This is a genomic window from Patulibacter minatonensis DSM 18081, from assembly GCF_000519325.1.
GTDB classification, from domain to species: Bacteria; Actinomycetota; Thermoleophilia; order Solirubrobacterales; family Solirubrobacteraceae; genus Patulibacter; species Patulibacter minatonensis.
Window position 1 is genome coordinate 2,455,720 of sequence record NZ_KI912613.1, and the last position, 55,287, is coordinate 2,511,006.

Sequence of the window (55,287 nt, forward strand, 5' to 3'; positions counted from 1 at the left end):
AGGTCCGTCGACCGGACGAGCACCTGGTCCCCGGGCTCGGGCTCGAGGCAGTAGCCGACGAGCAGGTCGGCGAACGCGGCGGCGCTGAGCTCCGTCGCGATCACCGCGTCGTCGTCCTCGGGGGCGTGGTCGTCGTGCTCGGTCACCGGGGTCTCCTGGTCTCCGCGGGGCGGGGCCCCGAAACATCCGTGCGGGGCAGGGCCGCCGTGGTGCCGGCCGCGCGGGCCGTCACGGCGCCTGCATCTCCGGGAACCACTCCGTCAGGTGCTCGCGGAGCACCGTCCGGATCCACGTGCGCTCCTCGGCGGACGCGACGCGGAAGCGCTGGATCAGCGCCTTCTGCCCCGTCGTCGGGACGTCGTCGACGCTCCAGCCCATGACCAGCCGCTCGAAGAGGAACTCCACGGCGCGGTGCCAGACGTCCTCGCGCGTCATCGCCGCCTGGCCGATCTCGCCGCCGATCGTCTCGGCGTACACCAGCCGCGTCTTCGGGGTCATCGCGCACCCGAGGTCGAGCGTCATCCGGCCGTCGGGGCTGGTGTACGGCACCGTCGGCAGCTGCGGCGCCTTGCGGTCGCTGATGCGCGGACGGTTGGTGGTCTTCTTGCGCTTCTTCGCCACGGTCCGCTGCCGAGTCTACGGGTAACGTGCAGTGGTCCATGCCGTGTCCCCGCGCCTCCCGCACGACCCGATGAGCTCCGGGCGGGCGGCCAAGGAGCTCGGTCGCGGCGAGCGCGTCGTCCCCGGCGTCTGGCGGCTGCGGCTGCCGCTGCCGTGGCCCGGCGTGCCGCACGGCAACGCGTGGGCGGTCGCCGCCGGCGACGGGATCGTCCTCTTCGACACCGGGATGCACCAGCCGGGCTCGCTCGCGCACCTGGAGCGCGCGCTCGACATGGTCCACCTGCGGCTCGAGCTCGTCCGCAGCGTCGTCCTCACGCACGCCCACGTCGACCACTGCGGGCAGACGACGCCGATCGTCCTGCGGTCGGGCGCCGAGGTCTGGTGCCACCCGAGCCACGACCACCTGACGAAGTGGCTCGCGAACCCCGACGGCTACTGGGAGCGCCGGGTGGAGATCGCGCTGCAGTCCGGCGTCCCGGAGCCCGACGTGCGCGCCGCCTCGGAGCTCGTCCGCCGGGAGGACATCGGCATCGCCGGCGGCCTCCAGGTCGACCACGACCTCGTCGACGACGTCGAGATCGGGACGGACCTCGGGGTCTTCCGCGCGATCGAGACGCCGGGGCACGCGCCGTCGCACGTCTGCCTGTTCAACGCCGAGCGCCGGATGCTGGTCTCCGGCGACCACCTGCTCGGCCGGGTCTCGCTGTTCTTCGACTTCGGCTACACGCCCGACCCGATCGGCGAGTTCCTCGCGTCGCTGGACCGCATCGAGGCGCTCGACGCCCGGCTGTGCCTGTCGGGCCACGGGCGGACGTTCACCGACGTCGAGGGCCACATCCGGGCCAACCGGGACCTCGTGGCGGAGCGGCTGCGGCGCACGGAGGCCGCGCTGGCGGGGCCGGAGCCCCGGACCCCGGCCGAGATCTCCCCCGAGGTCTTCGGGGTCGCGCTGAGCGCGGAGAACGGCAGCTGGCTGCTCGGCGAGGTCCAGTGCTTCCTGCGGCACCTCGAGGTCACCGGGCGGATCGTCCGGGTCTCCGACGACCCGGACCGCTTCCGGGCGACCTGACCGGCGGCGGGACGGACCGGGCGTGCCCGGGATCACCGCCCGGGCGGCGCGATCCGCCATACGATGTCCCGGATGCGCATCGACGAGATCATCGAGACGTCGCCGGATCCGACGTTCTCGTTCGAGTTCTTCCCGCCGAAGACGGACGAGGCCGAGGCCCTGCTGCACGACGCCCTGGAGACGCTCCGCGAGCTCTCACCGTCGTTCGTGTCGGTGACGTACGGCGCGGGCGGCAGCTCCCGCGACCGGACGATCAAGGTCGTCCGCAACCTGCGCTTCGACCACGGGCTCGAGGCGATGGCGCACCTGACGTGCGTCGGGGCGACGAAGGACGAGATCCGCACCGTCCTGCAGCAGATGCGGGACGCCGGCGTCGACAACGTCCTGGCGCTGCGCGGCGACCCGCCCGGCGGCGAGGAGAAGTTCGCGCCGACCCCCGGCGGGTTCGCGTCCTCGCCCGAGCTGACGCAGCTGATCGCCGAGGAGTTCCCGTTCGCGATCGGCGGCGCGGCCTACCCCGAGCCGCACCCGGACGCCCGGCACGAGGACGACGACGTCCAGACCGCGAAGGCCAAGGTCGCCGCGGGCGCGAAGTTCCTGATCACCCAGATCTTCTACGACAACTCCGACTACTTCTCGTTCGTGCGGCGCCTGCGCGACGAGGGCGTCGACGTGCCGGTGATCCCGGGGCTGATGCCGATCACGTCGATCGGCCAGTCGCGCGGGTTCCTGACGAAGATCGGGGCGAGGATCCCCGAGGGCTACCGCCGCGAGCTCGACGCGCGCGAGGACGATCCGGAGGCCGTCATCAGCCTCGGCATCTCCTACGCGACGCTCCAGGCCGCGGAGCTGCTGGCCCAGGGCGCGCCGGGCATCCACTTCATCACCATGAACCGGAGCCCCGCCACCCGCGCGATCCTCGCGACCCTGCGCCTGCACCGTCCGTGGGAGCGCACGCCGGAGTCCCCGACCTCGGCGGGCCAGCCCTCGCTGGCGTAGGCGACGGACCGGGGATACCGGAGATCCGTCACGGGCTCAGGGAGCCGTGAGGGTGGCGCGGTAGCGTTCGTGGGGACCGGAGCAGGGCCTCGCGGGGCGTGACGCGCCCCGGATCCGCTCCACCCCGATCCCCCGGAGCACCGACATGGTGAACTTCAAGAACATCAGCAAGCTCGCCGGCAGGGCGAAGTCGCTCGCCGGCCAGCACAACGACAAGATCGACCAGGCGATCGACAAGGGCGTCAAGGCCGCCGACAAGGCGACGAAGGGCAAGTACGGCGACAAGCTCACGGGCTCCGCCGACAAGCTCAAGGACGCCGTCGACAAGGTCGCCGACAAGCCGTCCGACGCCACGGCGTCGCGCGCCCAGTCCGGTCAGCCGGCGGCCCAGCCGGTCCCCGACCCGGACGCCCCGAAGGGCCAGAGCTGAGCGGGGGCCCGTCCGGGGCGGGGCCCGGGGAGCAGATCCGGCTGCCCGGGTTCGACACGGGACCGGGGGCGCGGACGTCGCTGGGCGATGGTGGATCCGGGGCCGCGGACGGTGGGCCCGGCGTCGTCGCGCCCGTCGTGCCGGCCGCGCCCGCGACGCTCCCGGAGTACGTCCTGCGCCGGTCGCGGCGCGCCCGGCGGATCACCGTGCGGGTCGATCCCGACCGGGGGCTCGTCGTCACGATCCCGGCGCGGGCCACGATCGCCGATGCGGAGGCCGGGATCCGCGAGCTCCACGGGTGGATCGCGCCGCGGCTCGCCCAGCTCGAGCACCGCCGGGCCGCCGCCGCGACCGAGGCCGCCGCCGGGCTGCCGTACCTCGGCACCGTGCTGGACCTGGAGCCCCAGGCCGGCCGTCGCCGCGTCCACCGCGTCGGCGACCGGCTCCTGGTCCCCGCCGACGGCGAGACCCGCGGCCCCGCGCTGGCCGCCTGGTACCGGACCCGTGCACGCGACGAGTGCCGCGGGCGGCTCGACGCCGCGACCGCGACCCTCGGCGTCGGCTACGAGCGCCTGCGGATCACCGACACGCGCTCGCGGTGGGGCAGCTGCTCCTCGACGGGCACGATCAGCCTCTCGTGGCGCCTGCTCCTGGCCCCCGAGGCGTGCCTGGACTACGTCGTCTGGCACGAGGCGTGCCACGTCGTCCACGCGCACCACGGCCCGACGTTCTGGGCGCTCCTCGAGCGCCACGTGCCCGACTGGCGCGAGCCCGCGGCGTGGCTCCGGGCCAACGGGACCGACCTGCGGCTGCTGCTCCCGGCCTGAGGACGGCCCTACGCCGCGGCGCGCCGCCGCCCGCCCGGGGACCGGACCGGCGTCCGTCGGCCGGGACGCATGCGTCGGTTGTGCGCGAGCAGCGCCAGGCGCCCGGAGCGGGGCGGCAGCGTGGTGACGACCTCGTTGGTGATGCCGTCGCGGGAGACCTCGACCTCGCCGCCCATCCGGCGGAAGAGGCCCTCGGAGGCCTCGTTGCCGGCGAGCATCGAGCCGTTCAGGGACGTCACGCCCTCCTCGACCGCGCGGTCGGCCAGCGCGATCGCCAGGGCGCTGCCGAGGCCGGCGCCGTGCAGGTGGTCGGCGACGACGAAGGCGGCCTCGGCGGTGGTCCCGGAGCCCTGCGTGCGGACCCAGCGGGCGACGCCGAGGAGGCGCTCCGGCCGCGCGGGATCGACGGCGACGAGCGCCACGTGGGTGCGCTGGTCGACGTCGGTGAGGTACCGGACGTCGTTGGTGCTCAGGCGCGGCTTGGCGCTCAGGAAGCGGTCGCGGACGCTCTGCGGCGACAGCGAACCGTGGAAGCGCCGCAGGAGCGGCGCGTCCTCGACGGCGATGGGCCGGACGAGCACCCTTGAACCGTCGTGGAGGGGAACGAACATACGTTCCATGGTGCGCCCCGCGAGGCCCGCGCTCGTTGGGAGGTGTCACACGAACGCTCGAAATGGGTCACACAGGACCGTGATCACTCAGGAACGATCACAGCATCGTCACGTCGCGGACCCCCGGAACGACGACGGGCGCCTCGCGGCGCCCGTCGTGCGGGTCGGTGGAACGGTCGCGGTGGCCGCTCCGATCGGCCTACCGCTGGTCGATCGGGACGTAGTCCCGCGTGCGGTCGCCGGTGTAGATCTGCCGCGGGCGGGCGATCTTCTGCTCCTTGTCGCCCACCATCTCCAGCCACTGGGCGACCCAGCCCGGGGTGCGGCCGATGGCGAACATGACGGTGAACATCTCGACCGGAAGGCCGAGGGCCTCGTAGATCAGGCCCGAGTAGAAGTCGACGTTCGGGTAGAGCTTGCGCTTGACGAAGTAGTCGTCCTCCAGCGCGATCCGCTCGAGCTCCTTGGCGACCTCGAGGAGCGGGTTCTCGGTGCCCGTGGCCTCGAAGACGTCCTCGACGGCCTTCTTCAGGATCTTCGCACGCGGGTCGAAGTTCTTGTAGACGCGGTGACCGAAGCCCATGAGCTTCTCGTCGCCGTTCTTGACCCGGTCGATGAAGCCCGGGACGTTGTCGACGCTCTCGATGCGGGCGAGCATCTCGAGCACGCTCTGGTTGGCGCCGCCGTGGAGCGGGCCGTAGAGCGCGGCGATGCCGGCGGAGACGGCGGAGTACGGGTCGACCTGCGAGGAGCCGACCGCGCGGACGGACGACGTGGAGCAGTTCTGCTCGTGGTCGGCGTGCAGGATGAGGAGGACGTCGAGCGCCTTGGCGATGCGCGGGTCGGCCTCGTACTTCAGCTCGGCGACCTTGAACAGCATGCCGAGGAAGTTCTCGGCGTAGTTCAGGTCGTTGTCCGGGTAGACGTACGGCATGCCCTTCGCGTGGCGGTACGCGAAGGCGGCGAGCGTCGGGACCTTGGCGATCAGGCGCACGATCTGCTCGTACTGCGTCTGCTCGTCGTGGATGTTCTTCGCCTCGGGGTAGAACGTCGACAGCGCGCCGACCGAGGAGAGGAGCATGCCCATCGGATGGGCGTCGTAGCGGAAGCCCTCGACGAGCGACTTGACGTTCTCGTGCACGAAGGTGTGGATCGTGATCGCGTGCGTCCACTCCTTCAGCTGCTCGGTGTTCGGGAGCTCGCCGTAGATCAGGAGGTACGCGACCTCGAGGAACGTCGCCTGCTCGGCGAGCTGCTCGATCGGGTAGCCGCGGTACTCGAGGATGCCCTTGTCGCCGTCGATGTACGTGATGGCGGAACGACACGCGGCGGTGTTGGTGAACGCCGGGTCGTAGGTCATGAGGCCGAAGTCCTCCTCGTCGACCTTCATCGCGCGGAAGTCCATCGCGCGGACGGTCCCGTCCGTGATCGGCACCTCGTAGGCCTTGCCGGTCCGGTTGTCGACGACGCTCAGCGTCTCCTGGGCGGTGCCGACCGCCGCGTCGGCGCCGGTCTCCTGGGTCTCGCTCATACGGGCTCTCCGTGATCTCTGTCCGCTTGCAGTTCGCAGTCTATGCACCCCGGGCCCAAAGGTCGCGTCCCGGTATACAAGCGACCGGCCGGGCGATTCGTGGTGGGGGGACGGGGACGCGCGACGGCTGCGCGGCGGGTACCCGGACGGTGCGACCCGCAGACATCGCGACGTGGCGCGTCGCCGCTCGCGCGCGTGGCCGGCGGCGTGCCGGTACGGTCCGCCGGTGCTCCCCGAGGCGACCGACCGGATCCTGGCGCTGCCGGACGACGCGCTCGTCCTCGACGTCGGCGGCTGGGCGGCGCCCTTCAACCGCGCGACCCACGTGATCGACGCGATGCCCTTCGAGAGCCGCGGGGCGATGGGCTTCTCCTACGGGGGCGCGCAGGAGCGCTTCGGGGCCGACACCTGGACGCGGACCGACTTCTGCGCGCGCGAGCCGTGGCCGTTCGCGGACGACACGTTCGACCTCGTCCTCTGCGTGACGACCCTCGAGGACGTCCGCGACCCGATCTGGGTCTGCCAGGAGATGAGCCGCGTCGCGAAGGCCGGCTACCTGGAGGTCCCGTCGATCCTCAACGAACTGACCTGGCGGCTCCCGGGGGAGGGGGCGTACGTCGGCAACCGCCACCACCACTGGTTCTGCCGGACGACGTCCGCGGCCGGGCGCCCGGGGAACGCGCTCGGGGCGGCGGAGGTCGGGCGGGAGGGGCCCGCCCGGGTCGAGTTCGTGCACAAGCAGCACGGCGTGCACGCGGACCCGACGATCCGCGTGACGCCGTCGATGGCCGTCGAGCTCGGGCTCCACGACCAGCTGCAGGGGCTCTTCTGGGAGGGGCGGGTCGAGGCGACCGAGCGGCTCCTGATCGGGGAGACGCTGCACGACGAGCTGCGCGCAGCGGTCGACGCGCGGTTCCCCGCGTCGGGTCCCGAGCGGGTGCTGCGCGACCTCGAGCGCCGGATCGGTGCGCGCGCCGTCGCGGCGGCGACGCCGCTCCGTCGCGCCGCGGGCACCCGGCTTCGGGCGCTCCGGGGCGGACGGGTGCCGGACGGGGCGACGGTCTCCGAGGACCACGTGCGGCCAGGCCTCGGGCGCCCGCGCGACTGACCGCGGAGGCCCGGCCGGGCCTCCCGCAGAGGTGACGCCTGCGTCACGAATCGTCCTCCCGCCGCCCACGGGCCGCGCGGTCCGGCTACGCTCCGGCCCATGTCGCCGCGCGCCGCCGGGTCCGCCCTCGCCGTCCCCACCGAGATCGGCAGGAGGGCGACCGAGGAGGGGATCTTCGTCGCGGCCCTGGTCCGCGCGGGGCTCATCCGGCTCTCCAGCCCGAAGAGCGCCCGGGCCGGGATCAAGGCCTACCGCACCCGCGGGCCGCTCGGCGCGGTGCTCGCGCTGTCCGTGGCCGCGAACCCCGACCAGGTCGCGATCGTCGACGACCGCGGCAGCACGACGTACGGCACCTTCGAGGCCCGGTCCAACGCGATCGCCAACGCGTGGTCGGCCGCCGGCGTCCGCGCGGGTGACGGCGTCGGGATCATGGTGAAGAACCACGCCGGCTTCCTCGAGGCGCTGTTCGCGTGCGTGAAGCTCGGCACCAAGGCGATCTTCATGAACACCTCGTTCTCCGGGCCGCAGCTCGCGGCCGTGTCGGAGCGCGAGGGCGTGCAGGTCCTCGTGTACGACGAGGACTTCGCCGACGTCGTCAAGGACGTCGACGCCCCGTCGGGCCGCTACCGCGCGTGGACGACGACCGCGGGCGACGACGCCGACGACACGCTCCAGCACCTGGCGCTCACGGGCGGGAGCGCCGCGCCGGCGGCCCCGGACCGCCAGGCGTCGCTGATCATCCTCACCAGCGGCACGACCGGCACGCCGAAGGGCGCGGCCCGGCAGCAGCCGAAGTCGCTGGCCCCGTTCGGCGGCCCGCTCTCCCGCCTCCCGTTCCGCGGCGGCGAGACGACGGTCCTCCCGACCCCGATGTTCCACGCGATCGGCCTGCTGCAGGCGCTGATCGCGATCGGCCTGGGCAGCACGCTCGTCCTGCACCACAAGTTCGATCCCGAGCAGACGCTCGACGACATCGTCGAGCACCGCGCCAGCGCGCTCGTGGTCGTCCCGGTGATGCTCCGGCGGATCCTCGACAAGTACGACGCCCGCGAGGTCAAGCCCGACCTCTCGACGCTGCGGATCGTCTTCGCCGGCGGCTCGCAGCTCGGCGGGTCGCTCGCCAATCGGGCGCAGGACACGATCGGCGACGTCCTCTACAACCTCTACGGCTCGACCGAGGTCGCGATCGCCACGATCGCCACGCCGCAGGACCTCCGCAGGGCCCCGGACTCCGTCGGCTCCGTCGTCACCGGGTCGCGCGTCCGGATCCTCGACCAGGACGGCAAGGACGTCCCGAAGGGCGAGACCGGCCGGATCTTCGTCGGCACCGCGATGCCGTTCGAGGGCTACACCGGGGGCGGCACGAAGGACCTCATCGACGGCCTGATGTCCTCGGGCGACGTCGGGCACTTCGACGAGCACGACCTGCTGACGATCGACGGCCGCGACGACGACATGATCGTCTCCGGCGGCGAGAACGTCTTCCCCGCCGAGCTCGAGGAGCTCCTCGCCGGGCACCAGAAGGTCTCGGAGGCCGCCGTCCTCGGCGTCGACGACGAGGAGTTCGGGCAGCGCCTGAAGGCCTTCGTCGTGCTGAAGGAGGGCCAGGAGCTCTCCGAGGACGACGTCAAGGCGTACGCGAAGGACAACCTCGCGCGCTACAAGGTGCCGCGCGAGGTCGTCTTCCTCGACGAGCTGCCGCGCAACCCCACGGGCAAGGTCCTGAAGAAGGACCTGAAGTAGGCCCCGGCGCGGGGTCCGCGGCCGGCGCGGCGACCGGCCCCGGTCGCCCATCCGGCCACCGGGCTCCCTGTGGGTGCCCGTCGACCGGTACGCGCGGGCGGGAACGTCCAGGGCGCTCCAGGGCGCCCCGTCACCGCTTCCGCTCAGGCCCCGGCGGTCCCCGCGGGCCGCGCGGGCCCGCCCTCGTAGCGCGACTCGGTCGCCTCGACCTGGCCGTGGTAGTGGCTGCCGAGGTCCGGGTGGCCGTACGGGCGCTCGGCGGGCCGGTCGAGCGTCATGAAGGAGAGCTGGGCGATCGGGAGGCCCGGGCGCAGGAGGATCGGGACGCGCGTGAGGTTCGCCAGCTCGAGCGTCAGCGTGCCCTTCCAGCCCGGGTCGCAGAAGCCGGCCGTGGCGTGCACGATCAGGCCGAGCCGGCCGAGGGAGCTCTTGCCCTCGATGCGGGCGACGATGTCGTCCGGGAGCTCCACCCACTCCTCCGTGCGCCCGAGGCAGAACTCGCCCGGATGGATGACGAAGGGCTCGTCGCCCTCGCAGACGACCTGCTCCGTGAGGTTCTCCGGCGGGTCGGCGAGGTCGATCGACGTTACGCGATGGTTATGGAAGACCCGGAACGAACGTCCCAGTCTCAGGTCGACCGACGCAGGCTGCACGGCGGCCTCGTCCCAGGGGGTGATGCGGAGACGATCGTCCGTCACCAACTGGCGAATCGTCGCGTCGGACAGCACGGGCATGGCGGTGAGGGTAGCCCCTCGCCCGGCCGCGGCGCGGCCGCCGTGCCGGAACATCCGGTCTCGGTTGGGTCTCGGACCGGTATCGGTCGGGCTACTGGCGGTCGCAAATCACGTGCCGGCGGTCGGACCCTGGTTGCGTTTCCTCGTGAGCGGTCCGTATATTCCTCCCGCCCGGCCCTCCGTGAGGGAGATCACTCCCCACCGGACGCCGTACGATCCCCGTGACCAGACCACCCATTCGCATCGTCGCCCTCGCCCTCGTGGTGGTGGTCGTCCTCGTCGTCCTGATCAAGGTGGTCGGCGGCGGGGACAGCTACACCGTGAACGCGCGGTTCCAGGACGCGGGCCAGGTGGTCAACGGCAACCAGGTCCGCATCGCCGGCGCGACCGTCGGCACCGTCGCCGACGTGGAGCTCGCCGACGACGGCCAGGCGATCCTCAAGCTGAAGATCACGAAGAGCGAGTACAAGCCGCTCCACGAGGGCACGCGGGTCATCCTGCGCAACTCCTCGCTCTCGTCGATCGCCAACCGCATCATGGTGCTGGAGCCGGGGCCGGACAACGCGCCGAAGATCCCGGACGGCGGCGACATCGAGGCCGAGGACACCCGGTCCGCGACGGACATCGACCAGGTCCTCAACGCGGTCGACGCCAAGGGCCGCCAGTACCTGCAGACCCTGGTCCGCGGCGGCGCCACCGCGTTCAGCGGCGCGGAGAAGCAGACCAACGCGCTGCTCGAGCGCCTCTCCCCGGCGCTGTCCCAGACGCGTCGCACGATCGACGCCCTGACCTCCGACGAGCCCGCGCTGCGCCGGATCGTCAGCGGCTCGGCGGCGGTCTCCTCGACGCTCGCGCAGAACGCGGGCGACCTCGAGGCCGGGCTGCAGTCCACCGCGGTGACGCTGAAGGCCACCGCCGACGAGCGCGCAGCGCTCCGCGCCCTGATCGAGCGGGCCCCGGCCTTCCTCGACCGCGGGCAGAAGACGCTGGCCGACACCCGCGTCCTGCTCCGCGAGGCCCGCCCGCTGCTCCGCGAGGTCCGCCCGGTGGCACCGCGCCTGGCGACGACGCTCCGGCTCGCGAGCCCGCTGACCGCCGAGGGGATCCCGCTCCTGCGCAACGTCCGCGCGACGCTCCCGTCGGTCGCCGACACGCTGAAGCGCACGCCGAAGCTCGCCAAGCAGGTCGTGCCGATGACGAACGAGCTGAGCCAGGCGCTGACGACGCTGAAGCCGATCACCACCGAGGTCCGCTCGTACGCGCCGGACCTCGCCTCCGGCTTCCTCACGGGCTTCGGCGGCAAGGCGGGCGGCTACTACGACGCCTACGGCCACTACTCGCGCATCGCTCCGGTCCTGAACGGTGCGTCGCTCGGGCAGATCGCCCAGCCGCTGCTCGGTGGCCTGACGGACGTGCTCTCGCCGCTGCTCGGCACGGGGATCGGCGCGCCGCAGATCAAGCAGCAGAACCGCTGCCCGGGCGCCGGCGCCCAGACGGGTCCCGACGGGTCCAACCCGAACCCCGCGGGCCACGCCGGGAAGTGCGACCTGACGCAGATCCCGCCCGGCGGCAAGAACACCGTGACGAGGTCGAAGCGATGATGCCGGTCCGCCGACACCTCCTCGCCGGGGCGACCGCGGTCGTCCTGGTGCCCGTGCTCGCCGGTTGCGGCGGCGGGGGCCAGGCCGGGCAGCAGGGCGCCATCGGCAGCACGAAGCTCGACGCGATCTTCGACAACGCGTCGTTCGTCGGCGCCGGCCAGGACGTCCGCGTCGCCGGCGCGACGGTCGGCAAGGTCACGAAGGTCGCGCTGACGAAGGACCGCAAGGCCCGGATCTCGATGGACGTCGACTCCGCCTTCCTGCCGTTCCGCACCGACGCCTCCTGCACGATCCTCCCGCAGTCGCTGATCGGCGAGAAGTTCGTCGAGTGCGATCCCGGTCAGCCCTCGTCCCCGGCGCTCAAGGCCGGTCCCGACGGCGGCGCGACGACGATCCCGCTGCAGAACACGCAGAGCCCGGTCGACCTCGACCTCGTCGTCGCCATGCTCGGCCAGCCCACGAACGTCCGCACGCAGCTGCTGCTGAACGAGTTCGGCGCCGGCTTCGCGACCCGCGGCAAGGACCTCGACGCGATCATCCGTCGCTCGAACCCGTTCCTCCAGTACACCCGCAAGACGCTGACGATCCTCGAGCGCGACAAGGCCGCGCTCGGCCGCATCGTCACCGCCAGCGACGCCGTCCTGACCGAGCTCGACAAGCGCAAGGACGCGATCAACGGCACGTTCGAGGGTGCGGCGGCGACGCTCAAGCCGACGTCGGACTACCGCCGCGAGCTCGACCGCGCGATCCGGCAGCTGCCGCCGACGCTCGACGCCGTGCGCCCCGCGCTGCAGTCGCTCCGCGACCTCTCCGACGACGCCCGCCCGACCCTCGCCGCGCTGCGGCAGAGCGCGCCGGCGCTGTCGACGCTGTCCGGCGACCTCGGCCCGCTGTCCGACGCCGCCCGCCCCGCGCTGCGGCGTCTGGCGAGCGCGTCCCGGACCGGAGCCCCGATCCTCCGCCGCTCGCTGCCGAAGGTGAAGCTCCTGCGCACCACGGTGGACGCCCTGAGGCCCGTGACCCCGCTGGCGACGCAGCTGAACACGAGCCTCAGCGACAACGGTGCGATCGAGAACCTCGCGCAGTTCATCTTCAACGTCTCCCTGGCCACGGCCCGCAAGGACGACATCTCCCACATCGTGCCGGCCAACGTGCTGCTGACGCCGTGCATCATGCCCGCGGAGACGCCGATGGCCGGGTGCTCGTCGCGCTTCGACGCGGAGGCCTCCGGCAACAACGCGCTGAAGGCCAAGCAGATGGAGGCCTTCCTCGGGCGCCAGCGCGACCGCGCGGCCCTCCAGACCGACGAGCAGCGAGATTCGAAGACCCTGCTCCCGCCGACCGCGAAGGAGGCCGGACGATGAACCGCCGCCGCACCTCCCTCGCCGGCAGCCCCGTCCTGATCGGCGCGGCCACCGCGCTGATCGCCCTGGTCGCCGTCGTCCTCTCGTACAACGCGAACAAGGGCCTGCCCTTCATCACGACGTACGACATCAACGCCCAGGTCGCGGACGCGAAGAAGCTCACGACGAGCGTCGACGTCCGCATCGGTGGCAAGCGCGTCGGCCAGGTCTCCGAGATCACGCCCAAGCGCGCGAAGGAGGGGAACCGCTACCGGTACTACTCCGAGCTCAAGCTGAAGCTCGACAAGACGATCGCGGACCTGCCCGTCGACACGAAGCTCCGCGTCCGCCCGAAGAGCATCATCGGCGCGAAGTTCGTCGAGCTCTACCCGGGCACGAGCAAGCAGACGATCAAGGCCGGGGGCACGATCAAGGAGGCCGCGACCAGCGCCTCCGTCGACCTCGACGAGGTCACCGGCCTGTTCGACGCGAACCTCCGCCGCTCGTACCGCACGGTGATCAAGGAGGCAGCCAACGGCTTCGCCGGCCGCGGCGCCTCCCTGAACGAGGGCCTCGACGCCCTGCCCGCGACGCTGTCGAGCGGCTCGACGTTCCTGCGCACGCTGTCCGCGACGCAGACGCAGCTCGGTCGGTTCGTCCGGGGGCTGGACTCCGCGATGGCGGCGCTGCAGCCGACGGCGCCCGACCTCGGTCGACTGTTCGTCGCCGCGGTCCCGACGCTCAAGGCCCTCGGCGAGGAAGGCGACAAGGTCGGAGAGACCATCCAGCTGACCCCGAGCGTCGAGGCCGCCACGCAGAGCGCCTCCCGCGTCGCCGCCCCGGTGCTGCGCGACGCCGCCGAGCTCGCGAAGGAGCTGCGCCCCGGCGTCCGGCAGCTGCCGGAGACCGTGGACGCGCTGCACCAGGTCGCGGTCAAGGGCATCCCGGTGCTCAAGCGCGCGCCGGTCCTCGGCACGCAGCTGCAGTCGACGCTCCGCACGGTGAACGGCACGCTCCAGCGGCCGAGCTTCGCCGACTCGATGACGTTGCTGACCCCGACGCTCCAGAACCTCCTGCCGGCGCTGCAGTCCTTCGTGCCGCAGCAGGTGAAGTGCAACTACGTCGGCCTCTTCGCCCGGAACGCCACGAGCGCCGGTGGCTCCGGCGACGAGAACGGCAACTGGCTGCGCATCGGTCTCGTGCTGAACACGAACCAGACGCTGCGGACGACCACCGCCGACCCGAACCTCCACTATCAGGTGTACCCCGACAACGATCCCGGCGGCTGCGCCGTGGGCAACGAGACGTACCGTCCGGGCGTCCAGACCATCGGCCGCGTCCCCGGCCAGACCTCCGCCGGGAACCAGGCCACGTCTGCGCCCGCCGGCACGCCGAAGGGTCCCCGATGAGCCCGTCCATCCGCAGGCGCCGCGGCCGCAACCAGCGCTCGGTCCGCCACTACACGCCGGAGCAGATCGTCCGGCGCAACGTCCTCTGGGGCGCCGCGACGCTCCTGGTCGCGGCGATCATGGTCTTCCTCGTCTTCGGCGGCGGGCTCCCGGGCACCGGCCCGAAGAAGCTCACCGTCCTGACGAAGGACGCCGGCGTGCTCCGCGTCGGCGCGGCCACGAAGGTCCGCGTCGCGGGCGTCGACGTCGGCACCGTCTCCGGCCTGAAGCCCGCCGACGGCAAGCCGGGCTACTCGACGATCACGGTCGCCCTGAACGACAAGGCCCCGGTCTTCCGGCGCGACGCGACGGTGAAGATCCGTCCGCGCCTGTTCCTCGAGGGCAACTTCTTCCTCGACATCAACCCGGGCAGCCCGGGCGCCCCGCGCCTGGGCAAGAACCCGATCCCGCCGGGTGCCGTGACGCTGCACGTCGCGGCCGACGAGGTCTTCAGCGCGTTCGACTCCCAGACCCGCGAGAACTTCCAGCAGACGCTGAAGGCGTTCGGCGAAGGCCTCCAGGGCGGGGGCGCCAAGGCGCTGAACACCTTCCTCAAGGCGACCCCGGCGTCCCTGGCGGACATCGCGATCGTGATGAAGTCGCTGCGCGGCAACAAGGACGGGGACCTCCAGGAGCTCGTCCGGGAGGCCGGCGGCGTGCTCGCCAACCTCCAGGCCCACGAGAACGGGCTGAAGGGCACGATCACGGGCGGCGCCCGGACGTTCGCGGCGTTCGCCGCCGAGCAGCAGTCGCTGCGAGGGACGGTGCGCGGCCTCGACACGACGACGCGCGACCTCTACCCGCAGCTCCTGCGGATCGACCGCTCGATCCCGCAGGCCCGCGCGCTCGTCGCCGACGCCCGGCCGCTGGCCCGCCGTCTGCCGTCGTTCCTCGACGACGCGAACCCGGCGCTCCGGTCCCTCCTGGCCCTCGCGAAGTCCGGGGACGTCCAGGGCCTGACGAAAGAGCTCCGCCCCGCACTGCGGACCGTCAGCCGGTCCGCCGCGCCGCTCGGCACCCTGGCCGACGACCTCCGGCCCGTCGCCAAGTGCCTGAACCAGAACCTGCTGCCGATCCTCAACAGCGTCGTCCCGGACGGCAACCTGACGACGAACCTCAAGGTCTACGAGGAGCTCGGCGACACGTTCACCGGCCTCGGCGCCTCGACCACGAGCTTCGACGCCAACGGACCGTGGGTCCGCTACAACGCGGGCCTCGGCAACCAGGCGATCTCGACCACGGACGCCGGCGGCACCGTCGCCGGCACCACCGAGCGGACCGTCGCGGGCTCCACGCCCGCCCCGGTCGGCCTGCCGCCGCTGCGGCCGGACGTGCCGTGCGAGACGCAGGGCGTCCCGACGCTCGACGCGAAGATGAAGCCGTTCGTCGGCACGCAGTCGAAGACGAAGGTCGACAAGGCCGAGGTCACCCGGATCCTCGACGAGGGCCTGAAGACGATCAAGGGCGTCGACGGGCGTTCCGACCTGCGCGACCTCCAGCAGCGCCTGGAGGACCTGCTCGGTCCCGGCAAGGCCGGCACCGCCGCGGACCCGGCGACGTCGACGACGACCGAGAAGGCGCCGACCACCCCGACCACGAGGTCGGCGTCGACGACCACGCCCGCCCCGGCGACGAAGGAGGCCGGACGATGAAGACCATCAAGATGGCCCTCCGCCAGTACTGGTGGGCGGTCGGCGTGATCATCGGCGCGATGATCCTCTCGGTCGTCGTGGCCGGGTACATCCTCACCCAGCAGCGGTTCACGCCGTTCAAGGACAGCTACCAGGTGAAGGCCGACTTCGCCTCCGCCCAGGCGGTCACGCCGGGGCAGGGCCAGGCCGTCGCGGTCGCCGGTGTCACGGTCGGCCAGATCTCCAAGGCCGACCTCGTCGACGGGCAGGCCCGCGTGACGATGAAGATCGACAAGAACAAGCTCGACGCGGTCCACGAGAACGCGCACGTGACCCTGCGCCCGCGGACCGGACTGCAGGACATGACGATCGAGCTCGACCCGGGCTCGCCGGACCGTCCGAAGGTGAAGGACGGCGGCACGCTGCCCCAGGTCCAGTCGACGTCGCAGGTCCAGCTGGACGAGGCCGTCGCCTCGCTCGACAGCGACACCCGCGGCTACTTCCAGCAGCTGCTCCAGGCGAGCTCGACGGGCTTCAAGGGCAACGCGAAGCGCTTCCAGCAGATCCTGCGGACCGCGGCGCCCACGGCCCGACAGACGCACCAGGTGCTCAAGGTCCTGACCGAGCGGCGCAAGGCGCTGTCGGACGTCGTCTCCCGTCTCGCGTCCCTGTCGAAGTCGATCGGCACCCGCGACCAGGCCGTCGGGGACACGCTCGACCGCGCCTCCGCGACGCTGACGACGCTCGGCAACGCCGACGCCCAGCTGCGCGCGTCGCTGCGCGGGCTGCCTCCGACGCTGTCGCTCGCCGACCAGGCGGTCACGAAGACCGGTGAGCTGGCGGACGAGATCGTCCCGACGTCGAAGGCCCTGCGCCCGGCGATCAAGGACGTGACCGCGGCGCTGCCCGACGCCAAGCCGCTGCTCCGCGAGCTGCCGGGCGACCTGGCACCGGTGCGGAAGCTCGCCGTCCAGGGCCGCAAGCCGATCCGCGAGGTCCGCCGCACGGTGCAGGCGCTGCAGCCGCAGCTGGCCGACAGCGACACGACGGCCAAGGTCCTCCAGCACCTCGTCAACGTGCTCGGCTACGACCCGCCCGGCGGACAGAAGGGGTACTCGTACTACCTCGGCTGGTTCGCGCACAACACGAACTCGCTGTTCTCGAGCCAGGACGCCAACGGCGCGTCGTGGCGCGGGCAGCTGCTCTTCTCCTGCGGCTCCCTGACCGCCGCCACCGCGCCGATCCCGGCCGTGGGCGATCTCCTGACCGGCCTGGGGGTCTGCAAGTGAACAAGAATCGGCCCCATCCCGCGCAGATCGGGATCATGATCGCGTTCGCGCTGTCGTGCTTCGGACTGCTCCTGTTCCTCTGGACGAGCTTCGGCGGCCCCGTGCCGCTGAAGGCCAAGCCGTACGAGGTGAAGACCGCGTTCGCGCAGGGCACGCAGCTCGCCGGCTACGCCGACGTCCGCGTCAGCGGCGTCACCGTCGGCAAGGTGACGAAGATCGTCCGGGCCGGCGGCAAGGCCCGGGTGACGATGAAGATCGACCCGAAGTTCGCACCGCTGCCGCAGGACACGCGGGCGACGCTGCGGACGAAGACGCTCGTCGGCGAGACCTTCGTCGACCTGTCGTTCGGCTCGCGCAAGGACCAGACGGTCAAGAAGACCTTCATCGCGGACGGGGGCACGATCCCGGCCAGGAACATCCAGCCGACGGTCGAGCTCGACCAGATCCTGGATGCGTTCGACAAGCCGACCCGGGCGGACCTCAAGACCGTCCTGACGTCGCTGGCGAAGGGCACGGACGGGGCCGGCAAGGACCTCAACGCCGCGGTCGGCCAGGTCGCGCCGCTGGCGGAGGGCGCGGACTCGCTGTTCTCGATCCTGAACCGCCAGTCGGCCGAGGTGCAGTCCGGCACGCGCGACTTCGGGACCGCGTTCGCGGCGATCGGTCGCCGCGAGGGCGCGATCCAGGGGATCGCGACGTCGGGCCGGCAGCTGCTGGAGACGACGTCGGCGATCACCCCGGCCCTGAAGGCCACGCTCGACCGCCTGCCGTCGTTCGCCCGCGAGACCCGCCGGTTCATGGTCACGACCGAGGCGACGTCGCGGGCGGCCAAGCCGGCGCTCGACGACCTGAAGCCCGTGACCCCGCTCGTGCGTCCTGCGCTGCAGCGGCTCTCCGTCCTGGCGCCGGAGCTCCGCGACACGCTCACGGATCTCGACCCGGTGCTCGACCGCGTGAAGACGGGCATGCCGCCGCTGCGGCAGATCGTCGCGGCGCTCCGCCCGCTGACCGACAGCGTCTCGCCGGTGGGCGAGGACCTCGTGCCGATCGCGCAGTTCATCAACGCGTACAAGCGCGAGCTGCCGATCACGTTCGCGAACGCCGGCGCCGCCATCCAGGCGACCGCACCGGACGCGACGGGCAAGCAGCAGCACTACCTGCGCGTCGCGGCCCCGATCAACGGCGAGACCGTGTCCGGCGCGACGACCCGCAACCCGGCCAGCCGGTACAGCCCGTACCCGCGCCCGGGCGAGCTGGAGCTCGCGGGCACGGGCAAGATGCCGTCGTTCGCGTGCGACCACCTCGGCAACGTCGCGGGGCTCCTGACCGGCGTCCTCGACTCGTCCGGCATGGGCAACCCGCCGTGCATCGCCCAGCAGCCGTTCGCGATCAACGGGCAGAGCAAGATCTACCCGCGCCTGCAGCCGGTGACCCCGGCCCAGGTCCGGTCGGGCCTGCTGTCGCGCACGAAGTAGCGGCGGGCCCCGGGGACCTGCGGGGCCCGACCGGCCCCGGAACGACGAAGGGCCCGCGCGAGCGGGCCCTTCGTCGTCGATCGCCCCCCGCCCCGAGACGCTCGGGGCGGGGGGCGGACCAGGTCCCTCAGGCGCGGAGGGCGACCTTCGCGTCGGGGGCGCGGGTGAGCTCGACGAGGCGGTCGACGCGGGCCTGGACCTCGGAGCCCGGCAGCTCGTAGAGCTTCTCGGCACCGAAGGCCTCGACGTTGTGCGACGCGGTCGCGGTGCCGTGGATCAGGGCGGCGGCGAGGACGTCGCGGTCGACGACGAGGTCCGGGTCGGCCTCGAGGCGGGCGGCGACGTAGCCGACGACGCCGCCGGCGAAGGTGTCGCCCGCGCCCGTCGGGTCGATGACGGTGTCGAGCGGGAAGACGGGGACGGTGAAGCCGCCGCCGTCGTTCGTGAAGACCGTGGCGCCGTAGGACCCGAGCTTGGCGATGATCGCCGACGGGGCCTTCTCCCAGCCGAAGATCGCCTGTGCGGCGGCGTAGGTGGTCGGCGCGCCGGTGAGCTGCTGCAGCTCGCCGTCGTTGAGGATCAGGGCGTCGACCTCGCCGATCGCGGCGACGAGGTCGTCGCGGGCGATGTCGATCCAGAGGTCCATGGAGTCCAGCGCGACCCACTTGGCGGAGCTCTGGGCGCGGACGGCGCGCTGGAGCGCCGGGACGATGTTGGCGAGGAACAGGACCTCGGCGTCCTTGCTCTCCTGCGAGAGCTTGGGCTCGAACGTCTCGAAGACGTTGAGCTCGGTCGTGATCGTGTCGCGGGAGTTCAGGTCGTCGTGGTACTTGCCCTTCCAGAAGAAGGTCTTGCCGCCGGCGACCCGCTCGACGTCGTCGGTGTTCGTCCCGCGCGTGGCGAGCAGCGCCATGTGCTCGTCGGTGTAGTCGTCGCCGACCGGACCGACCGTCCGGACGTCGCTGTAGAACGACGCCGCCTGGGCGAAGTGGAAGGCCGCGCCCCCGGGGATGCGCTCGCGCACGCCCGCCGGGGCCTCGAGGCCGTCAAAGGCGATGGATCCGACGACGGTGATGGTCATTCGGGGGACCCTAAGGGGATCCGGGGGCCGCGCGCGGGGCGGTGGGGGCCGGTCGCACCGCGGGGACGGGCCTCCGCGCGGGCTCCGACGACCTCCACGACGCCGGGGAGAGGGACCCTGCGCGCAGCTCGAGCACCCGGTCGAAGGCGTCGAGGGTCGCGCTGTCGTGGGTGGTGATCACGACGGTCCGGCCCGGCGTCGCGGCCAGGACGTCGCGGACCACCGCGGCCGCCGTGGCCGCGTCGAGCATCGCCGTCGGCTCGTCGAGGACGAGGATCCCGGCCGGCGACGCGAGCGCCCGGGCCAGGCCGATCCGCTGACGCTGGCCGCCCGAGACCGCGAGGCCGTCCTCGCCCAGCAGCGTGGCCAGGCCGTCGGGGAGGGCGTCGAACCACGCCCCGAGCCCGGCGGTCCGGAGCGCGGCGACCACGGCGGCGTCGTCCGCGTCGGGCGCGCCGATGCGGACGTTGGCGCCGAGGGAGGTGGCGACGAGGTGGGCGTCCTGGCCGGCGAGGCGGATCCGGGCGCGGACGTCGGCGGTCGTCGCGTCCCGCAGCGGGACGTCGCCGAGGCGGACGTCGCCGTCGTCGGGGTCGGCGAGCCGCACGAGCAGGGCGGCGAGCGTCGACTTGCCGGCGCCGCTGGGGCCGACGATCGCGATCCGCTCGCCGGGCTCGACGCGGAGGTCCACGCCGTCCAGGACGACCGGGGTGCCCGGTCCGCCGGGGCGGTGGACGAGGCCGTCGGCCACGAGGGCGGCGGTCGGCGGCAGCGGCCGGGGTCCGGCGGGCTCGGTCAGCGTCGCCGGTCCCGCGACCCCCGCGTCGAGCCGACGCCGGGCGCGGTCCACGCCGAGCCACCGCATCGCCGCCTCGGGCAGCGGGCCCGTCAGCTCGAGGACGCCGATCGTGAGCAGCACCAGCGCGCCGAGGAGCACCGGGGAGAGGTCTCCCGCGGCCGTGGCGCGCGCGCCGAGGACGAGCACCAGGACGAGCGTCGCACCGCCGACCGCGACCGTGGCGGCCTGCCCCAGCGCGGCGGCCCACGCGATCCGCCGGTCGATGCGACCCAGCGCGCGGGAGTCGTCGTCCAGTCGCCGGGTCGTCGCGGGACCGAGGCCGGCGACGGCGAGCTGCGGGCCGTCGCGGAGCGCCCCGTCGAGCCGGGCCGCGAACGCCGAGCGGGCGGCGCCCTGGCGGCCGAGCGCGGGACGCGCCACGAGCCAGGTCCAGGCCGGGGCGGCGACGACCGCCACCACGAGTCCCGCCGCCAGGACGGCCGCGGCTCCCGGCAGGACCAGCGCGGCGGCCAGGACGGCCGGCAGCCCGGTCCCGACGGCGACGAGCACCGGGAGGACCACCCGCGGGCGCCGGTGCTGGAGCTCGTCGACGTCGACCGTGAAGCGGGTCAGGAGGTCCGCGGCTCCCGGCGCTCCGGGGGCACCCACGCGCCCCGCGAGCCGCGCGTACCAGCGGCGGCGCTCGTCGGCGAGGTCCGTCAGCGCGAGGTCGTGCGACGCGAGGCGCTCGGCGTACCGCCCGAGGGCCCGGATCATCCCGAGGGCCCGGACGAGGACGATCGTCGTCAGCAGCGCGAGCACCGGGGGACGCTCGGCCGCGCGGACGACGAGCCAGCCGGAGACGGCGAGCACGGCCACCCCGGCGACGGCGCTCAGCAGCCCGAGGGCGACGGGACGGACGCCGGGGGCGCGCAGCGCGCGGGGCGCGACGGACCGCGTGGTCATCGGACGGCTGCCCCGGTCGTGGTGCTGCGCGGGGGCGATCCGTCGCCGGCCGTCCCGAGCCGGTCGGGCCGGTGGGTGGCGTCGTCGCGGACGGGCATCCCGACGCCCCCGCCGTCGCGGAACCCGGATCCGGGAGCGAGGAGCTCCGGGACCCCGGTCCCGCCGACCTCGACGACGACGTCGCACCGCGCCGCGAGCCCCGGGTCGTGGGTCGCGACGACGAGGGTCCGTCCGGCGCAGGCCACGACGATGCCGGCCGCCGCCCGCTCGGCGCTCGCGTCGTCGAGGTGCGCGGTCGGCTCGTCGAGCAGCACCATCGGCGCGGTGGACGCGAGCACGCCGGCCAGCGCCAGGCGCTGCGTCTGGCCGGCCGACAGCACCCGGCCGCCCGGGCCGACCGCGGTGCGCAGGCCCCCGGGGAGGGCGGCGACGAGGTCCTGCGCGCCGGCCAGGTGCAGCGCGCGGGCCGTGCGGCCGGCGTCGGGCCCGTCGCCCCACGCGGCGCCCGAGCCGGTGCGCAGTGCCTCGCCCAGGGTCCCTTCCGGCAGGCCCGGGCGCTGCGGCAGCCACACGAGCGACCGCCACCAGGACTCCGGTGCGGCCGCGAGGAGGTCGACGTCGCCGCAGCGGATCGTGCCCGCGGTCGGGTCCTGCAGGCGGGCGAGGAGCCGCAGGAGCGTCGTCTTCCCCGCGCCCGAGGGGCCGACGAGGGCGACGCTCCGGCCGGGGACGAGGTCGAGGTCCAGGGGCTGCAGGCGTGCGCGACGGCCCGCCGACCCGGCGACGGAGACGCCGCGCAGGACGATCGGGTCGCGGACGGGGTCGGGCACCGCGACCGGCCGGGAGCCGGGAACGAGGCCCGCGCTGCGACGCGGCGGATCAGGCGTGACGCCTCGCTGCGCGCGAGGTCGGTCGTCCGGATCGCCCTCCGGCCAGGCCCGACGATCCCCGGGTGCCTCGTCGCGGCCCGCCTCGTCGAGGAACAGGAACGCCCGCCGCGCGGCCTGGGCCCCGTCCTCCGCCGCGTGGAAGCGCTGGCCCGCCGCGCGCAGGGGCGCGTAGACCTCCGGGGCGAGCAGGAGGACGAAGAGCCCGGTCGAGAGCTCGGCGTGGCCGGTCGCCAGGAGGACGCCGGTCGTGGCGGCGGCGATCGCGATCCCGAGCATGGCGAAGAGCTCCAGCACGAGGGCGGAGAGGAACGCGACGCGCAGGGCGCCCAGCGACTCGACGCGGTACCGCTCGGCGACGGCGTCGAGGGTCGCGGTCTGGGCGCGCTCGCGGCCGTGCGCCCGGAGGGTCGGCAGCGCGCGGACGACCTCGAGGAAGTGCGCGCCGAGGACCGCCAGGGCGCGCTGGCGCTCCCGGGCGTGCTCCGCGCTGCTCCGGCCGACGAGGACCATGAAGACGACGAGCACCGGGAGCGTGACCGCGAGCAGCCCGCCGACCACCGGCTGGCGCCACGCGATCACGCCGACGACGAGGACCGGCACGCCGCCCGCCAGGGCGATCGCCGGGACCGCCCGTGCGTAGTAGTCGCCCAGCGCGTCGACGCCCTGCACCGCGGCGGTGACGACGTCGCCGCGCCGGGCCTCGTCGGGCGCGGCGCTCCGGCCCCCGAGCGCCCGCCGGGCGATCAGGACGCGCAGCGCGTGCCCGGCCGCCTCGGCGGCGCGCCGGCCGAGGAGCTCTGTCCCGCCGGCGGCCAGCGCGCGCACCAGCACGGCGACAACGAGGAGGACGATGGCGCCGATCGCGGGGTCCCGGCCGTCCACCGCGCCGCCGACCACGTCGGCGATCACCCAGGCCTGGACGATCACCAGGGCGGCGACCACGGCGCCGCACGCGACGGTCCCGGCGATCAGGACCCGCGCCGTCGGCGACAGGGCGAGCAGGCGGCGGTGGACGTCACGGGGCGTCGGCTCGCCGACCGTCGCGGCTGCGACAACGCCGTCCGTGGTGCCCGCGCGGCCCGGCGGCGTGACCGCCGTCGCGATGTCCGTCGGACGACGGTCGGTGGGCGCCGCGCCGCTCACCCGAGCTCCTTCAGGGTCCCGCGGGTGGCCCGCGCCACGAGCGCCCCGATCCCGCCGGCCGGGGCGCCGTCCGGCGACCGCAGGAAGCGGACGTAGGCGAACCCGAGCACCCCGAGCAGCGGCGGGAGCAGCACGAGCGCGACGACGAGCATCGCGGTCAGGGTCGTCGGGCCCGACGCGGCGTCGGCGAGCGCGACCGCGCCGGGGCCGCGGCCGGCGACCGGGCTCGGCCAGAGGGTCGCGAACAGGGCCACCACCGTCGCGGTCGTCGCCACGGCGGCGGCGGCGAGCGACCGGCCGTCCCGTCCGCGGACCGCCTCGGCGACGAGCGCGACCAGCGCGCAGCCGGCGACCGCCAGCGCGGTGAGGCCCAGGGCCCCGGCCGAGACGTCGTCCGCCGCGTCCAGCGCCAGGACGATCGTCGCGGCGGTCGTCAGCGTCGCGGCCGCCACCGCGCTGCGCACCAGGCCGAGCGCCGGCCGGAACGACGGCACGCGCAGCCGCAGGAACGCGATCCCCTGGACGCGGCAGAGCGCGACCGACGCGAGGCCCGCGAGCGCGGTCGTCGGCGAGAGCACGCCCAGGCCGCCGTCGCCGCCCCGGGCGAGCGAGCCGTCCAGCGCGGCGGCCCAGACGACGCCCCAGCCGAACGCGAGGACGACGCTCGAGCCGACGAGGACCGCTGTCCAGCGCCGCGCCGCGACCGGACCGGCGTGGTCGACGAGCTCGATCGCGGCGTGGCGGAGCATCAGCGCCCCCAGGAGCACGGTCAGCGGGACGTAGAGCCCGGACGTCCACGAGGCGTACCAGCCCGGCACCGCGCCGAGGGTGGCGGCGACGGCGATCACGAGCCAGACGTCGTTGGCGGCCCACGTCGGGCCGATCGAGCGCAGGGCGGTCCGGCGGTCGACGCGGCGCAGGACCATGCCGACGCCGAGGTCGGCGCCGCCGAGGACGAGGTAGAGGGTCCACACGGCGCCGAGGAGGACGAACCACGTGGTCTGCAGATCGGTGGGGTGCACGGTGCGGTCCTCCTAGTAGGTGAGGGCGAGGCCGGCGGTGGCGCTGCGGCGGTCGCGGTGGTCGTCGCCGGGCGTGCCGCTGCCGGGGTCGGGGCCGCCGCCGTGGTCGTCCTCGTCGTGCTCCGGGTCCGGGCCGAGGCCGCCTGCGAGCTCGTGGCGCATCGTCCGGAGCGCGAGAGCGACGGTGCCGAGGTAGATCGTCAGGAAGACGACGAGGCTCACCGCGACCGCCACGGCGCCGACGTTCGCCGACCGGCCGTCGGCGGTCTTCAGCAGGCCCTGGATGATCCACGGCTGCCGGCCGCCCTCGCGCAGGACCCAGCCGCCGGCCTGGGCGAGGAACGGCGCGGCGACCGCAGCCATCGCGGCGCGGAGGAACCACTTCGACGACGCCAGGCGGTTCCGGCGCGCGAGCAGCAGCCCGAGCGCCATCAGGCCGACGAGCGCCGTGCCCATCCCGAGCATGATCCGGAAGCTCCAGTAGAGGAGCGGGACGTTCGGGACGTAGTTCCCGGGCCCGTAGCGGGCCACGGCCTCGCGCTGGAGGTCGTCGATCCCGCGGACCTTCGCGTTGACGGAGAAGTCGTCGATCAGCGACAGGAGCGCCGGGACCTTCACGTTCACCGTGGGCTCGCCGGGGTTCGAACGCAGCGGCCCGATCGCGAACAACGACAGCGGTGCGGGGGACGAGGTCGTGTAGAGCGCCTCCGCGGCGGCCATCTTCATCGGCTGGCGGTCGACCGCGCGGACGCCCTGGAAGTGCCCGGCGACGATCCCGAGCGATCCGGCGACGAGGCCGATCGCGCACGCCTGCTTCGCGACGCGGGAGAAGGCGTCGACGTCGCGGCCGCGCAGGAGGTGGAACGCCGCGATGCCGAGGACGACGACGCAGCCGGTCAGCAGCGCGGTCAGGACGACGTGCGCGAACGCGAGGCCGACGTCGACGTTCAGGAAGATCGCCCAGACGTCCGTGACCTGCGCCTTCCCGTCGACGATCTCGTAGCCGCGCGGCCCCTGCATCCAGGTGTTGGCGGTGAGGATCGCGTAGGCCGACATCAGGGTCGCGACGCCGACGATCCACAGGCAGGCGAGGTGCAGGCGCGGGCCGAGCCGGCCCCAGCCGAAGACCCAGAGCCCGAGGAAGACGGACTCCACGAAGAACGCGCCGAGGCCCTCGAGTGCGAGCGGCGCGCCGAAGATGTCGCCCGCATAGCGCGAGAACCCGGCCCAGTTCATGCCGAGCTGGAACGTCTGGATGAGGCCCGTGACGACGCCGACGCCGAAGCAGAGCAGCATCGCCTTGGCGTAGTACTTCGTCAGGCGGAGCCAGACCTCGTCGCCGGTCCGCCGCCAGCGGGTCTGCATGACCGCGACCTGGAACGTGAGGCCGATCGAGACGGCCACGATCGAGAAGTGGATGAGCGTCGTCAGCGCGAACTGCCAGCGCGAGAGGTCGAGCGCGACCGACGCGAGCGGGGCGGTGAGTGGGGTGAGCACGAAGGGTCTCCTGCGATCCGTCCGGCCCCTGCAGAGCAGGGGCGAGGGGTGGGACGGGCGACAGGACCCTGGTCACCGAGCGAGAGCGACCGTCTGCGACGATAGCACCGTGGGTGCGACCTCCATCGCCTCTGCGACAGGTCTCACAGCCGCGTCGCGACCGGCCGTCCCACAGGGCGATCCCTCCTCCGACGCGCTGATCGAGGCCGTCCGCGCGGCGGCGCTGCTCGGCTGGCTGTCGATCGTCGCCGTGCTCGTCGGGATCGCCGTCGGGCTGCCCGTCCAGCACGAGTCCGTCGTGCTCGTCACGACCGGGCTGGGGGCCGTCGGGCACGCCGCGCTGGGGCTGCTGCCGTGGGCGCGGATCCTCCCGACGAGCCGCGGCCGGCTGCTCCTGGACGCCTGGTCCGCCGCGCTGCTCGGCGGCGTCGGGGGTCTCGTCGTCACGGCCGGCGGCGCGGCCCGGCTCGACCTCCTCTTCTTCCTCGTGGTGCCGTTCCTCGCGATGGTCCACGACGGCCGGCGACTCGCGCCCTGGCTGGCGGCGGCCGCCGCGACGTTCGTCGCGTCCGTACTGCTCGCGGTCGACCCGCTGCCCCGGCCCGAGGCCGCGCTGCACCTCCTGCTGCTCGCGGCCTCGGCGGCGCTCGGCCGGCAGCTCGCGGCGGCGATCCGTCGACAGACCCACGCGCGGACGGAGGCGATCCGGCGCGCCGAGCTCGAGGGCGCGATGCTCGCCGAGGGCCACCACCGCGTGAAGAACTCCCTCCAGGTGGTCGCGGACCTGCTGCTGCTCGCGCGCCCCGACGACGAGGCGGGCGGCGGGGCGTTCGACCAGGCCGGCGCCCGGATCCGGTCGATCGCGGCGGTCCACGACGTGCTCGCCGCGCGCAGCGGCGGACGGGTCCCCGCGGACGAGCTGCTCGACGCGGTCGTCGGCGCCGCCCACCCGGGGGCCACCGCGCTCTCCGTGGCACCGGTCGCGCTGCCCTTCCAGCAGGCCCAGCACCTCGGGGTCGTCGTCAACGAGCTCGTCACCAACGCGCACCAGCACGGCGCGGGGGCCGTGCGGGTCGCGCTGGCCGTCGACGACGACGGCAGGGTCGAGGTCGCGGTCGCCGACGACGGCCCGGGACCGTCCGCCGACCGCTGGGCGTCGCCCGGCCTCGGGCTGCAGCTCGTCCGTCAGGTGGTCGAGCAGGGGCTCCGCGGGTCGCTGGAGTCGACGGAGGCGGGGATCGTGGTGCGGTTCGCGCTCGACCGCGACGGGCGAGCCGCGGGCGGGGGCGGCGACCTCCCGGCCGGCGGCGACGCCCGGGCGACCCGCCGCGCCGGCGGACGCGGGCGCCCGGGGACGGGGCGCTGATGCGCGTCCTGGTCGCCGAGGACGACCCGATCATCGCGCTGGGCATCGCCAAGCGCCTGCAGGGCCTCGGGCACGAGGTGATCGGCCCGGCCGCCCGCGGCGCCGACGTCCTGCGGCTGGCCGCGGAGGAGGCCCCCGATCTGTACCTGCTCGACGTCGACCTCGAGGACGCCGACGGCCTGGAGCTCGCGGCGACGCTCGCCGCGATCGGGCCGCGGCGCCCGGTGGTCGTCCTCACGGGCCTGGAGGCCCCGGAGCTCGTCGAGCGGTCGATCGCGTCGAAGGTCGACGCCTTCCTCACCAAGCCGGTCGACGACCGGCAGCTCGACGCGGCGCTGCGCCTCGCCGCCGCCCGGCACGCGGAGCACGAGGCGCTCCAGGACGAGGTCACGGGCGCCCGGCAGGCCCTCGCGGAGCGCAAGGTCGTCGAGCAGGCCAAGGGGATCCTGATCCGCGCGCTCGGCATCGACGAGCCCGCCGCCTTCCGGCGGATCCAGCGCAGCGCCCGGGACCGCAACCTGCGCCTCGCCGACGTGGCGCAGTCGATCGTCGACCAGCGGGCACTGCTCGAGGAGCGCGGGGGCGGCGGCGGGTGATCCGGCCGCCGCGGCGGTCCTACGGGCGGTCGTCCGGCAGCGTGATCGTCGCGCCGGGGCCCCGGTCCGCGTCGGCCTGGGACCGGTTCCCGGCGTCCCGGCGCTCCTCCTCCCGAGCCCTCCGGGCGCCGGCCGTGGCGCGCCGCCGCATCTCGCGGCGCAGCGCCGCCTGCGCGCGCGGGTCGTCCGGGCGGCGGGCCGCGCGCATCCGCGCGCGGATGAGACCGCGGTCGGCGGCGGGTGTCGCGGCGATCGCCATCCGGGCCGTGGTCGCGAGGACGCGGGACGAGCGGGTGCTCCCCACCTGCATCTCGTAGAGGTCGGACCACTCGAGTCCCGTGACCGCCGGCCCGCCGGACGCCGCGGCCCGCGCCTTCGCCCGCAGCGCGACCTCGTACGCGGTGGTCACGTCGTCCGGGCGGTCCAACGCGTCGGACCCGAACGCCCGGGCCATGCCGTCGGCGAGTCCGGCGTCGGGACGCGTCGGACGGAGGGCGAGGTACCGCTTCCACGCGACGGCTGCCTGCTCGTACTCGCGGCGCGTCGGCGGGTCGATCGGCTGGTCGGAGGCGATGGCCCTCGATCGCACCCGACCCAGCCGGAGGTGCAGGGACGCCAGGTCCGCCCACGCCGCCGGCTCGTCCGGCCGGTCCCGTGCGCGACGCTCGAGCGCCGGGAGGCGGTCGGCGCCCTCGTCGCGCAGCGCCGCGCGCTGCAGCTCGTCGATGGACGGGCCCCGGAACGTGGTGATCAGGCCCTCGTCGCCCGATCCGCCGCCACAGCCCCGCGAGCGTCGAGCCGGCGACGGCGACCGACGCGAGCACCAGGAGGCGCGACCGGAGGGGATGCGGACGGGACACGCGCATGCTGCCCACCGTAGGGGAGGGCGGGGGCTGGGGGAACCGCCGTTCGACGGTGCTTCCGGGGGCGGCGCCAGTCCGGCCGGGCGCCGTGGACGACCGGTGCCGCGCGATCCGCGTCGACCCGCCGGACGAACGTCCACGACCCGCCGGACGGCCCTCCCGCGGCGGGGACGGACATCCATCTAGGCAGCGCCGCCGGACGGCCCTACCTTCCGTCTCGTGGACCAGATCCTGCCCTTCCCCCAGACCGAGCTGTGGCTCCGGACGACGGTCGTGCTCGACGAGCTCGACCGCCTGCACGAGTCGTGGCTCGACGGCCGGACGCCGACGGCGGCCGAGATCGCCAACGTGGCCGACGACCTCGCCGCGCTGCGCGAGTCCGTCGAGTTCGCCGGCGTGATCGCCGCCTTCGAGGCGCCCGCGGTCACCCCCGCGTACTGACGCCCGGGCACCGGGACCGGGCGCTCGCCGGGGCGCCCGGACTACGCTTCCCGCCGATGTCCGCGCCGACGATGCACGCCGTCCGCCAGCACGAGTTCGGGGGCCCCGACGTCCTCGTGTTCGAGGAGGTCCCGCGGCCGGTCCCCGGACCCGGCGAGGTGCTCGTCCGGGTCCGCTCGGTGGGGATCAACTTCGCGGACACCCACACCCGCGAGAACAGGTACGTCCGCGAGGCGCATCTGCCGCTGATCCCCGGGCAGGAGGTCGTCGGCGTCCGCGACGACACCGGTGAGCGCGTCGTCGCGATGACCCAGGGCGGCGGCGCCTACGCCGAGTGGGCGGTCGTGCCGGAGGACCGCTGCGTGCCGGTCCCCGACGATCTCGCCGACGACCAGGCGCTCGGCCTGCTGATCCAGGGCCTCACCGCCTGGCACCTGCACCGCACCTGCGGCCGGCTGGAGGGCGGGGAGACCGTCGTCGTCCACTCCGCGGCCGGCGGCACGGGCTCGCTGGCGGTCCAGCTCGCGAAGCCCCTGGGGGCCGGCCGGGTGATCGCCACGGCGTCGAGCCCCGAGAAGCGCGAGGCCGCGCTCGCGTTCGGCGCGGACGTCGCGGTCGACCCCGACCCCGAGGGCCTCGAGGGGCGCCTGCGCGAGGCCAACGGCGGCCGCGGCGTCGACGTCGTCATCGACATGGCCGGCGGGCCGGGCTTCGAGGCCTCCCTGCGGGCCCTGGACCCGTTCGGCCGGATCGTCGTCTGCGGGATCGCGTCGAAGGAGCAGAACGAGGTCCGCACCGGCCACCTGCTGCGGCACTCCCGCTCGGTCGTCGGCTTCTGGCTGTTCCACTGCCTCGACGATCCGGAGCGCCGCTTCCGCGCGCCGCTCCGCGACCTCTTCGAGCGGGCCGCCCGCGGCGAGGTGTCGGTCAGCGTCGGTGGGCGGTGGCCGCTGGCCGAGGCCGCGGCCGCCCACGAGTCGCTCGTCGCCCGCCGGACGACGGGCAAGCTCGTCCTCGACGTCGCCTGACCGGCTAGCGGGAGACCGCGAAGACGCTGCGGTTCCCGGGGCTCTCGGTCAGCGAGTAGATCCGGTTCGAGGCCGACGCGAACGTCAGGTCCTCGCCGCCGGTCGGCCACCCGCGGCCCTGCAGCGCGCCGCCGAGCGGGCCCTGGAACAGGCTGTGGTTCTTGCCGCTGGTCGACAGGTACAGCGTGTTCCCGACCGTCATCGCACCCTGCACGTTCGTGGCGGTGGTGGTCCAGACGCCGCTGGGGCTCGTCACCTTGCCGCCGGCGAGGGCCCCGTCGGCCCCGAGCGGCCACCGCACCAGGCGCGACCCGGGCTTGCCGTCGATGTACTCCCCGGTCATCAGGCTGTTCGTCGACCGGTCGTAGGAGACCGACGAGAACCGCAGCCCGCCCTTCGCCTGGTACGACGCCACCTTCGGCAGGACGTACTGGTAGTCCGCGGCCTCGCAGGGGTTCGGGGTGCAGCCGACCTTCGCCTTGTTCCCCGACGTGGCGCTGACCTTCCACATGCGGCCGGTGTCGTAGACGCTGAGGCCACCGGTGGTCTCGGCGACGTAGAGCCGGCGGCCGACCCACGCGATGCCGCCTGCGTGGCTCGCCGTCGAGCGGAAGTCGGCGGTCTTGTCCTTGCGCGTGTACGGGTCGACGAGGAGGACGTGGCGGTACTTCGCCGCCGACAGCTTCTCGGCGGTCACGAACGAGATCCGGACCCCGGGGTGGACGGTCTTCGTGCCCTTCGGGTCCTTCGCGTACCAGGAGACCAGGAGCGCCTTGCGTCCGTCGACCAGGCCGTCGGGCGACGCGTCGGCCGTCCCGGTGATGCCCTGCGGGTAGAACTTCTTCGTCGCGGTGTCCTCGCCGTTGAAGCGGAACCCGTTCTGGAACCCCTTGGCCGCGCGGGACGGATGTCCGGCCGGCAGCGCGCTCGCGTTGCGGTTGGCGGAGCCGAGGACCTCGCCGACGGAGGCGTGGGGGAGGATGCCGTCCAGCCGCCGGACGGCCTTGGACCCCGGCGTCTTCAGGGTCAGCGTGTAGGCGGGCGGGCCGACCTGCGCCGGGGCCTCCACGGCGGACGCGGGGCCGGCGACCGTCAGGGCGCCGAGCGTGGTCGCGGCGAGCGCGGCCGGGAGCGCGAGGGCGGTGCGGGAACGAGGACTGCGGGGGACCATCCCATGACCCTAGGGCCCGTCGCCGGGATCGGAGCGGGCCTCTCACGGGCCTCTCACGGAGGGGTCGGGTGCTCGGCTCAAGGCCCGGTCGGTCCGTGGAAGGCCTCGACGGCGGGGAGGCGGCGCGTGCGCGACCCCCGCACGCCCTAGGATCCCCGGGGATGACCGCGTTCGCAGACCTCCGCCTCTCCGAGCCCGTCCTCGAGGCGCTGCGCGACATCGGCTACGAGAAGCCCAGCCCCATCCAGGAGCAGGGCATCCCACCGATGCTGGAGGGCCGCGACGTCATCGGCCAGGCGCAGACCGGCTCGGGCAAGACGGCGGCGTTCGGCGTGCCGATCATCGAGTACGTCGATCCGACGAGCAGCGACACCCAGGCGCTGGTCCTGACGCCGACCCGCGAGCTCTGCATCCAGGTCACGCAGGCGATCCGCGGCTTCGGGGCGCGGAAGAACGTCGAGGTCGTCGCCACGTTCGGCGGCGCCCCGATCCGCGAGCAGATCTCCCGCCTGCGCTCCGGCGCCCACGTCGTCGTCGGCACCGTCGGCCGCGTGCTCGACCTCATCGATCGCGGCGCGCTCCAGCTGTCCTCCTGCCGTTTCGTCGTGCTCGACGAGGCCGACGAGATGCTCGACCTCGGCTTCCTCGACGACGTCGAGAAGATCCTCCGCCGCACCCCGTCCGGCCGGCAGACGGCGCTGTTCTCCGCCACGATGGCGCCGCCGATCCGCAAGCTCGCGGACAACTTCCTCTACGAGCCCGAGCACGTGAAGGTGAAGTCCGACACGCTGACGGTCGACAGCGTGGAGCAGTTCTTCGTCGAGGTCCCCTCGAAGGACAAGCCCGAGCAGCTGGCCGAGGTCATCGCCGCCGAGCGCCCGCGCCAGGCGATCGTCTTCTGCCGCACGAAGATCGGCACCGACCGGCTCTTCCGCCTGCTGCGGGACCGCGGCAACAACGTCCGCGCCCTGCACGGCGACCTCTCCCAGGGCCAGCGCGACGGCGTGATGCTCGCGTTCAAGGGCGGCCGCGTGCCGATCCTCGTCGCCACCGACGTCGCGGCCCGCGGACTCGACATCTCGACGGTCACCCACGTCGTCAACTACGACGTCCCGCGCTCGCCCGACACCTACGTCCACCGCATCGGCCGCACCGGCCGCGCGGGCGCCACCGGCCGGGCGATCACCTTCGTCGAGCCGAAGCAGGGCCGCGAGCGCGAGGCGATCGAGGAGCACGTCGGCATCCCGATGACCCCGTGGGCCAAGGGCGCCACCACGCCGACGGGCGACCGGCACGCCGCCGCCACGCGCGCCGCGGCGAAGGGCGAGGCCCCGGCCGAGGTCGTCGAGGAGGCCCCGGCGGACGTCGTCGCCGAGGCCGGTCCCGCCGTCGCCGGTGCACCGGCCGACGCGCCGACCGCCGAGGCAGCGCCCGTCGAGGCCGCCCCCGAGGCGAGCACCGACGAGGAGCCTCGCCGCCGCCAGAAGCCGCGCCGTGGCCGCAAGCCGCAGATCCACCACGACGCCGACGAGCCCGGCACCCGCATCGTGCTGGTCCCGGGCGCCGACGACGGCCTCGCGATCCGCGACCTCGTCGAGGCCATCACGTCGTCGACCGGCCTCGACGGCGAGGCCGTCCGCGGCGTCTCGGTGCTCGAGCACTTCTCCTTCGCGACGATCCCGTCCTCCGGCGCCGCCGACGCGGTCGAGGCGATCAACGCCGCCGGCGGCCAGGTGCGCGCCGAGGTCCTGCTCGCCGACTGATCCGTGGGCGGGGCCTCGGCCGGAGCCCCGCTCCGAGGTCCTGCTCGCCGGCCGATCCACGGCCGGTGGGCGCGCTCCGAGGTCCTGCTCCCCGATCGATCTGCGGCCCGGGGTCGCGCGGTGTCGCACAGGCGGGACGCCCTCGACGGCCACGCGGCGCCGGGCGCCCGCAGCGGAGGCCGGGCCGCGAAGGCGGCGCCTCCCCGCTCGCCGGGGGCGCGGGTCGACGCCGTCCGCGCGGGTCCCGGGCCGGCGCACCGGGGGGCCGGTGGTCGCTACGCTCTCCGGCGTGAGCACGCCGTCCGAGCCCCAGGTCCAAGGCCCGACCGACCCCGCATCCGCCAGCATGGTCCGCGTCTGCGACCGCTGCGGCACCGTCTGCGCGGCCGACCAGGAGTGGTGCCTGAACTGCGGCGTGCGGATGACCGAGACCAGCCAGCGCCTGCCCGGGCTCCGGGCCGCCGGCCTCGTCGTCGCCCTCGCCGTGCTCCTCGCCGGCGGCGCGGCCGCGGCGTCCTACGCCGCGCTCCGCGGCGACGCCCGCAAGACCGCCAACGTCCCGGGGCCGACGACCACCGCACCCCCGGTCGCGCAGACGCCCGTGCCGACGACCCCCGTGACGCCCGCGCCCGTCGCCCCGACGGCGACGACTCCGCCGACCACCACGGCCAAGAAGGCGCCGACGACGTCGACGCCCAAGGCCACACCGGCCCCGTCGACGGGCGACGCGACCCCGAACTCCGGCTCGTCCGGTTCGTCGGGCTCGTCCGGCTCCTCGAACGGCAGCACCGGCACGACGACCACCACGAAGACGACCCCGACCACGACGAAGACGACGCCGACGACCCCGTCGGGCCCGATCACCTTCGCGTCGGGCCAGGGCTCGATCTACGACCCCGCGAACGTCGCGGCGGACACCGGCGACGAGCCGAAGGCGATCGACGGCAGCACCGGCACGAGCTGGAAGTTCACGCTCAAGGACGGTCAGACCGGCGGCCTGGGCTACGTCCTCGACTTCGACGACCCGACGACGATCCGGAAGCTGAAGATCTCGACCGCGACCTCGGGCCTGAAGGTCAAGATCTTCGGGACGGCGAAGTCGGGCACGCTGCCGAAGGACGAGCTCGACGCCGCGTGGGAGACCATCGCCAGCGAGCGGTCGCTGAAGTCGGGGAGCACCACCGTCCCGCTGAAGGCGCTGAGCGGCGCGACGACGAAGTACCGCCACGTCCTCGTGTTCTTCACGACGGTCCCCGACGGCACCGCGACGATCCGCGAGTTCACCGCCTCTCGCTGACCGGCCGGACCGGCGACTCCCCTGCGGACCCCCGCGGCGGCGGGTCGTTAGGGTCCTGCGCAGGACCATGCCCGGGGAGCACCGCACGGTGCCCCCACATCCGATCCCGGAGGAGCCCCAGTGAGCACCGCCACCATCAGCACCAGCGAGGGCGACGTCGTCTTCGAGCTGTTCGACGCCGACGCGCCGAAGACCGTCCAGAACTTCAAGGACCTCTCGGGGAAGGGCTTCTACGACGGCCTGATCTTCCACCGGGTGATCGCCGACTTCATGATCCAGGGCGGCTGCCCCCAGGGCACCGGCACGGGCGGCCCGGGCTACGAGTTCGAGGACGAGATCAACGAGCACAAGATCGTCCGTGGCACCCTCGCGATGGCGAACGCCGGCCCGAACACCAACGGCTCGCAGTTCTTCATCGTCACCGCCGACGCCACTCCGTGGCTCGACGGCAAGCACACCGCCTTCGGCCAGGTCACCGCCGGCGAGGACGTCGTCCAGCGCATCGGCACGACGCCGACCGCCGCGGGCGACCGCCCCGTCACCCCGATCGAGATCCGCTCGATCAAGATCGAGGGCTGAGCCCTCCCGCGGCGCTGCCGCCGCGGACCGCAGGACCGAGGGCCCGCCGACCGGCGGGTCCTCGTCGTTCCCGGGCGGGGCGGCCGGCCGGGCCGAGCGCGTTGGCCGGCCGGCGGGTGCGTGTCGGGTTCGGTCCCTGGGCGGTACGCGATTCGACGCGGAGGGACTGACCGTTCGTGCCGTGCCGGCCGCGCACGGCTGATCCGCGGCCCGACGCGCCATGCCCCGCTCCTGGTTCGTGACCCGACGCGACGCGCCCCGCGTCCGGCCCTCGCCCGCCAAGAACATGACGCCAACGTCACCTTTCGTCGCGCCGGGAGCCTACGCGCGGTAGGGTCGACGGCATGAGCACGCAGGAGCAGGCGCCCGAGAAGGCCGACGGTCCGTCGTCGGCGCAGGAGAAGCCGGTCCAGAAGGCCGTGATCGACCCGGCCACCGGCCAGACGATCGCGTGGGTCGACGAGCTCGGCCCGGCGGACGCGCAGAAGGCCGCCGCCCGCGGCCGCGCCGTCCAGCCCGCGTGGGAGGCCCTCGGCTTCGAGGGGCGCGCCCGCGTCATGCGCCGCGCGCAGAAGTGGGTGACCGACCACGCCGACGAGCTGATCGCCACGATCGTGTCGGAGACCGGCAAGGCCTGGGAGGACGCCCAGGCCGCCGAGGTCATGTACGCCGCCGCCGCGTTCGGGCACTGGGCCGACCACGCCGGCGACCTGCTGGCCGACGAGCGGATCAAGGTCTCCTCGCCGCTCCTGAAGGGCAAGAAGGTCCTCACCCGCCACGCGCCGCTCGGGCTCGTCGGGGTCATCGCCCCCTGGAACTACCCGTTCACCAACGGCTTCGGCGACTGCATCCCGGCGCTCATGGCCGGCAACAGCGTGCTGCTGAAACCCGCCGAGAAGACGCCGCTGACCTCGCTCCTGATGGCCCGCGCGCTGAAGGAGTGCGGGCTGCCCGACGGCGTCATGCAGGTCCTGACCGGCAAGGGCTCGGTCCTCGGTGAGGCCCTCGTCGACGTCGTGGACATGATCATGTTCACCGGCTCGACCCCCGTCGGCCGCCGCATCGGCGCGCGCGCCGGCGAGCGCCTGATCCCGTGCTCGCTGGAGCTCGGCGGCAAGGACCCGTTCATCGTCTGCGCCGACGCCGACCTCGAGCGCGCCGCCAACCACGCGCTCTACTACTCGATGTTCAACACGGGCCAGACCTGCATCTCGGTCGAGCGCGTGTACGTCGAGGCCCCGGTGTACGACGAGTTCGTCGCGAAGGTCGCCAAGAAGGCGAAGAAGCTCCGCAACGACCGCCCGACGGGGCCCGGCGCGACCGAGGTCGGCGCGCTGACGATCGAGAGCCAGGTCGCCACGGTCACCGAGCACGTCGAGGACGCCCGCAAGAAGGGCGCGACGATCATCGCCGGCGGCAACCCGGATCCGGACAAGCCCGGCTGGTGGTACCCGCCGACGGTCCTCACCGACGTCGACCACACCATGGAGTGCATGACGGAGGAGACCTTCGGGCCGACGCTGCCGATCATGAAGGTCGCCGACGTCGAGGAGGCCATCCGCCTGGCCAACGACAGCCCCTACGGCCTGATGGCGTCCGTCTTCACGAAGGACATGGTCAAGGGCGAGCAGATCGCGCGCCGGATCCAGGCCGGTTCGGTCCACGTCAACGACGCCCTGATCGGCTACACCGCGCTCGAGGCCCCGATGGGCGGCTGGAAGGACTCCGGCCTCGGCGCTCGCCACGGCGCACCCGGCATCCGCAAGTACACGAACTCGCAGACGCTGATCCTCTCGAAGTACCACCTGAAGAAGGAGCCGCAGGTCTACCCGTACACGGGCCGTGGCTTCAAGCTCCTGACCCGCGTGACGCGCCTCTTCTACGGGCGCGGCGCGCGGGACTGAGCGACGGGACTCAGCCTGGTTGCAGGCTCAAGCGGCCGCGGTCTCGCGGCCGTCGACGCCGTGCTCGTTCACGGCGTAGCGCAGCCCCACGCAGCCGGTGCAGCCCACGCAGCCGATGCAGTCCGTGCAGTCGGCGCAGAACGCGCAGGCCATGCACCGGGTGCAGCGCGCGCAGAGAAAGAGCGCCACGGACGACGCGATGCGGAAGCTCCCGGCGACCGCGGCGCTCGTGCGCACGCCGATCGACCCGGCGACCGCCGCCGACGCCGCCACACCGACGGAGCCCGCCACGGCGGCGCAGGCGACGACGCCGACCGACCCGGCGACCGCGGTGCCGGCGGCGACGCCCACGGAGCCCGAGACCGCATCGACGGCCGCGACGCCCACGGAGCGGTCGACGGCGTCCCCGACCGAGAGGGCGAGGCGCGGCGGCGCAGGGCCGTCGTCCAGGAGCAGCGCCCCGATGCGCTCGAGGCCGCTCATCGGAGTGGCACCCCGAAGAGGGCCTCGAGCTGGGGAATGGTCTCCTCGGCGGAGCGGTGCAGGACCGTGCGCATCCCGAGCTCCTCGGCCGCCGGCAGGTTGAAGGTCAGGTCGTCCACGAACACGCACTCCGTCGGGGGCAGGCCGATGCGCTCGGCCCCGGTGAGGAAGATCTGTGGCGCGGGCTTGCGGATCCGCTCCTCGTGGCTCAGCACCACGGCGTCGAACGCCTCCGTGAGCAGCGCGGTGTCGTACCGCATGCCGTCGCCCCAGGAGTTCGAGACCAGCCCGGTCCGGATCCCCGCGGCGCGAGCGGCGCGGACCATCCGCCCCATCGCCTCGTCCGGCTGCAGCGCGGCGAACATCCGGTGGACGAGGCCGTCGGCGCGGTCGGGCCGGAGGCCCGCCAGCGCGGCGAACGGCGGACCGAACCCGACGGTGTCGATCGCTCCGGCCTCGATGTCGATCAGGAGCTGCCGGGCCTCGGGATTCGTGCGGAACAGCTGCGCCAGCGACCCGGCCTCGAGGCCCTCGGCGACGGCGAACGCGTCGAACGCCTCGAAGACGCTGCTGGTCAGGACGCCGCCGAAGTCGATCAGGAGGCCACGGGGTCGCTCGCCCTCGGACGCTGCGACGCCGGACGCCTCCGGGGCGCCGGAGGCGACGCCGGGACCGGACTCGCCCGACGCCGGGCCGCTCACGCGTCCTCCCCGTGCGCGATCGCGAGCGAGTAGCGGGCGATCTCCGGGATCTTCTCGCCGAGCCCCGCGAAGAACGGGTCGTCGCCCGCGCCCGCGAGGTGCCGCTTGTAGGAGCCCTCCAGGAAGACGCAGGCCTTCCAGCCGGCTAGCGTCTGGTGCCAGCGGACGTCGCCGACGTCGCGGCCCGACCGCTCCGCGTAGCGGTCGACGATGTCCTGCCGCGACGGGAAGCCGGGCTCGGCCGTGACCGACGACATCGCCGCGAGCGGCCCGGAGTCGATCCCGGCGGCCGCGTAGTTCGCGGTCAGGTAGCCGACGTCGGCGAGCGGGTCGCCGATCGTCGCGAGCTCCCAGTCGAAGATCGCGGCCAGGTGGGGCGGCGCGTCGGCGGGCCCCGCGCCGTACATGACGTTGCCCATCCGGTAGTCGCCGTGGACGAGCGTGGACTCCGCCTGCTCCGGGCGATGGGCGGTCAGCCAGGCGAGGAGCTCGTCGACCTCGGCGAGCTCGCGGGTGCGGTTGTGGTCCCACAGCCCGGAGAAGCGCCGGAGCTGCCGCTCGAGGTAGGCGTTGTCGCCCTTGCCGAACCACTCGAGCCCGGCGGCGCGCCAGTCGACGGCGTGGAGCTCGACGAGGCCGTCGACGAGCTCGTCGACCAGCGCGTCGCGCGCGGCGGGGGCGTCGAAGCGCGCCGGGAGCTCCTCGCCGATGACGTCGCCGTGGACCTGCTCCATCACGTAGAACGGCACGCCCAGGAGCGCGTCGTCCTCGTGCAGCAGCAGGACCTTCGGCGTGCGGACGTCCTGGGACTCCAGCCCCTGGAGGAGCCGCGCCTCGCGGACCACGTCGTGGGCGCTCGGCGGCAGCGGCGGCCGCGGGGGCCGGCGCAGGACGACGTCGGCCCCGGTGCGCGACAAGAGGTACGTGATGTTGCTGTGCCCGTCGCCGATCATCCGCGCGTCGATCGGTCCGGAGCCGATCCCCGCCGCGTCGAGCAGCTCCTCGAGCGGACCGAGGACGAGCAGCGGCGCACGGTCCTGGGCCGCGGCCTCCTCCGGGGTCTGGACGACGAGGGCGCTCTCCGGCATGGGCGCAGGCTATATCGGCGGGACGGTCGTCGATCGGACGCTCGTGCCGACGTACACTCGGGACGTGCAGTCGCTTCCCGTCACGTCGCCGCACGACACCCCGCCGTCCGCCGGGGCGACGACCGTGGTGCTCGCCTCCACGGCGGTCGTCGGGCTGATCCTCGTCGGCCGGGCCGCGTGGCTCCGGGCCGCCGGCCGCCGGTTCGCCGCCGTCCGCGGGCCGCGGTTCGAGCGCGCGGACACCCCGCGGGCTCCGTCGACGGACGTGCACCCCGCGCGTCCGAGGTCCGCACCGGCCCGCTCGGCGTCGCCCGGCGCCGCGGTGTCGCACGGCACCGCCACGGCGGAGGCCGCGTCGTGAGCGAGCTCCTGCTGCTCCGCCACGGCACCGCCGAGGACCGCGGGCCGTCCGGCGGCGACGCCGACCGCGACCTCGTCGCGAAGGGCGAGGCCCAGGCGCGCGCGGCCGGGGTCGCGCTCGCGGCGCTCGGCCTGACACCGGACGTCGTGCTCGCCTCGCCGAAGGTCCGCGCGTGGCGGACGGCGCTCCTCGCCTGCGAGGCACTCGGCGGCGCGCCGGTCGAGCACCCCGCGGTGGTCGGCCTGGACCGCGACGAGGCGCTGCTGGCCGCCGGGCTCGGCGACCGGGTCCTCGTCGTCGGGCACGAGCCGGACCTGTCGCAGACGGTCCACGACCTGACCGGCGCCCGGATCCGGATGCGCAAGGCCGCGGTGGCCGTGATCGCCGTCCAGGGCTCGCGCGCCGAGCTGCGCGCGCTGCTCGGCCCGGACGTCCTCTCCCGGGTGCGGGGCTGACGGATGCCCGAGCTGCCCGAGGTCGAGATCACGGCGCGGCTGCTCTCCGCCGCGCTCGCCGGGGCCACCGTCGACTCCGCCCGCGCGCCGGGCCTCGCGACGATGCAGACCTTCAAGCCCCCGCTCGACGCCCTCGCCGGCGCCACGCTGGAGCGGATCGAGCGGCGCGGCAAGATGCTGCTCGTGTGGTTCGCGGGCGGGGGCCTCGTGACCGACGAGGACCCCGAGGGCCGCGCCGCGCTCCTGATCCACCTGATGAGCGCCGGGCGCCTGCAGCTGTTCGAGAAGCGGGCGACGATGAAGGACCGCACGGCCCGCATCGTGATCCGCCTGAACGGGGGCGCCGACGGCTTCGAGGAGGAGCGCGAGCTGCGCCTGAAGGAGTTCGGCACCCGCCAGTCCGCGTGGGGCCGGCTGCTGCGCGCGGCCGACGTCGAAACCGACGAGCGGCTCTCCACGCTCGGGCCGGAGGCGTGGCCCGACACGCCGTCGTTCGTCGCGGCCGCGGGCGACGCGTCCCCCGGCGACGGTCCCCCGCTCGCCCTGCCGCCGCGCCGGACCCTCCGCGGCGCCCTGCGCGACCAGCGCGTGATCGCCGGCATCGGGCGCCGCTGGGCCGACGAGGTCCTGTGGGAGGCGAAGATCGCCCCGCTGCGCCGGGCCGGCGACCTCGACGACGACGAGCGCGCCGCCCTGAGCGCGGCGATCCGCTCGCGCCTGGACGAGGGCATCGCGGGCTACGTCGAGAAGCTGAAGCTGCCGCTGAAGGACAAGATGCCCGTCCCCGAGCGGGTCCACGGCCGCGCGGGGGAGGCCTGCCCGCGGTGCGGCGACACGATCCTCGCCGTCCACTACGAGAGCGACGAGATGGCCTACTGCCCGACCTGCCAGACGGGCGGCAAGCCGTACAAGGACCGCCGGTTCTCGCGGCTGCTGAAGGACTGACGCCGGCGGCGAAAAGCTGACACGGCCGCCCCGAGCCGTTAAGGTGACGCAGGCGTCATTCTTTTCGGGCCGGCGCCTCACGGCCGGCCCGGGGCAGCGAAGGGGAGAGCGGCATGGCTACGACGGCAGGCGACAGGTCCTCGAACACCGGCATGACGGGCCGGGTGGGTGGGAGCCCCATCTCCGGGGTCGCCCGGACCACCGGCGATGACGGGTCCTTCGACACCGACTGGGTCGTCATCGGGTCGGGCTTCGGCGGCTCCGTCAGCGCGCTGCGCCTCGCCGAGAAGGGTCACCGCGTGACGGTGCTGGAGCGCGGCGAGCGCTTCGAGGACGACACGATGCCGAAGAGCTCGTGGGACCTCCGTCGCTACTTCTACGCGCCGCGGTTCGGCCTGCGCGGGCTGTTCAAGCTCACGACGTTCAAGGACGTCTTCATCATGAGCGGCGCGGGCGTCGGCGGCGGGTCGCTCGTCTACGCGATGACGCTCTACGTGCCGCCGAAGGCGTTCTTCGAGGACCGTCAGTGGGGCGACCTCGCCGACTGGCGCGCCGACCTGGCGCCGCACTACGAGACCGCCCAGCGGATGCTCGGCGTCACGGACGTCACCGCCGACGACCCGGCCGACCAGCTGCTCAAGGAGTACGGCGAGGAGATCGGCGTCGGCCACACGTACCGCAAGGCGCGCGTCGGCACGTACCTCGAGAACGACGGCGTCGAGACCGACGACCCGTACTTCGGCGGCGAGGGCCCCAAGCGCATCGGCTGCTCGTCGATCGGGCGCTGCATGCTCGGCTGCCCGCAGGGCTCGAAGAACTCGACGACGAAGAACTACCTGTACTTCGCCGAGAAGAAGCACGGCGCGAAGATCGAGCCCGGTCGCGAGGTCGTCTCACTGACCCCGCTGAACGGCACGGACGGCACCGACGGCTGGCAGATCGTCACCGAGCGCACCGGCGCCCGCTGGCGCAAGGACCGCCGCGCGATCCGCGCCCGCGGCGTCGTGATCTCCGGCGGCGCGCTCGGCACGAACGAGCTGCTGGCCCGCTGCAAGATCAACGGCGACCTGCCGAAGGTCTCCGACCGCCTCGGCGCCCTGGTCCGCACGAACAGCGAGGCGATCCTCGGCGTCACCGTGCCGGAGGGCCGCGCCGACGCGCTCGCCAAGCGCGTCGCGATCACGTCGTCGATCTACCCCGACCCGCACACGCACATCGAGACCGTCACCTACGGCGCGGGCGGCGGCGCGATCCGCGGCCTCTTCACCGTCATGACCGGCAACGGGACGCGCCTGACCCGGCCGCTGAAGTGGCTCGGCCAGATCGTCCGGCACCCGAAGTGGATCTTCGAGCTGCTGTTCTCGAAGAACTGGTCGCAGCGCACCATCGTCGTGCTGGTCATGCAGTCGCTGGACAACTCGATCAGCCTCGTCGCGAAGGGCCGTGGGGACGGCCGCGTGAAGCTGCAGACCCGGCAGGACCCGGACAACCCGAACCCGACGTTCATCCCCGCCGCCAACGCCTTCACGGCCTGGCTCGCGCGGAAGACCGGCGGCGTGCCGGGCTCCTCGACCACCGAGGCCCTCTTCAACATCCCGTCGACCGCCCACATCCTGGGCGGCGCCCCGATCGGCCGCGACCGCGACCACGGCGTCATCGACAAGGACCACCGCGTCTTCGGCTACGAGAACCTCCTCGTCTGCGACGGCGCGGCGATCCCGGCGAACGTCGGCGTCAACCCGTCGCTGACCATCACCGCGATGACCGAGCTGGCGATGTCCCGCATCCCGGCCAAGGGCGGCGGCACGGTCGCGGTCCCGTTCGGCTCGGTCGCGATCGCCGGCAAGACCGCGAGCGGCGAGCCCGAGCCCCTGCCCCTGAGCCAGACGGCCGCCGGCGCGGTCGCGGAGCAGGCCGCGACGCAGGAGCAGGCCGACCAGGACGAGCAGCACCCGACGCCGGCCTGAGGCGGGCGGGCCGGCCCCCGGCCCGCCCGCCGGCCGGGTCAGTCGATCGTCAGCACGATCTTGCCCCGCGTCCCGCCCGCCGCGATCAGCTCGTGGGCGCGGGCGGCGTCCGCGAGCGGGAGGGTCTCCGAGACGTGCGGCTTCAGGGCGCCGCGCTCGACCGAGCCGGTGAGGAGCTGCAGCTCGAGACCGTCGGGGGCGACGAACACGAGCGGGTCGTGGACGCCGTCCGGGGCGGGCGGGCGGTTCGCGGTCGGGAGCGTGACGATCGTGCCGCCGGGCTTCACCGTCGAGGCCGCGGGCTCGCGCGCCGGGCCGCCGAACGCGTCGAGGGCCAGGTCGACCGGCTCGATCCCCGCCGCCCAGTCCGGCTGCGTGCGGTCGACGATCTCCGACGCGCCGAGCGTCCGGACGAAGTCGACGTTGTCCGGCGACGCGACCGCGACCACCACGGCGCCGAGGTCCGCCGCGATCTGGACGGCCAGGTGCCCGACCCCGCCGGCCGCGGCGGTCACGAGGACCCGCTGGTTCGTCTCGAGGCCGCCGGCGTCGACGAGCGCCTGCCAGGCGGTCAGCCCGCCCATCGCCAGCGCGGCGGCGTGGACGTCGTCGAGCGACCGGGGCGACCGGCTCAGCTGCGACACGTGCGCGGTCGCGTACTCGGCGTAGGCGCCCGCGGCGTACGGGAACCCGACGGTGCCGAAGACGCGGTCGCCGACGCCGAACCGCGCGACCCCGAAGCCCGCCTCGACGACGGTGCCGGCGAGGTCCCACCCCGGGATCCACGGGAAGCCGTCGTCCCCGAGGAACCGGGTCGCGCCGGCACCGGACCGCGTCTTGGCGTCCACCGGGTTGACGCCCGCGGCCGCGACGCGGATCAGGACCTCGCCGGGACCGGGCGACGGCCGCGGGACCTCGCGGAGCTCCAGGACCTCGGGTCCGCCGGGCTCGGCGGCGACGATCGCGCGCATGACGTCGGGCAGCTCGCTCATGACCGGCGACTCTGGCAGACCGGCGAGCGGACCCTCCGCCGTTCGGCGGTCGACGCGCGGGCACCGTCGGAGTAGGTTCGCGCCATGCGTGCTCCGGCCACCTCCCTCGCCACCGTCGCCCTCGCACTCGTCGCCGTCGCGCCCGCCTCGGCCGACAAGGCGCCGAGCTCGAGCCAGCGCGCCGCCATCGCCGCGTCCGCGGGCATCCCGGCCCGGTGCCTGATCATCCGGATCTCGTCGCGGAGCAGCCACTACGGGTCGCTCCGCTTCGACCAGTCGAAGTACTCGTCGTGCAAGCGCCACGCCAGCGACGGGATCGCGATCGTTCGACGCACGAACGGCCGGTGGCGCCAGCGCTACGCCGGCTCCGACTGCATGACGCCGCCGTCGCGCGACGTCCCGACGAAGGTCTGGAAGGACCTCAGCAGGACGTTCTGCGGCCGGTAGCGGGCGCCGGGTCGCGGCCCGGCATACTCGGCCGCATGAGCCCCGCGACGCCCCTGACGGTGACGACCGGCGAGACCGCCCCCGACTTCACGCTGCCCGACGCCGAGGGCACGCCCGTGACGCTGTCGGAGCTGCGCGGCGGCTGGGTCGTCGTCTACTTCTACCCCAAGGCCTCGACGCCCGGATGCACCACGCAGGCGTGCTCGATCCGGGACAACCGCGCCGAGTACGAGCGTCGCGGCGCCCGGGTTCTCGGGATCTCGCCGGACCCCGTGGCGAAGGTCGCGAAGTTCGTCGAGAAGCAGGCGCTGGACTTCACGCTGCTGGCCGACGAGGACCACGCGGTCTGCGAGGCGTACGGCACCTGGATCGAGAAGTCGATGTACGGCAAGACCTACTGGGGCTCGTCCCGGTCGACCGTGATCGTCGACCCCGAGGGCGTCGTCGCCGAGGTCTTCCCGAAGATCTCGCCGAAGGACCACGACGAGAAGGTGCTGGCGGCGCTCGAGGCGCTGCAGGCCACCGGCTGAAGAGGACGCGCGCCTCGCGCCGGCGACCGCGGGACGGGTGTGGACACCTCCCCGTCCCCGAGCTCCGCGCAGTACCTTGTCCGCGATGCGCACGGGGCTGGTCCACAGGTCGCTCGCCGTCGGGGCGGCCGTCTCGGTCCTGGGACTCGCCGCGTGCGGTGGTGGCGGCGGGTCCGGGACGACCACCGGCGCCGTGCCGCCCGGGAGCTCCGCGAGGGTCGGGGACTCGGGCGACGCCGCAAAGCCCCGCGACTCCCGCGACGCGGCGAAGGCGAAGGCGAAGGCGACGCGCTCCCGGCAGGCCGCGGAACGCAGGCCGACCAGGGCGGAGGCCCGCCGTGCGGCACGGGTCGAGGCCCGACGCGCCCGCGCGGCGCGTGCGCGCGAGAAGCGCCGCGCCAAGCGCACCGAGGCCCGGCAGGCACGCGCCGAGCGGGCGAAGCTCCGGAGGGAGACCGCCGCCGCGCTCGGCACCCCCGAGCGCGCCGTCTCGACCTACCTCACGGCCTTCGGCGCGGGCGACGGCGCCGCGGTCTGCCGGACGTACACGAAGGCCCAGCAGCGCCGCATCGCCCGCTCGTTCGGGACCACGTGCGCCAAGGGGATCAGGCAGGCGTTCGAGACCGGCGGCGGCACCGAGGGGTACGAGCAGGGGCTCGGGAGCCTGCGCGTCGGCGAGGCGCAGGTCTCCGGGTCCCGTGCCGTCGTCCAGCTCGTGCCGCTCGCCGGCGGCGACGCCGACCCGTCGCTCGCGGTCAAGCTGGTGCGCACCGGCCGGATCTGGCTGATCGCCCGGCCCAGCGGCGGCTGATCCCGCGCCCCGGCCGCGACGGCCGGGCGCCCGGCGGAAGGCCGACCGCCCGCACCCGGCCGCCCCGGCCCCGCGGCGCCGCGCCGCCTACGCCTTCTGCGTGAGGATGATCGGCTCGCCGTCCTGGACGACGATCGTGTGCTCGACGTGCACCGACAGGCGGCCGTCGGCGGTCGCGATCGTCCAGCCGTCCCCGCGCTCGATCAGGCGCGGGTTCCCGAGCGTCAGCATCGGCTCGACCGCGATCACGAGGCCGTCGGCGAGCGGGGCCTTCAGCGACGGGACGTCGACGTTCGGGACGGTGGGATCCTCATGGAGCTCGCGCCCGATGCCGTGGCCGCAGAGCTCCTCGAACGGCGTGGCGCCGAGGGCGGCGGCGGTCTCCTGCACCGTCCGGCCGATGTTCCGCAGCGGCATGCCGGCCCGCGCGGCGCCGAGGGCCGCGGCGAGGCACGCGTCGGCGACGTCGAGCAGCCGCCGCGCCTCGGGCGAGACCTCGCCGACGGGCACGGTGACCGCGGCGTCGGCGAGCCAGCCGTCGAGCTCGGGCGTGACGTCGAGGGTGACGAGATCGCCCTCCTTGAGCTTCCGGCCGCCCGGGATCCCGTGGACGACCTCCTCGTTCACCGAGATGCAGGTGGAGCCCGGGAACGAGTAGGTCTCCATCGGTGCCGACAGCGCGCCGTACTCGTGGAACGTGCGCGCCGCGATCAGGTCGAGGTCGGCGGTCGTCACACCGGGACGCACGGCGTCGCGCATGCGGTCGATCGTCTCGGCGACGAGGGCGCCGGCGCGTCGCAGTCCCTCGAGCTCCTCAGGCGTGGTGACGATCATCGGAGGAGCCTAGCCCGGTGGCGCGCCGTGCCGCTGCGGCGCGCGAGCGCCGGTCAGTCCGCCTCGTACGGGATCCGGTCGATCCGCCGGATCTCGCCTCGCGTGCCCCACTCGTTGCGTCCCAGGCGCGAGAGCGGCGCGAGCCGGTCGATGGCGGGGAGCCCGTCCTCCGCCAGCACCGCGTCGTCGACCGCCGCGTGCACGACCCGGCCGAGCACGAGCCACGAGTTGCCCAGGTGGATCGTGCTGTGCAGCTCGCACTCCAGCGCGACGGGGGACGCCCGGACCCGCGGGGGACGCACCCTGAGGCTCGGCTCGCGCTCGAGGCCGACCGCGTCGAACTCGGAGCGGTCGGCGGGGTAGTCCGTCCCGGTCGCGTTGACCTGGTCGAACAACGGCTCCGGGGTCAGGGAGACGACGAACTCGCCGGTCGCCTCGATGTTCCGCAGCGAGTCCTTGCGGCCGACGGACGTGAACTGCACGATCGGCGGGGCGACGCTCGCGACGGTGAAGAACGAGTGCGGCGCCAGGTTGTCGACGCCGTCCTCGGAGGTCGAGGAGACCCAGGCGATCGGCCGCGGCACGATCGCCGCCGTCAGCAGCGCGTAGAAGCGGCCGGGGCCGAGCTCGTCAGGATCGAAGTCGGTGCGGGGCATCGGAGCAGTCGTACCCGATGCCGCGGGCGGGCACGCTCCCGTCGGTCCTCCGCCTCACCCGTCGGTCAGCCGGATCCCGAGGTGCCCCGCGAACGCGCCGGCGGACGACAGGACGTCCTCCCACCGCATCCCGACGCCCCGGAGCCGCTCGAGCCCGCGCACCCCGTCCAGCGGGCACGCGAGGAGCTCCGTGCGGGTGAAGCGCGCGTCGGAGAGGTCGGCCTCGCGCAGGTCGCAGCCCTCCATCCGCACGTCCTCGCCGGCGAGCGCCTGCAGGTCGCTGCCGCCGAGGTGGCAGTCGGTGAGGACGACGCGGCGGAGTCGGGCCCCGCCGAGGGCGGCCAGGTTGATCCGGCAGTCCCGGAACGTCACCTCGTCGAGCCGCGCGTCGGTGAGCCGGACGCCGGTCAGGCGGGCGCCCCGCACCTCCACGCGCCGCCACGTCGCCTCGCGCAGGTCGGCGTTGGCGAGGCTGCCGCCCGCGACGACGACGTCCTGCAGGTCGAGCAGCGGCAGCCGCGAGCCGGCGAGGTCGACCTGCTCCAGGCGGCCGCCCTGGAGCCGCAGCCCGCGGGCGTCGACCCGGGATCCGCCGGTCCACGAGACGGCCACGTCGCGCAGGACGTCGTCGTGCACGGGCGGCTCCTCGTCGCCGACGGGACGCAGCTCCGACGGCACCCTGGGGGCGCTCGGGGGCCGCGGTGACGGGTCGGCGGCGGGGGCCATCCAGGCCGATGATTCCACGAGATCGCGCGTCAGGATGCGCGCGAGCGCCGCACACGGCAGAATCCCCCCGTGATGCGTACGACCCGCGTGCTCCCACTCGCCCTGGCGTCCGTGATGGCGCTCGCCGCCACGGGATGCGGCGCCGACTTCAAGAAGGACGAGCCGCAGACGGCCGTCCGCGACTTCCTGAACGACGCCCTGGCCCGCGCCAACGGTCAACACGCCTGCGACTTCATGACGCAGGACGCCCAGAAGGCGTTCGCGGCGCTGCCGGTCCCCGGCCAGCAGACGGTCACCGACGACTCCGACTCCGGCCAGGCCTGCCGCGCCGCGATGGAGCGTGCCGCGCTGGACGGCGACAAGGACGAGCGCGAGGTCAACACGACGGGCGAGGTCCGCGACCTCGACTACTCGACGAAGAAGAGCGGCGAGGACGCCACCGTCACGGTGAAGGCCAAGACCGGCGACACGCTGACGTTCAAGCTCTCCAAGCGCGGCGAGGGCGGCGTCGGCAACCTCTACGAGCCGAAGACGCCCTGGCGCATCACGGGCGGCGCCGAGCCGCTCGTCACCGGCACGTTCTGATGACGACGGCGGCGTCGTCCGCGGCGCTGCGCCCGGCGGCCGTCGTCTTCGACAACGACGGCACGTTCCTCGAGACCGAGGCCGTCTGGTCCCGCGCTGAGGAGGAGCTCTTCCGCCGCCGCGGGATCGCGTTCCTGCCCGAGCACAAGCTCGAGCTGATCGGGACGAGCTTCGCCCACGCGTCGGTGGCGCTCGAGGGGTTCCTCGGCGAGCCCGGCGGCGGCCCGGCGATCATGGAGGAGCTCGTCGCGCTCGTGCACGTGGAGCTCGACGGCGACGTCCCGGTCATGCCGGGCGCCGACCGCCTCGTCGACGCCCTCCGCGCCCGGGGGGTCGCCGTGGGGATGGCCACGAACGCCGGACGCGGGTTCGCCGAGAAGGCGCTCCACCGCGCGGGGCACGCCGACACGTTCCCGGTGCTCCTGACGGCCGAGGACGTGACGTCCCCGAAGCCCGCGCCGGAGATCTACCTGGCCGCCGCCGCGGCGCTCGGGGTCGACCCGGCCGACTGCGTCGCGGTCGAGGACAGCCCGACGGGCGTGACGGCGGCGGTCGCCGCCGGGATGACCGTCCTGGGCGTCACGAGCTTCCCGGGCGTGGACCTCTCGCACGCGCACCACCGGCACCCCTCGCTCGAGGACCCCGCGCTCTGGGCGCTCCTGGGCCTCGACGACGCCGTCTGAGCGCCGTGCGGCCGTCGCTCGTGGTCTTCGACTGCGACGGCGTGCTCGTCGACTCGGAGCGCCCGCAGGCCGCGGTCCTCTCCGCCCTGTTCCGGGACCACGGCGCCGCGGTCTCCGCCACGGACGTCGTGGAGCGGTACACGGGCCTCGCGCTCGAGGCGATCGCCGACGACGTCGCGGCCCGGACCGGCGTCCGGCTCCCGGCGGGCTGGACGGACGAGTTCCGCGACCGGCGCGCCACGACCTTCGAGCGCGACGGCATCCCGGCGGTCCCGGGGGTCCGGGAGGCGGTGCAGGCCGTCCGGGCGGCGGGGATCCCGTACGGCGTGGCCTCGCAGGGGCGGCTGTCGAAGACCGCCCTGACGCTCCGGCTCAGCGGTCTGGCGGACCTCTTCCCGGAGCCGGTGCGGTTCTCCGCCGACCAGGTCCCGCGGCCGAAGCCGTTCCCCGACCTCTTCCTGCTCGCCGCCCGGACCCTCGGCGGCGAGCCCTCCGCGACCGTCGTCGTGGAGGACAGCGTCCCCGGGGTCACGGCCGCCCGGGCCGCGGGGATGCGGGTCCTCGGGCACGCCGCCGAGACGGACCCGGAGGACCTCCGCGCGGCGGGGGCCGAGCCGTTCCGAGCGATGGCGGAGCTGCCGGGGCTGCTCAGGCTCTGATCGGCCCCTCCCGGAACGACGACGGGGCGGCCGAAGCCGCCCCGTCGGGTCCTGCTGCACCGGGCGCGTGGCCCGGCGCGACGATCAGTCGCTGAAGAGGTTCAGCATCGTCAGGAAGATGTTCACGACCGCCACGAAGATGCCCGTGGCGAGCCACACGACATCGTCCTCCGTGGCCTGCAGGCGCAGGAAGTTGAAGTAGATGACGATCGCGACGGCCGACGCGGCGCCGATGACGAGCGAGACGACATCGCCGGCGACCCCGCCGCCGCCGCCGAAGATCAGCATCGCCCACGAGACGCCGACGGCGACCAGCAGGATGATCGAGAGGGGCTTCATCCAGGACGAGAGGTCCTTGGCGATCAGGGTGCCCGCGGCGCCGGCGGCGACGACGACCAGGCCGGTGGTGCCGGCCGCCTTCGTGACGACGTCGCCGTTGCCGGTGACGTTGTAGGTCTCGAGCACCGGGCCGAGGCCCAGGCCGAGGAGCAGGGCGACCGCGAACAGCACGGCCATGCCGGCCGGGCCCGTGCGCAGTGCACCGACGAAGCTCTGGGCGAACAGGAGGACGACGGCGGCGATGGTGCAGCCCATGGCCGCACCGCGGCCGAGGGACTCGGCGTCGCCGGGACCGGCCCCGACGTAGGACCCGGCCACGAGGAACCCGATCGCGACCGCGACCAGGAACATCGTCTGGCTGAGGATGGCGCCGTAGGACGCGCGCTGCGTCTGGGCGTAGGGAAGGGAGTAGCTGCGGTCCGACATGGTCTCGTTCTCGCTCGAGGGCGGTGGACAGTGGGGAGAACGATGATCGCGCTCCCTGGTGAACCGAGGGTAAACCACGTCACGCCATCTGTCGCGCCGTCCGCCAGATGCGGGTCGTTCGGCCCAACGAGCGTCTGCACGCCACGTTCCGCCGCGGACGCGCGGTCCGGCGGGTCGCCCGCGTAGGCTTGCGGGGTGCCGTCCGGGCTCCCATCAGTCCCCCTCGCCGGGGTGTCCGAGGTCTTCGACTCGATCGGGTCGTTCTTCGACTCGCTCGCGCACGTCAACTTCCTCGCGCTGGCGATCGGGCTGGTGCTGTTCATCGTCTACCTGACGATCCGCTCGCGCGGCTTCTTCAACGTCCTGCGCGCGGCGTACCCGACGGAGACGATCCAATGGCGGCGCGTGTGGGGCGCGTACATCGCGGCCTACGGGTTCAACAACGTGATCCCGGCCCGCGGCGGCGACGTCATCAAGGTCTTCCTGATCAAGACGTCGATCGACCGCTCGACGTACCCGGCGATCACCGCGGCGATGTCGGTCGAGGCCCTGTTCGACCTGTCGATCGCGATCCCGATCCTGATCTTCGCGTTCACGCAGGGCGTGTTCCCGAAGCCGCCGGAGTTCGCGGACCTCGGCGCGTTCGACCTGTCGTTCCTGTTCGCGAACCCGAAGCTGAGCCTGTTCCTCGCGACCCTGCTCGTCGTGGGCGGCTTCGTGGCGTTCGCGTGGCTGTCCGAGCGGGCCCGCCGGTTCTGGGCCAAGGTCCGCCAGGGCTTCACGATCCTCCAGGACCGTCGCCGGTTCTTCCGCGAGGTCTGGCTCGTCATGTTCGGCGCCTACATCGTCCGTCTCGCGGCGTTCTGGGCGCTGCTGGAGGCCTTCCACGTCGGCGGCTCGGTCCGCAACGTGCTGCTCGTCCACGGGATCAACGCGGTCGCGGCGCTGATGCCGTTCACCCCGGGCGGTGCGGGCGTCCAGCAGGCGTTCATGGTCAAGGTCTTCGCGGCGAGCGCCACGGGTGCCACCGTCGCCGCCTACTCCGTCGGCCAGCAGATCGCGATCGCCGTCGTCTGCCTGGGCGTCGGCTTCGTCGCCCTCGTCAAGATCTTCGGCTTCCGGTCCTTCAAGGAAGTGATCCGGGCGGGCAAGGAGCACCGCATGGCCGAGGCCGCCGCGGCGGGCGGTCCGGACGGGCCGGTCGCGCGGTCGTAGGGCCGGAGTTCCTGAACTGGGGCTCAAGGTCCCAGGCTCGCCCGTCGATGGGTGTGGTGTCACAGGTCGAGGTCGTCCGGAGCGCCCGGGACCCGGCCACGTCCCGACCGGCCGTCCCCGACGCCCGGCACCTCTCGAACACCAGGAGCACCCATGAGCACCACCCCTGCGTCCCGCTGGGCCCTCGCCGTCTGCGCGGTCGGCGTCGTCGCGCTGTCCGCATGCGGCACGGGCGAGGAGACCGCGACGGTCACCGAGCGCGTCGTGACCGAGACGGTCCAGGCCGCTGCGCCGACCACCACCGAGGAGGCGGTCACGACCGAGGAGGTCGCCGCCGAGCCCGTCGCCGCGAAGCCGAAGAAGGAGCGCCCGAAGAAGGCGAACGCCGAGACGCGGGCGGCCTCGGCGTCGTCCGGCGACTCCGACTGCATCGTGCTCCCCGACGTCACGGGGATCAACCACCAGAAGGGCCAGGACAAGATCCGGGCCAAGGGACTGTTCAACATCCGGGACAAGGACGCCACCGGGCAGGGGCGGTTCCTCATCATCGACTCGAACTGGGTCGGCGTCCGTCAGACGCCCGAGGGCGGGTCGTGCGTCAGCCCGCTGACGAAGATCACGCTCTACGCCAAGAAGATTGGCGAGTAGCGGCGCGATCGACGCCCGGGGCCGGCGCGGTCTCCGCTAGCCGAGGCCCTGCCGGGCCTCGCGCACGAGCGTGACGGCCTCGGGGAAGACGACCGCCATCACCTGGCGGATCTGGTTCGCCTGGGCCTCGGCGTCGCCCTGGAGGTTGACGCGGCCGATCGCCGACACCGTCATCTGGACCGCGAGGCCGATGGCGTTGTCCGCCCAGGCCAGCTTCTGCTGGCCCTGCATCTGGTCAGCGAACTCCATCATCTTCCGCTGCAGGTCGTCCGGGTCGCCGAAGAGTCCACCAAAGCCTTCCATGCGGCGATCGTAGCGTCCCGGCCTGCGCGGACCCTCAAGATCGGGGGCGGCGGGCCACCAGGACCATCGTGCCGCCCCGGCCCAGGGCGCCGGCGACGAACTCGACGGCGGCCAGCACCGGGATCAGCGGCAGCGCCAGCAGCGTGATCGCCAGCGGACGGGCCTGCAGCGGGGCGGCGTGCTTGAGCAGGTAGTACAGGTACGACGTGGTGCCGCTCAGGCGGTTGACGACCGACTGCCACATGCCGAACGGGTTGTGCTCCAGCAGCACGCCGTGCATCGCCACGACCTCGAGGCCCGCCGCCTCGGCCGCCCGGCGCAGCCCGGCGGGGGAGAAGTGCGTCCGGTGGCGGGGGACGTCCAGGTGGAACCAGCGGTCGCCGCCGATGCGGGCCTGGAGCGCCGTGACGTTCGGGACCCCGACGAGCACGAGGCCCCCGGGCGCCAGCCAGTCGCGGAGGACCGCCAGCGTCGCGGGCGGCTCGTCGACGTGCTCGAGGACGTGCCAGAGCGTGATCGCATCGGCGGATCCAGCGGCGACGTCGGCGTCCTCGATCCCCGCGCGCTGGAGCTCCACGCCGTAGACGTCCCGGGCGGCCTCGACCCCGCGGGCGGCCGGCTCCAGGCCGCCGGCGTTCCACCCGGCGTCGCGGGCGGCGGAGACGAAGCGGCCCCGGCCGGCGCCGGCGTCCAGCAGCCTCCCCGAGCGCGCGCCGTGGCGCGCGAGGATGCGCAGCCGCTGCCGGTCGAAGGCGTGGAGCAGCGGCGCGGCGAGGCCCGAGCCCCGCGGGCGGCGCGTCGCGTAGGAGCCGCCGTCGTGCGCCTCCTCGAACGTCGGGGCGGCGCCGTCGGTCACGGCGGTCCCGCAGTCCGCGCAGCGCAGGAGGGCGAAGGTCCCGGGCAGCGACGCGTCGCTGGTCGGGACCGTGCGCCACGGCCGGAGCGGCCCGCCGCAGGCCGGACAGGCGGCCGACACGACCTGCGGTGCGGGGGTCGTGGTGGGCTGGGCGGACGCGGCGACGTCCGTCGCCCCGGCGTCTGGGGGCGCGGGCACGGGCCAACCGTATCCCGTCCTCCGTACAATCACGGCCCGTGGCCCGACTCAGCCCCCGACAGCGTGCCTGGCGCGGACGGCTGGAGACCGCGCTCCGCGTCACCGGCCCCGTCCTCGACGTGGTCGTCGGTACGGTGGAGCGCGTCGGCCGTACCGGGGCGAGCGCCGAGCGCTGGATCGTCCGCCGCGTGCCGTCGCGCGACCGAGCGCCCCGATCCTCCGACCGGAAGTCCGCATGAGCACCGAGCGCAAGCAGCGCCCCGTCAAGCCTATCCCCGACGCCCTCGACCCGGCGGAGACCCTCGCGCTCGAGCGGCGCTGGCTGCCGACCGCCGGCGTCCTCGGCGTCCTCTCCGGCGTCTTCGCGGTGATCTCCTTCGTCCTGCGGGCGATGGCGTCGCGGGGCATCGACGACGACATCGCCCAGACCCGCTCGGTCGGCGAGTCGCTGCAGTTCTTCGCCACGCCCGGGCACGACCCCAACGGCCTCGTGGGCGCCCAGTCCGACGCCATCGGGCACTACGGCTCCGACTGGATCCTCGTGATCGCCGGCGGCGCCGCGACGGGCATCGGCATCCTGCTCGCCACGCCGGTCCTCTACGGCCTGATCCGGGCCGCCTGGCGTCGCCGTCCGTCGTTCCCGCGCTGGTTCCTCTGGGCGCCGGTCGTCGGTGGTGTGCTGTTCGGCCTTGGCTCGATCGTGGCCTACGCCTACCAGGGCTCGCAGTACCACGACTTCTCGGAGCTCGCCCCGGCGATGCAGACCAACGGCGCCGCGCACGACGTGATCAAGCACGTCCAGGACAACTTCCTCGGCATCCGCGTCGCCACGGGCATCGGGTCGCTCCTCGGCGCGGTCGGCCTCGGCGCCGCGGCGCTCAGCGCGATGAACGTCGGGCTCCTGACGAAGGTCATCGGGTCGATCGGCGTCCTCCTCGCCGTGATGTCGGTGATCCCGCAGCTGCTCGGCCAGGCCGGCGACATCCTCCGCGCGTTCTGGTTCATCGCGCTGGGCCTGACGCTGCTCGGCCGGTGGCCGGGCGGGCGCTCCGCGGCGTGGCAGTCCGGCGAGGCCGTGCCGTGGCCCACGCGGGCGCAGCTGATGGAGGAGGCCGACCGCGCCCAGGCCGGCGGCCGGTCGCGGACCGGCGGCTCGACGTCCGATCCCGCGCCCGCCCCGACGCCGAAGAAGCAGCCGGGCGGCAACCGCAAGAAGCGCCGCAAGTAGGAGCAGGCCCGCCACGGCGGGCGTCGTGCGAGCGCCTCCGCGCCACGAACCGGCGTGCGGGGCCCGTCCGACGGGCAGCATGGGGGCATGCGCTCCCGAATCACCGCATCCGTGCTGGCGACGACCGCGGTCGTCTCCCTGACGGCCTGCGGGTCGTCCTCGGCGGACACCGACACGACCACGTCGGGCGACGCCGGGTCGCCCACGGCCCAGGTCACCACCGCCGATCCGGCGGTGACCGGCACGTCCTCGACGGGCGGTGCCGCGACGACGCGCGCGGCGGCGAGCGGTCCGCGCACGATCGCG

57 protein-coding genes (2 of these 57 cut by a window edge) are annotated in these 55,287 nt (G+C 74.0%); 35 read left to right on the forward strand and 22 right to left on the reverse strand.

Translation table 11 applies throughout. The features are described from left to right. Together PATMI_RS0111265 and PATMI_RS0111270 are read right to left on the reverse strand one after the other, a co-directional pair. On the reverse strand, positions 1-146 hold the 5' portion of the coding sequence (locus PATMI_RS0111265) for an aminopeptidase (protein WP_084269870.1). It extends 991 nt beyond the left edge of the window; 146 of the gene's 1,137 nt are visible here — the first part of the coding sequence; its start codon is at positions 144-146; the stop codon falls past the left edge of the window. Between the two features lie 82 nt (positions 147-228). Then, on the reverse strand, positions 229-621 hold the full coding sequence (locus PATMI_RS0111270; protein WP_026910966.1) for a hypothetical protein: 393 nt from the start codon (positions 619-621) through the stop codon (positions 229-231). Between the two features lie 70 nt (positions 622-691). Here PATMI_RS0111270 and PATMI_RS0111275 point away from each other — a divergent pair, with 70 nt between their 5' ends. The 4 genes from PATMI_RS0111275 to PATMI_RS29330 all read left to right on the forward strand — a co-directional run bounded on the left by PATMI_RS0111275 (position 692) and on the right by PATMI_RS29330 (position 3,946). Continuing rightward, the gene (locus PATMI_RS0111275) at positions 692-1,690 is read left to right on the forward strand and encodes an MBL fold metallo-hydrolase (RefSeq protein WP_026910967.1); all 999 of its coding nucleotides are present in this window, start codon (positions 692-694) and stop codon (positions 1,688-1,690) included. Positions 1,691-1,762: 72 nt separating this feature from the next. Next, entirely contained in the window at positions 1,763-2,689 is a 927-nt protein-coding gene (metF, locus tag PATMI_RS29320; protein ID WP_036725709.1) for a methylenetetrahydrofolate reductase [NAD(P)H], read from the forward strand. Between the two features lie 145 nt (positions 2,690-2,834). After that, a complete protein-coding gene (locus PATMI_RS29325; protein ID WP_084269871.1) occupies positions 2,835-3,119 on the forward strand; it encodes an antitoxin in 285 nt (94 codons plus the stop codon). 137 nt (positions 3,120-3,256) lie between these two features. Next, on the forward strand, positions 3,257-3,946 hold the full coding sequence (locus PATMI_RS29330; protein ID WP_036725710.1) for a M48 family metallopeptidase: 690 nt from the start codon (positions 3,257-3,259) through the stop codon (positions 3,944-3,946). Positions 3,947-3,954: 8 nt separating this feature from the next. On the opposite strand, the gene PATMI_RS0111295 is transcribed toward PATMI_RS29330, so the two are convergent. Together PATMI_RS0111295 and PATMI_RS0111300 are read right to left on the reverse strand one after the other, a co-directional pair. Continuing rightward, positions 3,955-4,557: a GNAT family N-acetyltransferase gene (locus PATMI_RS0111295; protein ID WP_169738357.1), complete on the reverse strand. Its 603-nt coding sequence runs from the start codon at positions 4,555-4,557 to the stop codon at positions 3,955-3,957. Positions 4,558-4,756: 199 nt separating this feature from the next. Further along, positions 4,757-6,088 carry a citrate synthase gene (locus tag PATMI_RS0111300; RefSeq protein ID WP_084269874.1) on the reverse strand — a complete coding sequence of 444 codons (1,332 nt, stop codon included), beginning with the start codon at positions 6,086-6,088 and terminating at the stop codon, positions 4,757-4,759. A gap of 226 nt (positions 6,089-6,314) precedes the next feature. Here PATMI_RS0111300 and PATMI_RS0111305 point away from each other — a divergent pair, with 226 nt between their 5' ends. Together PATMI_RS0111305 and PATMI_RS0111310 are read left to right on the forward strand one after the other, a co-directional pair. Next, positions 6,315-7,196, forward strand: a complete 882-nt coding sequence (locus PATMI_RS0111305) for a class I SAM-dependent methyltransferase (RefSeq protein WP_026910970.1) — start codon at positions 6,315-6,317, stop codon at positions 7,194-7,196. 99 nt (positions 7,197-7,295) lie between these two features. After that, the gene (locus PATMI_RS0111310; protein WP_026910971.1) at positions 7,296-8,939 is read left to right on the forward strand and encodes an acyl-CoA synthetase; all 1,644 of its coding nucleotides are present in this window, start codon (positions 7,296-7,298) and stop codon (positions 8,937-8,939) included. 143 nt (positions 8,940-9,082) lie between these two features. Here the strand turns inward: PATMI_RS0111310 and dcd are convergent, their stop codons facing one another. Then, entirely contained in the window at positions 9,083-9,673 is a 591-nt protein-coding gene (gene dcd / locus PATMI_RS0111315; protein ID WP_036725711.1) for a dCTP deaminase, read from the reverse strand. A gap of 221 nt (positions 9,674-9,894) precedes the next feature. On the opposite strand from dcd, the gene PATMI_RS0111320 reads away from it, so the two are divergent. Genes PATMI_RS0111320 through PATMI_RS0111345 form a run of 6 tightly spaced genes read left to right on the forward strand, consistent with a single transcriptional unit; the run spans position 9,895 to position 18,460 of the window. Next, the gene (locus tag PATMI_RS0111320) at positions 9,895-11,274 is read left to right on the forward strand and encodes an MlaD family protein (RefSeq protein WP_245604153.1); all 1,380 of its coding nucleotides are present in this window, start codon (positions 9,895-9,897) and stop codon (positions 11,272-11,274) included. Continuing rightward, on the forward strand, positions 11,271-12,638 hold the full coding sequence (locus tag PATMI_RS0111325; protein WP_026910974.1) for an MlaD family protein: 1,368 nt from the start codon (positions 11,271-11,273) through the stop codon (positions 12,636-12,638). Before PATMI_RS0111320 ends, PATMI_RS0111325 begins: the two co-directional genes overlap by 4 nt. Continuing rightward, positions 12,635-14,026: an MlaD family protein gene (locus tag PATMI_RS0111330; protein ID WP_026910975.1), complete on the forward strand. Its 1,392-nt coding sequence runs from the start codon at positions 12,635-12,637 to the stop codon at positions 14,024-14,026. The genes PATMI_RS0111325 and PATMI_RS0111330 overlap by 4 nt, the downstream gene beginning before the upstream one ends. Further along, a complete protein-coding gene (locus PATMI_RS0111335) occupies positions 14,023-15,717 on the forward strand; it encodes an MlaD family protein (protein ID WP_026910976.1) in 1,695 nt (564 codons plus the stop codon). Before PATMI_RS0111330 ends, PATMI_RS0111335 begins: the two co-directional genes overlap by 4 nt. Next, a complete protein-coding gene (locus PATMI_RS0111340; RefSeq protein WP_026910977.1) occupies positions 15,714-16,985 on the forward strand; it encodes an MlaD family protein in 1,272 nt (423 codons plus the stop codon). Before PATMI_RS0111335 ends, PATMI_RS0111340 begins: the two co-directional genes overlap by 4 nt. Continuing rightward, complete coding sequence (locus tag PATMI_RS0111345; RefSeq protein WP_026910978.1) at positions 16,982-18,460, forward strand: MCE family protein; 1,479 nt, start codon at positions 16,982-16,984, stop codon at positions 18,458-18,460. The genes PATMI_RS0111340 and PATMI_RS0111345 overlap by 4 nt, the downstream gene beginning before the upstream one ends. A gap of 127 nt (positions 18,461-18,587) precedes the next feature. On the opposite strand, the gene PATMI_RS0111350 is transcribed toward PATMI_RS0111345, so the two are convergent. Genes PATMI_RS0111350 through PATMI_RS29345 form a run of 5 tightly spaced genes read right to left on the reverse strand, consistent with a single transcriptional unit; the run spans position 18,588 to position 25,837 of the window. Then, the gene (locus tag PATMI_RS0111350) at positions 18,588-19,541 is read right to left on the reverse strand and encodes a PfkB family carbohydrate kinase (protein ID WP_026910979.1); all 954 of its coding nucleotides are present in this window, start codon (positions 19,539-19,541) and stop codon (positions 18,588-18,590) included. Positions 19,542-19,551: 10 nt separating this feature from the next. After that, a complete protein-coding gene (cydC, locus tag PATMI_RS29335; protein WP_051471396.1) occupies positions 19,552-21,285 on the reverse strand; it encodes a thiol reductant ABC exporter subunit CydC in 1,734 nt (577 codons plus the stop codon). Beyond that, positions 21,282-23,318: a thiol reductant ABC exporter subunit CydD gene (cydD, locus tag PATMI_RS29340; protein ID WP_051471397.1), complete on the reverse strand. Its 2,037-nt coding sequence runs from the start codon at positions 23,316-23,318 to the stop codon at positions 21,282-21,284. Before cydD ends, cydC begins: the two co-directional genes overlap by 4 nt. Beyond that, the gene (locus PATMI_RS0111365) at positions 23,315-24,340 is read right to left on the reverse strand and encodes a cytochrome d ubiquinol oxidase subunit II (RefSeq protein WP_026910980.1); all 1,026 of its coding nucleotides are present in this window, start codon (positions 24,338-24,340) and stop codon (positions 23,315-23,317) included. The genes cydD and PATMI_RS0111365 overlap by 4 nt, the downstream gene beginning before the upstream one ends. A gap of 12 nt (positions 24,341-24,352) precedes the next feature. Further along, on the reverse strand, positions 24,353-25,837 hold the full coding sequence (locus PATMI_RS29345; RefSeq protein WP_051471399.1) for a cytochrome ubiquinol oxidase subunit I: 1,485 nt from the start codon (positions 25,835-25,837) through the stop codon (positions 24,353-24,355). Between the two features lie 109 nt (positions 25,838-25,946). Here PATMI_RS29345 and PATMI_RS34425 point away from each other — a divergent pair, with 109 nt between their 5' ends. Then, entirely contained in the window at positions 25,947-27,203 is a 1,257-nt protein-coding gene (locus PATMI_RS34425) for a sensor histidine kinase (protein ID WP_026910981.1), read from the forward strand. Further along, complete coding sequence (locus PATMI_RS29355) at positions 27,203-27,799, forward strand: ANTAR domain-containing response regulator (RefSeq protein ID WP_051471403.1); 597 nt, start codon at positions 27,203-27,205, stop codon at positions 27,797-27,799. The genes PATMI_RS34425 and PATMI_RS29355 overlap by 1 nt, the downstream gene beginning before the upstream one ends. A 19-nt stretch (positions 27,800-27,818) precedes the next feature. On the opposite strand, the gene PATMI_RS0111385 is transcribed toward PATMI_RS29355, so the two are convergent. Then, positions 27,819-28,388, reverse strand: coding sequence for a hypothetical protein (locus tag PATMI_RS0111385; RefSeq protein ID WP_026910982.1), 570 nt, complete (start codon positions 28,386-28,388; stop codon positions 27,819-27,821). A gap of 493 nt (positions 28,389-28,881) precedes the next feature. On the opposite strand from PATMI_RS0111385, the gene PATMI_RS0111390 reads away from it, so the two are divergent. Next, positions 28,882-29,103 carry a hypothetical protein gene (locus PATMI_RS0111390; RefSeq protein ID WP_026910983.1) on the forward strand — a complete coding sequence of 74 codons (222 nt, stop codon included), beginning with the start codon at positions 28,882-28,884 and terminating at the stop codon, positions 29,101-29,103. 71 nt (positions 29,104-29,174) lie between these two features. Continuing rightward, on the forward strand, positions 29,175-30,131 hold the full coding sequence (locus tag PATMI_RS0111395) for a zinc-binding dehydrogenase (RefSeq protein ID WP_026910984.1): 957 nt from the start codon (positions 29,175-29,177) through the stop codon (positions 30,129-30,131). Between the two features lie 4 nt (positions 30,132-30,135). Here PATMI_RS0111395 and PATMI_RS0111400 read toward each other — a convergent pair whose 3' ends face one another. After that, complete coding sequence (locus PATMI_RS0111400; RefSeq protein WP_026910985.1) at positions 30,136-31,302, reverse strand: hypothetical protein; 1,167 nt, start codon at positions 31,300-31,302, stop codon at positions 30,136-30,138. A gap of 161 nt (positions 31,303-31,463) precedes the next feature. Here PATMI_RS0111400 and PATMI_RS29360 point away from each other — a divergent pair, with 161 nt between their 5' ends. The 4 genes from PATMI_RS29360 (at position 31,464) to PATMI_RS0111420 (ending at position 36,845) form a co-directional block, all read left to right on the forward strand. Next, the gene (locus tag PATMI_RS29360) at positions 31,464-33,065 is read left to right on the forward strand and encodes a DEAD/DEAH box helicase (protein ID WP_036725717.1); all 1,602 of its coding nucleotides are present in this window, start codon (positions 31,464-31,466) and stop codon (positions 33,063-33,065) included. A gap of 289 nt (positions 33,066-33,354) precedes the next feature. Next, entirely contained in the window at positions 33,355-34,362 is a 1,008-nt protein-coding gene (locus PATMI_RS0111410; RefSeq protein WP_026910986.1) for a hypothetical protein, read from the forward strand. Between the two features lie 120 nt (positions 34,363-34,482). Then, the gene (locus PATMI_RS0111415; RefSeq protein WP_026910987.1) at positions 34,483-34,941 is read left to right on the forward strand and encodes a peptidylprolyl isomerase; all 459 of its coding nucleotides are present in this window, start codon (positions 34,483-34,485) and stop codon (positions 34,939-34,941) included. Between the two features lie 344 nt (positions 34,942-35,285). Further along, positions 35,286-36,845 (forward strand): succinic semialdehyde dehydrogenase, encoded by a 1,560-nt coding sequence (locus PATMI_RS0111420; RefSeq protein WP_026910988.1) that lies wholly within the window; start codon positions 35,286-35,288, stop codon positions 36,843-36,845. A gap of 27 nt (positions 36,846-36,872) precedes the next feature. Here PATMI_RS0111420 and PATMI_RS0111425 read toward each other — a convergent pair whose 3' ends face one another. The 3 genes from PATMI_RS0111425 to PATMI_RS0111435 are packed head-to-tail and all read right to left on the reverse strand — an operon-like array spanning position 36,873 to position 39,117. Beyond that, a complete protein-coding gene (locus PATMI_RS0111425) occupies positions 36,873-37,328 on the reverse strand; it encodes a hypothetical protein (protein ID WP_051471408.1) in 456 nt (151 codons plus the stop codon). After that, positions 37,325-38,029: an HAD family hydrolase gene (locus tag PATMI_RS0111430; RefSeq protein WP_051471410.1), complete on the reverse strand. Its 705-nt coding sequence runs from the start codon at positions 38,027-38,029 to the stop codon at positions 37,325-37,327. The genes PATMI_RS0111425 and PATMI_RS0111430 overlap by 4 nt, the downstream gene beginning before the upstream one ends. Next, on the reverse strand, positions 38,026-39,117 hold the full coding sequence (locus PATMI_RS0111435; protein WP_026910991.1) for a phosphotransferase family protein: 1,092 nt from the start codon (positions 39,115-39,117) through the stop codon (positions 38,026-38,028). The genes PATMI_RS0111430 and PATMI_RS0111435 overlap by 4 nt, the downstream gene beginning before the upstream one ends. Positions 39,118-39,181: 64 nt before the next feature. On the opposite strand from PATMI_RS0111435, the gene PATMI_RS37405 reads away from it, so the two are divergent. From PATMI_RS37405 to PATMI_RS29370, 4 genes are all read left to right on the forward strand, one after another. Then, a complete protein-coding gene (locus PATMI_RS37405) occupies positions 39,182-39,478 on the forward strand; it encodes a hypothetical protein (protein WP_169738358.1) in 297 nt (98 codons plus the stop codon). After that, positions 39,475-39,933 carry a SixA phosphatase family protein gene (locus PATMI_RS37410; RefSeq protein ID WP_051471412.1) on the forward strand — a complete coding sequence of 153 codons (459 nt, stop codon included), beginning with the start codon at positions 39,475-39,477 and terminating at the stop codon, positions 39,931-39,933. Before PATMI_RS37405 ends, PATMI_RS37410 begins: the two co-directional genes overlap by 4 nt. 3 nt (positions 39,934-39,936) lie before the next feature. Next, positions 39,937-40,878: a DNA-formamidopyrimidine glycosylase family protein gene (locus PATMI_RS0111450; RefSeq protein WP_026910993.1), complete on the forward strand. Its 942-nt coding sequence runs from the start codon at positions 39,937-39,939 to the stop codon at positions 40,876-40,878. A gap of 152 nt (positions 40,879-41,030) precedes the next feature. Next, positions 41,031-42,845: an FAD-dependent oxidoreductase gene (locus PATMI_RS29370; RefSeq protein ID WP_051471414.1), complete on the forward strand. Its 1,815-nt coding sequence runs from the start codon at positions 41,031-41,033 to the stop codon at positions 42,843-42,845. Between the two features lie 38 nt (positions 42,846-42,883). On the opposite strand, the gene PATMI_RS0111460 is transcribed toward PATMI_RS29370, so the two are convergent. Further along, positions 42,884-43,837 carry an NADP-dependent oxidoreductase gene (locus PATMI_RS0111460; protein ID WP_211241724.1) on the reverse strand — a complete coding sequence of 318 codons (954 nt, stop codon included), beginning with the start codon at positions 43,835-43,837 and terminating at the stop codon, positions 42,884-42,886. Between the two features lie 84 nt (positions 43,838-43,921). On the opposite strand from PATMI_RS0111460, the gene PATMI_RS0111465 reads away from it, so the two are divergent. From PATMI_RS0111465 to PATMI_RS0111475, 3 genes are all read left to right on the forward strand, one after another. After that, complete coding sequence (locus tag PATMI_RS0111465) at positions 43,922-44,284, forward strand: hypothetical protein (RefSeq protein ID WP_026910995.1); 363 nt, start codon at positions 43,922-43,924, stop codon at positions 44,282-44,284. A 35-nt stretch (positions 44,285-44,319) separates the two neighbouring features. Then, on the forward strand, positions 44,320-44,814 hold the full coding sequence (gene bcp / locus PATMI_RS0111470; protein ID WP_026910996.1) for a thioredoxin-dependent thiol peroxidase: 495 nt from the start codon (positions 44,320-44,322) through the stop codon (positions 44,812-44,814). 85 nt (positions 44,815-44,899) lie between these two features. After that, positions 44,900-45,625 (forward strand): hypothetical protein, encoded by a 726-nt coding sequence (locus PATMI_RS0111475; protein WP_026910997.1) that lies wholly within the window; start codon positions 44,900-44,902, stop codon positions 45,623-45,625. 87 nt (positions 45,626-45,712) lie between these two features. Here the strand turns inward: PATMI_RS0111475 and map are convergent, their stop codons facing one another. From map to PATMI_RS34435, 3 genes are read right to left on the reverse strand one after another with little or no spacing between them, the layout of a single operon-like run. Next, positions 45,713-46,459: a type I methionyl aminopeptidase gene (gene map, locus PATMI_RS0111480; RefSeq protein ID WP_026910998.1), complete on the reverse strand. Its 747-nt coding sequence runs from the start codon at positions 46,457-46,459 to the stop codon at positions 45,713-45,715. A 53-nt stretch (positions 46,460-46,512) separates the two neighbouring features. Next, positions 46,513-47,115, reverse strand: coding sequence for a flavin reductase family protein (locus tag PATMI_RS0111485; protein WP_026910999.1), 603 nt, complete (start codon positions 47,113-47,115; stop codon positions 46,513-46,515). A gap of 54 nt (positions 47,116-47,169) precedes the next feature. Further along, positions 47,170-47,841, reverse strand: a complete 672-nt coding sequence (locus PATMI_RS34435) for a pentapeptide repeat-containing protein (protein WP_084269878.1) — start codon at positions 47,839-47,841, stop codon at positions 47,170-47,172. Positions 47,842-47,913: 72 nt separating this feature from the next. On the opposite strand from PATMI_RS34435, the gene PATMI_RS37415 reads away from it, so the two are divergent. The 3 genes from PATMI_RS37415 to PATMI_RS0111505 are packed head-to-tail and all read left to right on the forward strand — an operon-like array spanning position 47,914 to position 49,768. Then, a complete protein-coding gene (locus PATMI_RS37415) occupies positions 47,914-48,426 on the forward strand; it encodes a hypothetical protein (protein ID WP_169738359.1) in 513 nt (170 codons plus the stop codon). Then, positions 48,426-49,109, forward strand: a complete 684-nt coding sequence (locus PATMI_RS37420; protein ID WP_036725722.1) for an HAD family hydrolase — start codon at positions 48,426-48,428, stop codon at positions 49,107-49,109. Before PATMI_RS37415 ends, PATMI_RS37420 begins: the two co-directional genes overlap by 1 nt. Positions 49,110-49,114: 5 nt before the next feature. Further along, complete coding sequence (locus PATMI_RS0111505) at positions 49,115-49,768, forward strand: HAD family hydrolase (RefSeq protein ID WP_026911001.1); 654 nt, start codon at positions 49,115-49,117, stop codon at positions 49,766-49,768. Between the two features lie 84 nt (positions 49,769-49,852). Here the strand turns inward: PATMI_RS0111505 and PATMI_RS34440 are convergent, their stop codons facing one another. Continuing rightward, the gene (locus tag PATMI_RS34440) at positions 49,853-50,533 is read right to left on the reverse strand and encodes a Bax inhibitor-1 family protein (RefSeq protein ID WP_026911002.1); all 681 of its coding nucleotides are present in this window, start codon (positions 50,531-50,533) and stop codon (positions 49,853-49,855) included. Positions 50,534-50,728: 195 nt separating this feature from the next. Between PATMI_RS34440 and PATMI_RS0111515 the strand changes: the two genes are divergently transcribed. Both PATMI_RS0111515 and PATMI_RS38200 read left to right on the forward strand, forming a co-directional pair. Continuing rightward, a complete protein-coding gene (locus PATMI_RS0111515) occupies positions 50,729-51,748 on the forward strand; it encodes a lysylphosphatidylglycerol synthase transmembrane domain-containing protein (RefSeq protein ID WP_026911003.1) in 1,020 nt (339 codons plus the stop codon). 153 nt (positions 51,749-51,901) lie between these two features. Further along, on the forward strand, positions 51,902-52,396 hold the full coding sequence (locus PATMI_RS38200) for a hypothetical protein (protein WP_245604156.1): 495 nt from the start codon (positions 51,902-51,904) through the stop codon (positions 52,394-52,396). A 36-nt stretch (positions 52,397-52,432) separates the two neighbouring features. On the opposite strand, the gene PATMI_RS0111525 is transcribed toward PATMI_RS38200, so the two are convergent. Next, positions 52,433-52,699, reverse strand: a complete 267-nt coding sequence (locus PATMI_RS0111525; RefSeq protein ID WP_026911004.1) for a hypothetical protein — start codon at positions 52,697-52,699, stop codon at positions 52,433-52,435. A gap of 34 nt (positions 52,700-52,733) precedes the next feature. Then, positions 52,734-53,753 (reverse strand): class I SAM-dependent methyltransferase, encoded by a 1,020-nt coding sequence (locus PATMI_RS34445; protein ID WP_051471418.1) that lies wholly within the window; start codon positions 53,751-53,753, stop codon positions 52,734-52,736. A 38-nt stretch (positions 53,754-53,791) separates the two neighbouring features. Here PATMI_RS34445 and PATMI_RS0111535 point away from each other — a divergent pair, with 38 nt between their 5' ends. The 3 genes from PATMI_RS0111535 to PATMI_RS29400 all read left to right on the forward strand — a co-directional run. Continuing rightward, a complete protein-coding gene (locus tag PATMI_RS0111535; protein WP_026911005.1) occupies positions 53,792-53,992 on the forward strand; it encodes a hypothetical protein in 201 nt (66 codons plus the stop codon). Continuing rightward, positions 53,989-54,981 (forward strand): hypothetical protein, encoded by a 993-nt coding sequence (locus tag PATMI_RS0111540; RefSeq protein WP_026911006.1) that lies wholly within the window; start codon positions 53,989-53,991, stop codon positions 54,979-54,981. The genes PATMI_RS0111535 and PATMI_RS0111540 overlap by 4 nt, the downstream gene beginning before the upstream one ends. 87 nt (positions 54,982-55,068) lie before the next feature. Continuing rightward, on the forward strand, positions 55,069-55,287 hold the beginning of the coding sequence (locus PATMI_RS29400; RefSeq protein ID WP_084269881.1) for a PQQ-dependent sugar dehydrogenase. Its footprint extends 945 nt past the window's final position; only the first 219 of its 1,164 coding nucleotides appear in the window; its start codon is at positions 55,069-55,071; its stop codon lies beyond the right edge, outside the window.

Bases quoted from the DNA above. Each gene is read 5' to 3' on its own strand.
- PATMI_RS0111540 (WP_026911006.1), top strand. From the start codon at position 53,989: ATGAGCACCGAGCGCAAGCAGCGCCCCGTCAAGCCTATCCCCGACGCC.
- PATMI_RS0111435 (WP_026910991.1), bottom strand. From the start codon at position 39,117: ATGCCGGAGAGCGCCCTCGTCGTCCAGACCCCGGAGGAGGCCGCGGCC.
- PATMI_RS0111465 (WP_026910995.1), top strand. From the start codon at position 43,922: ATGCGTGCTCCGGCCACCTCCCTCGCCACCGTCGCCCTCGCACTCGTC.
- PATMI_RS0111525 (WP_026911004.1), bottom strand. From the start codon at position 52,699: ATGGAAGGCTTTGGTGGACTCTTCGGCGACCCGGACGACCTGCAGCGG.
- map (WP_026910998.1), bottom strand. From the start codon at position 46,459: ATGATCGTCACCACGCCTGAGGAGCTCGAGGGACTGCGACGCGCCGGC.
- bcp (WP_026910996.1), top strand. From the start codon at position 44,320: ATGAGCCCCGCGACGCCCCTGACGGTGACGACCGGCGAGACCGCCCCC.
- PATMI_RS0111400 (WP_026910985.1), bottom strand. From the start codon at position 31,302: ATGGTCCCCCGCAGTCCTCGTTCCCGCACCGCCCTCGCGCTCCCGGCC.
- PATMI_RS0111340 (WP_026910977.1), top strand. From the start codon at position 15,714: ATGAAGACCATCAAGATGGCCCTCCGCCAGTACTGGTGGGCGGTCGGC.
- PATMI_RS0111325 (WP_026910974.1), top strand. From the start codon at position 11,271: ATGATGCCGGTCCGCCGACACCTCCTCGCCGGGGCGACCGCGGTCGTC.
- PATMI_RS0111275 (WP_026910967.1), top strand. From the start codon at position 692: ATGAGCTCCGGGCGGGCGGCCAAGGAGCTCGGTCGCGGCGAGCGCGTC.
- PATMI_RS29325 (WP_084269871.1), top strand. From the start codon at position 2,835: ATGGTGAACTTCAAGAACATCAGCAAGCTCGCCGGCAGGGCGAAGTCG.
- PATMI_RS0111300 (WP_084269874.1), bottom strand. From the start codon at position 6,088: ATGAGCGAGACCCAGGAGACCGGCGCCGACGCGGCGGTCGGCACCGCC.
- PATMI_RS0111475 (WP_026910997.1), top strand. From the start codon at position 44,900: ATGCGCACGGGGCTGGTCCACAGGTCGCTCGCCGTCGGGGCGGCCGTC.
- PATMI_RS0111310 (WP_026910971.1), top strand. From the start codon at position 7,296: ATGTCGCCGCGCGCCGCCGGGTCCGCCCTCGCCGTCCCCACCGAGATC.
- PATMI_RS0111395 (WP_026910984.1), top strand. From the start codon at position 29,175: ATGCACGCCGTCCGCCAGCACGAGTTCGGGGGCCCCGACGTCCTCGTG.
- dcd (WP_036725711.1), bottom strand. From the start codon at position 9,673: ATGCCCGTGCTGTCCGACGCGACGATTCGCCAGTTGGTGACGGACGAT.
- cydC (WP_051471396.1), bottom strand. From the start codon at position 21,285: ATGACCACGCGGTCCGTCGCGCCCCGCGCGCTGCGCGCCCCCGGCGTC.
- PATMI_RS0111335 (WP_026910976.1), top strand. From the start codon at position 14,023: ATGAGCCCGTCCATCCGCAGGCGCCGCGGCCGCAACCAGCGCTCGGTC.
- PATMI_RS29355 (WP_051471403.1), top strand. From the start codon at position 27,203: ATGCGCGTCCTGGTCGCCGAGGACGACCCGATCATCGCGCTGGGCATC.
- PATMI_RS0111460 (WP_211241724.1), bottom strand. From the start codon at position 43,837: ATGAGCGAGCTGCCCGACGTCATGCGCGCGATCGTCGCCGCCGAGCCC.
- PATMI_RS0111330 (WP_026910975.1), top strand. From the start codon at position 12,635: ATGAACCGCCGCCGCACCTCCCTCGCCGGCAGCCCCGTCCTGATCGGC.
- PATMI_RS34435 (WP_084269878.1), bottom strand. From the start codon at position 47,841: ATGGCCCCCGCCGCCGACCCGTCACCGCGGCCCCCGAGCGCCCCCAGG.
- PATMI_RS37420 (WP_036725722.1), top strand. From the start codon at position 48,426: ATGACGACGGCGGCGTCGTCCGCGGCGCTGCGCCCGGCGGCCGTCGTC.
- PATMI_RS0111485 (WP_026910999.1), bottom strand. From the start codon at position 47,115: ATGCCCCGCACCGACTTCGATCCTGACGAGCTCGGCCCCGGCCGCTTC.
- PATMI_RS0111350 (WP_026910979.1), bottom strand. From the start codon at position 19,541: ATGACCATCACCGTCGTCGGATCCATCGCCTTTGACGGCCTCGAGGCC.
- PATMI_RS29360 (WP_036725717.1), top strand. From the start codon at position 31,464: ATGACCGCGTTCGCAGACCTCCGCCTCTCCGAGCCCGTCCTCGAGGCG.
- PATMI_RS0111450 (WP_026910993.1), top strand. From the start codon at position 39,937: ATGCCCGAGCTGCCCGAGGTCGAGATCACGGCGCGGCTGCTCTCCGCC.
- PATMI_RS29370 (WP_051471414.1), top strand. From the start codon at position 41,031: ATGACGGGCCGGGTGGGTGGGAGCCCCATCTCCGGGGTCGCCCGGACC.
- metF (WP_036725709.1), top strand. From the start codon at position 1,763: ATGCGCATCGACGAGATCATCGAGACGTCGCCGGATCCGACGTTCTCG.
- PATMI_RS0111420 (WP_026910988.1), top strand. From the start codon at position 35,286: ATGAGCACGCAGGAGCAGGCGCCCGAGAAGGCCGACGGTCCGTCGTCG.
- PATMI_RS0111425 (WP_051471408.1), bottom strand. From the start codon at position 37,328: ATGAGCGGCCTCGAGCGCATCGGGGCGCTGCTCCTGGACGACGGCCCT.
- PATMI_RS0111295 (WP_169738357.1), bottom strand. From the start codon at position 4,557: ATGTTCGTTCCCCTCCACGACGGTTCAAGGGTGCTCGTCCGGCCCATC.
- PATMI_RS34440 (WP_026911002.1), bottom strand. From the start codon at position 50,533: ATGTCGGACCGCAGCTACTCCCTTCCCTACGCCCAGACGCAGCGCGCG.
- PATMI_RS37415 (WP_169738359.1), top strand. From the start codon at position 47,914: ATGCGTACGACCCGCGTGCTCCCACTCGCCCTGGCGTCCGTGATGGCG.
- PATMI_RS38200 (WP_245604156.1), top strand. From the start codon at position 51,902: ATGAGCACCACCCCTGCGTCCCGCTGGGCCCTCGCCGTCTGCGCGGTC.